Here is a 42,494-nt window from a genome sequence, read left to right as displayed (position 1 = left end):
CCTCAACGCCGTCCCCCAAATCGCCGCCAACCTCGCCAACCGCAACCTCTGCGCGGGCATGATCTCCCCCGCAACCGGCCGAGCCGTCGCACCAAACGACAACCCACCGACCACGACCACCACCACGACCACCACCACGACGACCACGACAACGACCACCACCACCACCACGACCCCGCCGACCGGTGCGTGCGCCGCTTCCTACCGCACGGTGAACTCGTGGCAGGGCGGTTACCAGGGTGAGGTCAAGGTGACGGCCGGTTCGGCGATCACCGGCTGGACCGTGCGCTGGTCGCTGGGCTCCGGGCAGCTCACCCAGGTCTGGGGCGGTGTGCTCGTCGGGACCGGCCCCGAGGCCGCGGTGCGCAACGCCGCCTGGAACGGCACCCTCGCACCCAACGCCTCGACCACCTTCGGCTTCATCGTCAGCGGCAGCACCCCGACCACCGGTGCCCTCACCTGCACCAGCCCCTGATCACGGCGCGCCGGTGTGCTCCTTCGAAGCGCGAGGGGCACACCGGCGCGTCCGTTGGTCCGGATGGCCGCCCTCGCCCCACGAGCTCCACGCGGGAGAATCGAGGTGTCGAAAGGGGGTACGGGTGCCGCGCCTGGAACGTCCGCTGGTCGAGGAGGACACGCCGGTGCTGAAGTTCGCCGGTGACCTGCGGCGGCTGCGGCGCGTCGCCGGGCTGCCGTCCTACCGCGAACTCGGCCGGCTGGCGAACTACTCGCCCGCCGCGCTGTCCGAGGCGGTGTCCGGGCGCAGGCTGCCGAGCCTCGCGGTGACCAGGGCGTTCGTCCGCGCCTGCGGGGGAGACGTCGAGGAGTGGACGGCCCGCTGGCGTGAGCTGGCGGCGGAGAGCGCGGACCACGGCGACGCGCCGTACGTGGGGCTGGCCGCCTACCAGGTCACGGACGCCGACCGGTTCTTCGGCCGCGAGGCCGAGGTGGGCAGGCTGCTCGCGCTGGTGCGCGAACGGCCCTTCGTCGGGGTGTTCGGCGCGTCCGGCGCGGGCAAGTCCTCCTTGCTGCGCGCGGGTCTGGCCGCGCAGTGGGGCGAGCACGTGATCATCACGCCGGGCTCCGACCCGATCACCGAGCTGGCGGCGGCACTGGCCGGCCAAAGGTCACCGGTCGACGTGCGTACCGAGCTCGCCGCCGACCCCGAGCACCTGAGGGTGTTGCTGCGGCAGGCCGCCGACGACCTGTTGCTCGTGGTTGACCAGTTCGAGGAGGCGTTCACGCTCTGCGCGGAGCCCGACCGCCGATGGCTGGTGCGGGCGCTCACCCACGCCGCCGGTGCCGCCCGCGTCGTCCTCGGCGTGCGCGCCGACTTCTACGGCCACTGCGCCCGCCACCCCGAGCTGCTGGACGCCCTGCACCGCTCGCAGTCGCTCGTCGGGCCGATGAGCCCGGAACAGCTGCGCCGCGCCGTCATCGAGCCCGCCGCCCGCCGGGGCGTCTCGCTGGAGAACTCGCTGGTGGCCCGCCTCATCGCGGACGTCGCCGCGCACCAGGGCGCGTTGCCGCTGGCCTCGCACGTGCTGGTCGAGACGTGGCACCGCCGCCGCGGCGCGGTGCTCACCCTGGCGGGCTACGAGGACGCGGGCGGCGTCGAACACGCCCTGGCCCGCACCGCCGAACAGGTCTACGAAGCGCTGCCCGAGCCGGAGCAGCAGGCGGCACGGCAGGTGTTCCAGCGCCTGGTCACCCCCGGCGACGGCACCGAGGACACCCGCCGCCGGGTGGCCCGCGCCGAACTGCCCGCGGGCGACGCGCTGCTCGACCGACTGGCCGCGGCCAGGCTGATCACGCTCGACCGCGACACCGTCGAGCTGACCCACGAGGCGCTGCTGCGCGCGTGGCCGAGGCTGGTGGACTGGCTCGCCGAGGACCGCGACGCGTTGCGCGCCCACCGCAGGCTCACCAGCGCCGCCGACGCCTGGCGCGCGCACGACCGCGACCCGGACGCCCTCTACCGCGGTGCCCACCTGGAGCAGGCCCGCCGCCTCGCACCCCGGCTCAACGAGGCCGAACGGGAGTTCGTCGACGCGGGCCTGGCCGCCGAACAGGACCGGGAGGCACAGCGCCGGCGGGGCGTGCGGCGGTTGCGGCGCCTCGTCGCCTGCCTCGCCGTGCTCGTCCTGCTGCTCGCCGCCGCGACCGCCTACGCCGTGAACACCCAGTTCGCCGCCACCCGTGAGCGCAACCAGGCGCTGTCGCTGCGCGCCGCCGACGCCGCCCTGGCCCGGCTGGCCCGCCCGCGTGACGCGGCGGCGCTCGCCCTGGCCGCCTACCGCGTCGCACCCACCGCCGAGGCCCGCGACGCCCTGCTGATCGCCCGTGCCGCGAGCACCGCCACCACGCTGGGCGAGGGTCACGCGCGCTTGCCCGGCCGGCTCGCCGTGACGCACGACGAGTACGACCGGGAAACCGACGAGATCACCTACCGCCTCTGGGTCGGCGACGACCCGGACCGGCGGCGAGCCGGGGGGATCATCGTGCTGCCCGGTGGTTTCCTGAACCTGATCAGCGCCGACGAGCGCACCGCGGTCACGGTGGTCCACCCCGACCAGTTCCAGGTCTGGGACCTCGCCGATCCCGACGCACCCCGCCGGGCCTCCGTCGTGACCGGTTGGCCGTTCCCCCAGGGCATCGACGCGGCGGGCACCCTCCTGGTCGGCTTCCAGGACGGTGCCGCGGTCTACTGGCGACCCGGTGACACCACGCCCACCCGCCTGCCCGGCGACGGCGTCGAGAACGCCATGCCGTTGCAGGACGGCACGGGCGTGGTCGTCGTGCGCCGTGACGGCGACCGCCGCGACGTGGAGGTGCGGTACCTGGACGGCCGGGTGGTCCCGGTGCTCAGCCGCTCCGGCCGGCTCGGGCTGGTGACCGGTCCGGGAGGCGCGCTCGCCGTCTCCGACCTCGACGCCGCGCACCTCACCGTGCTCGGTCCGGCGGGCGGGTCGACGCCGCTGCTGGAGGCGGGCGCGGTCCCCGGCCAGGCCGTGGTCGAGTTCTCCCACGACGGCCGAGCCGTCTCGGCGGTGCACCGCGACTCGGTGTGGCTGTGGGACCTGGGCGGTGGCCGCGAACCGCTGTCGCTGCGGGCGCCGGGCGTGGAGTTCAGCTTGTCCCGCTACGACCCCGCCACCGGCGAACTGCTGCTGCTCACCACGCGCGACGGCGCGCTGTGGCGGCTCGCGGCGGACCTCGACCGCGTGGTGCGCGACGTGTGCGCCGACCCGGCCGACGTCGACTGGGCGGCGCACTTCCCGGGGCTGTCACCACCGCCGCTGTGCCCGTGACGGCGCCGGTAGCCCACCCGGCGCCGTCACGGACCCGTCAACGCAGCCGGTAGGCCCGGATCACCGTCTGGTTCAACTTCCGGTACCGGCCGTCGTCGGCCTGCACGCGCAGCGAGACGAACGTCCCCGGCTCGGCGCGGTTGCCCACCAGCGCCGCGCGGCCGAACACCGGCAGGCTCGTCCAGCTCCGCCCGTCGTCGTAGGACACCTCCACCCGGAAGTGCCGCAACGGCGGGTTGTCCACGCCGCGCTGACGGTCCACCACCAGCGGCACGGTCAGCGGCTGGTACGCGGGCGTGCTGCCCGCGTGGTCCAGCACCGGGGTGAACCGCACCACCGACATCGGCAGCCGCTGCTCCCGGGGGGTCGTGTCCGAGCGGAACGTCCAGTCGACCGCGATGTGCGTGCTGAAGTCCGAGACCTCCGGCGCACGCGTCACCTCGGTCCGCGCCCGGAACAACGCCGGGCCCGGCGGCACCTGGAACACGCCGTGCCCGGTGCTGTCGTTCTCGCCCACCAGCTCGCCGTCGCGGTACAGCGCCGTCCGCGCGGACGTGGTCCTGGAGTAACCCTCGTTGCCCTCCCGGTCGCCGAACAGCGACAGCGACACCGCGATCTCGTTCCCGGCGCGCGTCAGGTTCGGGTACTCGCCGGAGTACATCACCGGGCCGATGACGGGCGCGCCGAACGACCTGTCGTAGGTCAGGCCCGCGCCGTACCGCTCCTCATCACCGCTCATCAAGAACCTCTCGTCGAAGAACAACGCCCGCCAGCCGATGTCCGGCGTCGTGTACCTCGTGGAAACCGGTGTCGAGGTGACGTCGGTGTAGAACATCGGACCGGCCCTCCCGGACGGCGTGACCACGTGGCCGGCCAGGTCCCGCGGCCCGCCGGACGACTTCAGCGCGATCGTGGTGCGCACCTTCGCCAGGTCGGACTCGCGCGGTCGGCGCACGAACCCGTCCGGCACCCGGCCCCGCACGGCCCACCCCAGCCAGTAGGCCGCCGAAGGGCTCGCGGACTGCGCCGCCACGAACACGTCCAGCTCGCCGGCGGGCAGCGACGGCCCCGCGTGGCCCACCCGCGTGCCGGGCGGGAAGCCGCCGGGGTGGTACACGGCCACGCTCGCGGTGTGCTCGCCGAGCCTGCGCTCGACCACCAGGCTGTGCAGGATCGGCGTCGCCGCCGGGTCGGGCACCACGACTTCCAGCGGCCCCGCCGCACGCGCGTCGAGGACCACGTGGGTCGCCGCCTCCACCCGCAGGTCCGGCCGGAAGACCACGGTGTGCGGGCCGAGCTCCGGGCCCAGCAACGTCTGCACCGCGTAGTCGCCCTCGGGCAGCCTCGCGGTGCCGTTCCGCACGTAGGTCTGCGCGCCCGTGGCCACGTTCACCAGGACCGTCAGCTGCCTGCCCTCCGGCGCGCCGGGGTAGGAGAAGGTGACCGGGTGGCTCTTCACCTCGCGGTGCAGCCCGACCGGTGTCCGCAGCACCACCGCGCCGCCGACCTCGGTCGCCACCACCGAACCCGAGTACGCGCCGTCCACGGACCCCTGCCGCGCATCACCGGTCACGGAGACCTCGGCGGTGCCGCCCGCCGGGACGGTGACCCGCGTCGGGGACACCGAGAACACCCGGTGTTCCGCGCCGTCCGGTCCACGCCCCTGGACGGCCAGGTCGAGCGTGACCGGCTGTGCCCCGTCGTTGCGGTAGAGCAGGGGCTTCGCGGTGGGCACGTCGTCGTCGTGCGGCCACTCGTGCCTGCCGAGGACCACCGACGTCGGCTCGCTGGTGACCGTCGCGGCCAGCGCCGCGGCGATGTCCAGGCGACCCGAGCCCTGCTCGTGCACGCCCAGCGCCGGGTTCGGTCGCGCCGACGCGGTCAGCCCCGCCTTCAGCCGCGCGCCGTTCCAGTCCGGGTGCCGTTGGGCCAGCAGCGCCGCCGCGCCGGCGACGTGCGGTGCGGCCATCGACGTGCCGGACAGGGCCATGTGGTGCTCGCCGACCGGCGTGCCGAGGACCTGGGTGCTCGGCTTGGCCGCGACGATGTCCACGCCGGGTGCGGTGAGGTCGGGCTTGACCGCGCCGTCCGCCGGCCTCGGGCCGCGGCTGGAGAAGTCGGCGAGCGACTCGTCGCGGTTCACCGCGCCCACGGTCAGCGCGGAGTCGGCCGTGCCGGGGGAGAGCACGGTGCCCGCCTGGTCACCGTCGTTGCCCGCCGAGACGACGAACAGCGTGCCGTGGCTCGCCGACAGGGCGTCGACGGCCGCCTCCACCGGGTCGACGTCGTCACTGGCGATCAGCCCGAGGCTGACGTTCACCACGTCCGCGCCCTGCTCCGCGGCCCAGCGCATCCCCTCGATGATCGTTGACTCCGGGCAGAAACCCCGGCGGTCGCACACCTTGGCGTCGAGCAGCCGCGCGTCCGGGGCGACTCCCCGGTACGGCTCGCGGTGGCCCGCGATGGTGGCCGCGACGTGCGTGCCGTGGCCGTAGTGGTCGATCCCGTCCTGCTCGTCGGTGAAGTCGCGACCGGCGACCTCCCGCCCGGCCAGGTCGGGGTGGTCGCCCTCCACGCCCGTGTCGACCACCGCGACGGTCACGCCCGCGCCGGTCAACCCCGCCGCCCACGCCACCGGTGCGCCCACCTGCGTGGTGCTGCGGTCCAGCAGCGGGCGGGCCATCCCGTCCAGCCACACCTTGCCCGTGCCCTCGGGCAGGTCGCGCCACCCGGTCGCCTTCGGCACCTCGGCCGCCACCGCGTCCACGGTGGGCAGCGCGTCGGCCACCCGCGCACCGGACGGCGGGCGGCCACCGGAGACGATCACCGGCACGGTGTCGCGGTGCGCGTCGTCGTACCCGGCCTCGACCAGCCCGGTGACGTCGAACAGCCGCCGGTCCACCCGACCCGCGGCCAGCGTCGCCGCCACGTCGGCGGGGACGACGTGCAGCCTGCCCCCGTGCCGGGTGACCTGGAACGGGACGTTCGGCCGGTGCGCGCCGGGGGTGATCGAGAGGAGCCGGTCACCGTCGAGGACGACCCGGTCGCCGGTGACGAGCGTGACCGTCTTCCGGTCGGTGGGCGACGCCCGGCCCGGCCCGCCGTGCCCGGTCCGGTCCGGTGCGGCGTGGGCGGGCACCGCCGCGACCAATGCGGCGGTGAGCGCCAGCGCCACTGCTCTTCGCGCCACGGAGCCTCCGTAGTTCGTGGGGGAGGGCGCGTCGCGCCGGCGGTGTTCGCGCCACGAGCCCCGTTGTGAGGTCGCCCAGTCAAGCGGCGGAGCGCGTGTTCAGGTTCAGCCGGCGCGAGCTGAACAACGTGTTGTGAACACCGTCCGGCGACGAAGTCGCGCGCGACCGGAGGCGGCCGGGTGGGGCATTCGGGTCCGAACGCAGCGCCGAGCGATCTCTTGACCGAAAGTGAATTTCAACCATCGTCTTAGGGGTAAAAACTTCACACCTAGGAGACGCCGGATGCGCCACCTGCCCCTGCCGAAGCACAGACGTTCTCCGAGACGCTGGACGAGACCCGGGCTCGCCATCGCGACCGCCGTGGGTCTGTTCGCCGCCCTCGCCCCGACCTCCGCGCCACCGGCCGACCCCGCCTCCGCGCCCATCGCGCCCGAACTCGTCGCCGAAGTCCGCGCCACCGCCGCGGGCGAGCCGGTGCGGGCGCTGCTGATGCTCCCGAACGCCGAGCTGTCCGGCGACCGCGACGAGGTCCTCGCCACCCTCCGCGACCACGCGGCCGACACGCAGGCCGAGGTCGCCGAGGCGATCGGTGAGACCGCGACCGTGGTCAACCGCTTCTGGCTCACCAACATGCTGCTGGTGGAGTTCCCCGCGGACGCCGACACGCTCGACTCGCTCGCCGCCGTGCCCGGCGTGGAGCAGCTGATCCCGAACTTCGAGCTCACCGCGCCCGACCCGGTCGCGAGCACCGCGGATGTCACCCCGGCCGCCGAGCTCACCTGGGGCCTGCGGAAGATCGGGGCGGCCCAGGTCTGGGGCGAACTCGGCGTCGACGGCAGCGGCGTGCGCATCGCGACCCTGGACACCGGCGTGGACATCACCCACCCGGACCTGGCCGGCAAGATGGTCACCGACGACCCGGCCGACCCCGAGCACCCCGGCGGCTGGATGGAGTTCGACGCGACGGGCAACCTCGTCGCCTCCACGCCGCACGACTCCGCCTACCACGGCACCCACGTGGCGGGCACCATCCAGGGCGGCGCGACCTCCGGCACCGCGATCGGCGTCGCACCCGGCGCGGAGATGATGCACGGCCTGGTGATCCCCGGCGGCAGCGGCTCGTTCGCGCAGGTCGCGGCGGGCATGCAGTGGGCCGTCGCACCGGTCGACGCGGCGGGCAACCCGGCCGGACGTCCGGCCGACATCGTCAGCATGTCGTTGGGCGGCAACGGCTTCCAGGCCGCGATGGTCCAGCCGACGCGGGCCATCCGCGCGCTGGGCTCGTTCCCGGCCTTCGCCATCGGCAACAACTGCGGCTCCCTCGGCACGGCCAGCCCCGGCAACGTGTTCGAAGCCGTGGGCGTCGGCGCGACCGACAGCTCCGACAGCGTCGCGTCGTTCTCCTGCGGCGCCGTGGTGCGCAAGGACCAGTGGACCAACCCGCCGGCCGAGTGGCCGACGAGCTGGGTGAAGCCGGACATCTCCGCACCGGGCGTCGACGTCTACTCGGCCTCGCCGGGCGGCGGCTACCGGACCCTGTCCGGCACGTCGATGGCCACCCCGCACACCGCGGGCACCGTCGCGCTGATGCTGTCGGCCGCCGGTGACCTGCCGGTGTCCGATGTGGTCGACGTGCTGGCGGACACGGCGTTCTGGGACGACCGGTACGCGGGTGCCCCGCCGGACACCCGGTTCGGCAAGGGCCGGATCAACGCCTACGAGGCGACCCGGTTCGTCGCGCTCGACTCGGGCGTGCGGGGCGTGGTCACCAACGCCGCGTCCGGCTCGCCGGTGTCCGGCGCCACCGTCCGGGTCGAGCCGGGCGGCCGCACCGTCACCACCGGCGCGGACGGAGCGTTCACCAGCAGGCTCGAACCCGGTGACTACACCGTCACCGTCGAGGCGTTCGGGTTCGGCAAGACCACGGTGAACGCCACGGTCACCTCCGGTTCGTTCGCCGCGGTCGACGTCGTGCTCACCCCCGCGCCCTACGGCCGGGTGACCGGTGTGGCCGAGCTCGACGGCTCCGGCGCCGGGATCCCCGGTGTCACGGTCAAGGTGCTCGGCGTGCCCGCCGACCTGTCCGCGGTCTCCGGCGCAGACGGCACCTACACGATCAACGGCGTGCCCGCGGGCAGGTACCGGGTGGCCGCCTCGTACCCGACGTTCCGGGCGCCCGGCGAGGTCGAGGTGACCGTCGTCGCGGGCGAGGCCACCACCGCCGACTTCACGTTCGGCCCACCGGCGCGCAAGGTGGCGATCGTGGACAGCTCCGAGACGCGGGCGAACCAGTACCGCGACGTCGTGTTCGCGCCACGCGGCGTCGAGACCGCGTACTACAACTGGAACGAGCTGGACAAGGCGGCGCAGCACGCGACCGTCGTGCTCGGCTACGGCATCCTGACGTCGAACTACGACCCGGTGCGGTTCCAGGCGTTCCTGGACGCGACCGACGCCAACGGCACCGGCGTGATCTTCACCGACCACGCCAACACGACCGGCAACGGCATCCGGCAGCTGTCCAAGCACACCGGGCAGCCGGTGTCGACCGGGTACAACTCGGCCGGCGGCACGTCGGCCGTGTCGTACTACGAGGTGACCGCGGCGCACCCGATCTTCGAGGGGTACGCGGTGGGCGACCGCATCCCGCTCGACGACAGCACCAGGGCGAAGTGGGTCGCGTGGTTCGACGGCTACGCCGGTGAGGGCAGGCAGACCATCGCGGGCCTGGGCCGGACCGTCGAGGGTGTGATGGGCGGCGGCATCGGCGTCGACCAGCGCGCCGAGAACCGGCACGTGCTGCTGTCGCTGCACGGCGTGTCGGCGACCAGGGGCCCGGCCGACTGGACGACCCAGGCGACCGACCTGTTCCTGCGGGCGATCGACTGGGCCTCGCCCGCGCCGGACCCGAACCAGCCCTACTACGCGCTGCACGACCTGAAGGTGTCACCGGGACTCGTGAAGGCCAGCGAGAACGTGACGGTGACGGTGCAGGTCAAGAACGTCGGCTCGTCGGCGGGCACCTATAACGCGGTGCTCAAGGTCGGCGGCACGGCGCACACGACCACGCCCGTGCAGCTGGCGGCCGGCCAGTCGAAGACCGTCACGTGGACGGTCGACCCCGACCGGCTGGGCACCTTCACGGTCGAAGTCGGGCACCTGACCGGCTCGTTCCGGGTGCGCGCGCCACGCGTCGACCTCGCCGTGTCCACAGTGGACGCGCCGGGTGCGGCCGCGGTCGGCCCGCTGGCCGGTGCGGTGGTCGAGCTGATCAGCGGTGGCCAGGTCCGCGGGCTCGGCAAGACCGACGGCGCGGGCAGGCTGTCGTTCGAGATCCCGGACACGGTCGGCCGGTACACGCTGGTGGTGCGCAAGCCGACGCCCGAGGGCGGCGGCGACGCCTACCTGCTGCACCGCCAGATCACCGTGATCGACGACGACGTGGTCACGTTCGCACCGCGGGTGCTCGCGGGTGGCGCGCGCACGTCGTCCATCGGCGAGAACTTCGCCGTGCGGGCCGACATCGCGCTCGACGCCGCCGACGCGCGGCACACCGGCTCGGTGTTCCTGCGGCCCTCGGGCACCGCGCCGCACGGGTACCGCTACGAACCGGGCACCCTGGTGGCGACGCTGGACCGGTACGAGGCGGTCACCGTGCACTCGGTGCGCCACCTGGAGCAGGACTGGTTCCTGCCCAGCACGAAGGTCGGCGGGCTCGACTGGACCACCCCGTACGACGTCCCGTTCGCGTTCGGCGGTCCGGCGAAGGTCTCGCTCGGCGACGTCGTGGTCGGTGCGGACGGCAAGGCCACCGTCGACTGGTCGGTGACCGACGCGCACGGCGTGCCGTTCGCCACGGTGATGGCCTCGGCCCTGCGTCCGTTCCTGACCCTGCCGGATCGGGCGGCGCTGGAGGACGTCGAAGGCCTGGTCCGGGCGGCGGCGCCGAACGAGCTGAAGCCGGTCCTGCGGTTGTTCGCGCCGGACGGCACCCCGGTGCGGGCCGGTTCGATCAACTGGAACGCGCGGCCGTACGCGTTCACCGTCGACCCGGGCACCGCGCACGGGTCGTACCGGTTGGCGCTGGACGTGGACACCGGCGGCTACTCCGGTGACCTCACCGGCGAGGCGCGGCTGCGGGTCGGGCCGGAGCCGGTGGCCGACGTGGCGGTGACCGACACGCGCGGCACGTTCGCACCGCGCACGCACACCCAGTACGACGTTCGCGCGGTCAACCGCGGCACCGCCGACTCCGGGCCCATGGCGTGGACGGTGCGCGTCGCGGCCGACCGGGCACTGTCGCCGAGCGACGTGGTGCTGAGGCTGAGGGTCGGGAGCACGTGGCAACGCGTGACCCTGACCCGCGACGGCGGCGCGCTGACCGGCACCGTCGTGGCCGACGCGGCGGTGGCGGCCGGGGCGGAGCACACGTGGCGGATGTCGCTGCTGGTGCGCGCGACCGGCACCTACACCGTGTCCGACACGTTCACCGGCGCCGGTATCTCGGTGACCAACGCCGACGAGCTGGTAGTGGGCGTCCGGTAGTCAGGTAGTCAGGACGTCCGGTCCCGCGGCCGAGTGGTCGCGGGACCGGACCCCGCCGGGCTGAAAACCTGTTGCCCGAAGACCTCCGGGTGAACATCATGGCGAGCATGGACCAGTAGGCAGTGGCACGTTCGCGGAGCCGATCCCATCCGGCTCCCGACCCCGGTGGAGTCCGCACCCCGTGACCGGTGCGGGCTTCCCGCACGCGACGTCATCTGCGACGTCGCGCCTCACGGCGGTGTGCCGCGTTCCCGGCACCCGCCGCCTGCCACTGGATCCGGGAGGCGACTCGCGGCGCGGTGAACCGCTGCCGTCCGGCACCTCCCCGCGAGTCTTGGAGTCCACCGGACCGTGAACCACTTCCGCAGTACCCGTGTGCCCGCCGAAGGCGGCGGAACCGACGTCGACCGCAAATCCCTGTGGGTGGTGAGGGAGCTCGGCCTGCCCGCCATCGTCAAACCCTGCGTGTCGTGCCGGTCCGCGCGCCACCACCCGACCGGCAAGTTCCGGGTGAACGCGAGCGGCAAGCTCCTCGACGTCTGGCTGCTGGTCGGCTGCGAGCTGTGCGGCCGCACCTCGAAGATCCCGGTCCACGAGCGCGTCCACGTGCAGTCGCTGAACCACCGGCGGTTGCCGGCGTTCGAGGACAACGACCCGGCCGCGGTGCGCGAGGTGGCCGTGGACGCGGCGTTGGCGGGCAGGTCCGGCTACCGGCTCGACTGGAGCGGCACCTGGGAGCTGGAGACCGACCTGCCGTTCTACGACCTGGCACACGACGACCCGGTGCCGTTCGAGGTCTTCGTCAGGTTCGAGCTGCCGGCGCCCGTCCGGGTCGGGAAGCTGCTCACCACCGGGTTCGGCCTGAGCCGGTCCGCGGTGCGGGCCGAGGTCGACTCCGGACGCCTCCGCCTGCCCGTGGCCGTCGACGCGAAGGTGCGCGCGGACTTCGGCTTCCTCGTCCGCTGACGTCGCCTGACGTCGCGCGCCGTCGACGTCGTCTCGCGGGCGGCAGTGGTGGCGGTCTCCTGGGCCAACAGGAGGCCGCCGGACTCCGGTCGTCGGCTGCACGGCGGGCGACCGGGGTCGAAATGCGGTTGCTCGACGACCATACCGGGCCGCGGGGGCGTGGGATCAAGCCGTTGGACGCCGTGAGATCGCTGTCAGCTGGGCAAACACCGGATTCGTCGGTGGTCGGGGGTGCGGACGGGACCCGGCGCGGCGGCGGGCCGGGGTGCCGGGTGTGGACGCCGCTGGATGCGGTGGGACGGGCGGTGGACGCCGTCCCGCCGTGAGACGGAGGGCGTTCACCAGCGAACCCGTCGTGGGCGATGGAAACGACGAGGTGGTGGTGGTAAGCGTTGTGCGTCCGGCGAGGTCGCCGGACCTCGCGCGGTCCAGGGCCAACTGGTCGTGCGGGAGCGGTCCCTTGGGACCGGGCAAGAAGATTCGGCTGCACGGCGTCGTCGTCTGCGGTGACCGGAACACCGACGCACGCGACGACGTCCTCACCCCGGAGGGCGAGTCATGGGTTTGTCGTGGTTACCCGACAGTCGGGCGGGTCGGGCGCGCAGGTGCCGGTGGACCGGGCGGGGCAGGTGCGCGTCATGACGGCACCGGAAGTCGCCGACCGCGAGCACGGCACCTCGGCCATCGCGTTCCTCGGCGCCGTCCGCGTCGAGCTGAGACGGGCCGGCCTGTCGGTCCAGGACCTCGCGCAGGACCTCGGCCGCTCCACCGAGACGGTGCGCGACGGCGTGCAGCACCGGGTCCGGGAATGGTCCTTCTACCAGCGGATCCTGATCGCCTGCGCGGCCGACCGGGCGACGGTCGAGCACCTGCGCGACGCGTGGCGCCGACTGGACGCCGCGAAGCGGACCACGCCGTCGAGGCCCGCGAACGTCGTGCCGATCTCGCGGTACGTCGCCGAGGTGCGCAAGCCCGAGCCCCGGGCCGTGCCGGTGGCGGACGGCGAGCTGGAGGCCGGCACCCCGGGGGAGTTCATCTCGCTGCTGCGCCGGGTCCAGGTGCGGTCCGGCCTCACCCCGGCCGAGATCGCCGTCCGCGGTGGTATCCCGCGCAGCACGGCCTACCGGTTCGTCAACGACCAGAAGAACACCGCGCTGCCCACGAAGATGGAGCAGGTCCGGGCGTTCCTCGTGGCGTGCGGGCTGCCCGAGCCGCAGGTCGAGAAGGTCATGGTCGTGTGGTGCGAGCTGCAGGGCGGAGCCGCGTCGGTCGGCGTGCCCGTGCCGGCGGGTCCGCCCGTCGAGCAGGCCGACCCCGAGACACCGGGTTCCGCGGTGGAGGGCCGCCAGGAACCGGATAGCGCGGTGCACCTGCGTGACGTCGTCCTGCCCCTGTTGACGGGGCTCGCCCGGCCTGTGCTGGCCATGGCCTCAGTCCTGGTGGGGACGGCGCTCACCGTGGTCGTCGTGACCTTCGCCGGCAGCTGGCGCGCTTCGCAGCAAGTTCTCGTCGTCATGCTCATGGCCCTGCTCTTTACCGTGATCGCCACGGCCTGGTGCGTGGGCGCCAACCAGCGCGACGACACCGGGCGGTGGCGCCGCGGCCCGTCGCCAGACGGTGGGTTGAAGGTCGAGGAGGTCGTCGGCGCGCCGGCCGTGATCGGACTGGACGACGAGAGCGAACCGGACACGGCGGGCTCCGGGCGCCGGTAGGACGCGGTGGTGTCGGCTCGACGCACTCCGATGGGGGGACCGTGCAATCCAGGTTGTCGGCGGAGTCCTTCTCCGCGCTCAGCGAACGAGAGCTCCAGGTGCTCGAAGTGATCGCGCGCGACAAGACCGATCGGGAAGTCGCGCGGCACCTGGGCATCCGGGAACGGACCGTGCGCGCGCACGTCGGCCGGATCATCGTCAAGCTCGGCGTCGCGTCGAGGGTCGGCGCGGCGGTCGCGTTCGTGCGGTGGAACGCGGGCGAACGCGGCTGCGACTGCTCCCGCGTGGCGGAAAAGCCAATGGTGGCGCTGGTCGGCGGGACGCCACACTGAACGTGTGCCGGTCGAACCGGCACGGTCTGGGCGAAGGTCGAACCACGGGTGTCGAGAACGGTCCCGTCCGGGGGTGGGGACCGGGCCGACCCGATCACCGTCGCCAGGCCCGTCCGGGTGCAGGGGGAGGGAACCACCCGGACGACGGGTGCGGGGCCGGTCGAGCCGTGTCGCGCCAAGACACGGCTCCCGGCCCCGCCACGGACAGTGCCGAACGATTCGTGCGATTAGGGCCATTCGTGCGCGAACCGGTCAGGGGATGGGGTCCTGTGACCAACTGCACAGCGAGTTATGTCTTTTCTGGCCCTGTTCGGGTGATTTGTGGTCAGTGGATCTTCACTCGGTCGAGTGAAGGATGGAGAGGTCCCACCGGGCGGGTCGATCCCCACCCGGTCCCTGTCCCCGAAGGGCTGTACCCGTGCCACGAAAAGGCATCGTTGCCGTCGCCGTCCCCGTCGTCCTCAGCGCGTTGCTGACCACCGGTGTCTCCCCGGCCGAGTCGCAGGTGCCGCTGCAGAGCCCGATCGACATCACGCCGTCGTCGATCCGCGTCGACCCGCACCTGCCCCAGCTGCAGGTCTCCTACGGCCACCACGTGTCCGGCGACCTGCACTACGTCCGCAAGGACACCGCCGAGGCCAACGGCTGCACCGTGCGCGACCACGAGGAGACCGAGGAGTTCGAGGTCGAGCCCGGCTCCGGCCACGTGACCCTCTCCGGCGTCCGCTACGACCTCGTGCAGCTGCACTTCCACACCCCGTCAGAGCACCGGTTCGCCGGTCACGCCGACCCGCTGGAGATGCACCTGGTGCACCGCAGCACCGCCGGCGCCCTGCTGGTGGTCGGCGTGCCGCTGCGCGTCGGCGCACCATCCACTGTGGACAAGATCCTGGCACACCTCGCCCCGGAGTGCGGCGAGGAGGTGCACCTCTCCGACATCGACCTGAACACCCTGCTGCCGACGAACCGCGCCACCGCCCGCTACACGGGCTCACTCACGACCGCCCCGTTCACCGAGGGTGTGCAGTGGTTCTTGATGGGTGAGAAGACGGTCACCCAGGCCACCGTCTCCCGTTTCCAGAGCCTGTTCTACGCGGGCAACGCGCGCCCGGTGCAGCCTCTGAACGGCCGCACGGTCAAGGTCGAACTGCCCCACATCTGAGAGAAGAAGACCCCAGTCAGACGGTCCGGGGTCGCCGACGAGCGCGGGGTCGAACGGCGTCGGGGCGGGTGCGGCCGCGACGCCCTTCCTCGCCTCGCAAAAGTAGGGCTTCGTGTCATCCCACCGACCTGGCGCAGCCGTACCGCACGTGACAAGGGTGGCGCGTCCACCTCTGCCTACAACTTCACTGGGACCGCGCGCCGCCCTCGACACGTGTGGTGGCCCTTCGGGAGGTCGGCGGGATGACACGGAGTCCGGACCCACAACGCAACGGGACATCCAGGCGCAGTTGGGGTCATCCTGCTGATCTGCCCGTCCGGCGAGGACGCTCTTGAATCTTTCAATCTTCGGATCTTCAACGGCACGTCCGCTGCACAACCCGCACAGTGCCTTGTACTCAAAGTGATCATACGGTAACGATGGGTACATGGAAGCCTACGTGCTGGACCCCACCGGTCGCGACATCCAGGCCGAGGCGGCGACGTTGCGCACCCGCGGACCGGCGACCAGGGTGGCGTTGCCCGGCGGGGTGGAGGCGTGGTCGGTCGGTGACCTCGACCTGCTGCGCGGCCTGCTCGCCGACCCGCGGGTGTCGAAGGACGCCCGCCGGCACTGGCCCGCCCTGGAGGGCATCACGCCGGACTGGCCGCTGTACCTCTGGGTCGCCGCGCACAACATGTTCACCGCCTACGGCACCGAGCACCGCAGGTTGCGGACGTTGATCTCGAAGGCGTTCACGGCCCGCCGGACCGAGGCGCTGCGTCCCCAGGTCGAGCGGATCGCGGCCGACCTGGTCGACCGGCTCGCCGCCGGACCGGACCTGGTCGACGTGCGCGCCGGGTTCGCCTACCCCCTGCCGATCGAGGTCATCTGCCGGCTGATGGGCGTCCCCGACGACGCGCGCCCCGAGCTGCACCGGATCGTGGACAGCCTGTTCGCCACCACGACGACGCCCGAAGAGGCGATCGCCAACCAGGTCCGGCTCTACGCGATCCTCAACGACCTGGTCGCCGCCAAGCGGGCCGCGCCGGGCGACGACCTGACCAGCGGCCTGATCGCCGCCCGCGAGGAGGACGGCAGCAGGCTCACCGAGGACGAACTGGCCGACACCCTGATCCTCATGATCTCCGCCGGCCACGAGACCACGGTCAACCTCCTCGACCAGGCCATCACCGCGCTGCTCACCCACCCCGACCAGCTCCGCCTGGTCCTGTCCGGTGAACGCACGTGGACCGACGTCATCGAGGAATCGCTGCGATGGCAGGCGCCGGTGGCGAACCTGCCGCTGCGCTACGCCGTCGAGGACATCGAGCTGGACGGCGTCACGATCCGCCGGGGCGAGGCGATCCTGGCGGGCTACGCCTCGGCGGGGCGCGACCCGGCGCACCACGGCGCCACGGCAGGGGAGTTCGACATCACCCGCGCCGACAAGACGCACCTGTCATTCGGCCACGGCGTGCACTACTGCCTGGGCGCGCCCCTGGCCCGCATCGAGGCCGAGGTGGCGTTGCCCGCGCTGTTCGGCCGCTTCCCCGACCTCGTGCTCGCCGTGCCCGCCGACGAGCTGGAGCCCGTCCAGTCGTTCATCTCCAACGGCCACCGCACCCTGCCCGTCAGGCTGCGGTAGCCCGGCCCGCCACTACGTCAGCGACAGCGACACCGTCACCCGGTCGTGACCGGTGCCGACCTCGGACCGGGACTTGACGAGGTTCTTGTCGATGCGCGACGCCAGCAGGTCCACCACGTTGTTCTTGCGGGTGTGCCCGAGGAACCGCGCGCGGACCCCGCTGTCGGCGACCGACGCGACGACCTGGACCTCCGGCGTGAACCCCCGTTCGACCAGCGCGTTCACCTGTGCCGCGAAGGTCCTCAGCGCCCGGCGGTCGTTCCCGGCCGTGGGCGCCTCGGCGCCGGGGGCCAGGTCGACGGTGACCCTGCCGGGCGGTGGCACGAACGCGGCCACCATGGTCATCGGGTTGGCCTCACCGGTTTCGTGCTCGTAGAAGGCCTCGTCCGTGCCGGGGCTCACCATCCGGAAGTACCACATGCGCGACGGTTCCAGGTTCGTGTCGTCCCGCATCCGCTTGTACCGGGCGTGGGCCTCTTGCACGGTCAACCGCTCGTAGCCCTGGTAGGAGGCCAGCATCCGGCCGATCAACTGGGGCACGAGCCCGCCGCGTCGCCGGTTCTCCTGCAACCTGACCATCGCCGGGTCCGGGTCCGTGATCGGGTACTCCGCGAGCAGGAGCTGTTGGGCCTCCCGGGCGTGCTTGGCCATCTCGTCCGGGAAGTTGTCCCGCATCCAGGCCGTGAGCTCCTGGTCCAACTGCTCGCCGGTCCCGCTGCGGGTGATGTTCTCCAGCGTGATCTGGTCGTGGCGGTCGAGGCTCTCGGCGACCACGGCCGCGTAGTGGTACGGCCAGCGCGTCATCATGTCCGCCGCCTGGTGGGAGCCGGTGAAGTGGACGTGGGTGCCGGGTGTTGCTCCGGGGCCCGCGTTGACCCGCTGGGTGGTGTACGCCTCGCCGACCATGGCCCGTGCGTGCCGGTTGATCCCGATCCGGCGGGTCAGCTCCTCCAGTTCGGGGGCGAACCGCTGCGGCCCGTACGCCAGGCCCGGGCGGTCGGGGACGTCGCCGCGCCCCGCCGCCCGCGCCGCCTCCCGCGGGTCGCGCGGCGGGTGCTTGCCGGTCAGCGCCCCGGCGAGGCGGGCCGCGTTGTCCTCGCCCTTCTTAAGGTCGAGGTCGGCGGTGGACGCCGCGCCGGTGGGTCCCCGGAAGACGAGATGGGTCAGGGGCCGGAGGATCTGCTCGGCCACCTCGACGCACTGGTCCTTCACCAGGTCCGCGTACTTCCCGGGCTCCGAGGGCGGCAGCTGGAGCTTCGGCCGGACCACCACGAGCTTCTCCCGGCCTCCGGGCGGCGGCGGGACGTCGAACGATCCCTCCGCCAACTCCACGTGGGCGCCGACCCGCGCCAGGTCCTGGTTGGCCTTGGTGACGACCGCCTTCGTGGCGAAGAACTCCTTGGGCTGGGCGACGTCCCGCCGGATCGCCACGGTGCGGTCACGGGACGGGGTCAACGCGGGGATCGGGTCCGGCTCCTCCTGGACCACGCGCCAGCCGTCCCGCACCCGCCTGCCGTACCGGCTGGAGTGGGAAGTGGTGAACTCGAACTCGTCCGTGGCCATCACGGGCAGCCCGTCGTCCTCCTCTTCCTCTTCCTCGTCGTCGGAGACGCGCTGCACCGGGACGTGCGCCGTCGCAACGGCACCGCGCGCCGCGGGTGCCAGGTCGTGCGCGTGGCCGGACACCGCTTCCGCCGCGGTGGACTCGGCCTGCCGCTCGAACTCGTCCGCCGGGTCGGACACGCGCAGGCCGTCACCCCGGTCGCGGCCCGCCACCGGTCCGGACCACTGCTGGACCACGTGCACCAGCTCGTGCGCCAACATCCGCCTGCCCGCGGTGGACGCGGGGTCGAACTGCCGCTGCGCGAACACGACGTGGCTGCCCGAGGTGAACGCCTTCGCCCGCACCGACTCCGCCGCGGCGTGCGCCTTGGCGTCGGTGTGCACCCGGACCGCGGAGAAGTCCGCGCCCAGGCGCGACTCCATGTCCGCCTTGACCCCGTCGTCCAACGGCCTGCCCGCCGAACGCAGCACATCGTCCACGGCCCGCCGCTGAACGTCGACCTCCGGCCGCACGCCCACGGCCCGCCGCTGCACGTCCACGTCCCGTCCGGCCAGCGACCTCGCCACCGCCGCGTTGCCCACGGTGCGCTGCAAGGCCAGCACCGACGCGGCGGACAGCGGCTCGGCCGGGTCCGCCGGACGCGCCCGGCCCGGTGGGACCGCCCGCCGCACCGCCCGCTCCCCGACCCGTCCGGGCACCCGGTGATCCCGCATGTCGTTCCTCCGCCCCGCAGCCGGCACGCCACACCAGCGTCACCGGACGCGGTCGACCGGGGAAGGACCTACAGGGCAACGGCGGGGCACAACCCTTGCCCCATCGGGCAGGAAGACGCGCTCAGGCCGCGGCGGCGAGCCCGTCGTAGGCGGCCAGCACGATCCCGAGGCCGCGGCTGTCGCCCAGCGAGCCCTGGTCCAGCATCTGGTTCATCACGTACGACACCGTCATCCGGGTGTCCAGGTCGGCCACCACGACCGAACCGCCCCACCCGCCCCAGGAGCACGTCCTGCCTTCCACCCGGTAGCCCAGCCCGTACCGGATCGGCACGTCCAGGTAGTGGTCCACGCCCCGGAACTGCTCCTCCAGCACCCGCCGGCACCCGGCCTCCGACAGCAGCCGCACGCCGCCGACCTCACCACCGCACGCCAGCACCGACTGCACCAGCGCCACCGACCGCGCGTTGCCGTGCCCGCCCGCGGACGGGATCACCGCCCGTCGCCACGCCACCGTGTTCGCGTCCTCCGCCACGATCGTCGGGTTGGGCCGCTCACCGGGCAACCCCGGTGCCGCGCTGTCCGACGTGCCCGGCGGCGGGATCACCGGCGCCACCCGGTGGTCGTGCTCGACGGCCAGGCCGAGGTGGAAGTCGGCGCCCAGCGGCCCGGCCACCTCCTCGGCGAAGAACGCGTCGACGCCGCGCCCGGTGACCCGGCGGATCACCTCGCCGATCAGGAATCCCTGCGTCAACGGGTGGTAGCAGCCGACCGTCCCCGGTTCCCACCGGGCGGGCTGCGCGGCGAGCCGTGCCGTCGCGTCGTCCCAGTCGAACAGCTCCGGCACGGTGATCGGCTCGGTCCACGTCGGCAGACCGGCGGTGTAGCCGAGCACGTGCCGCACCAGCACGCCGTCCTTGCCCTCGGCGGCGAACTCGGGCCAGTACCGGGCGACCGGCGCGTCGAGGTCGAGCACGCCGCGGTCGGCGAGGATCAACGCGCACAGCGCCACCATCGTCTTGGTGGTGGACCAGACGTTGACGATCGTGTCGCGTTCCCACGGCCTGGTGCGGACCGCGTCGACGTACCCGCCCCAGAGGTCGACCACCGGCTCACCGTCCACGTGCACCGCGACCGACGCGCCCACGTCATCCCCGTCCAGTGACGCCGCGAAGGCGTCCCGCACCGCGCGGAACCGGTCGTCGCACGTGCCGCTGATCTCCGCCACCGGTGGAACGTAACGCCACCGGCCCGTGCCGGGCGACCGGATTCTTGCCCAACGGAGAACCAACCGAGACGACCCCGCTGCCCTGTTCGGACCAACCTCACTCCGGCGACGGGCGGCCCGCGACAGGCGCACTTATGGTCGGCTCATGAGCCACTTCGGCGATGCCTTCTCCCGCCGCCGTTTCCTCGGTGCCTCCGCCGTCGCCTGGTTACCGGTCGCCGCGCTGGCACCGGGCGAGGTCGCCGGCGACCCGCCGCCCGCGTTCCCGCCGGGGATCGACCTGTACCGGCAGGCCTACCAGAACTGGGCGGGCGAGATCCGCACCGACGACCTGTGGACGTGCGCCCCGCGGACCCCGGCCGACGTGGTGCTCCTCGCGAACTGGGCCCACGGCCAGGGGTTCACCCTGCGGCCGAGGGGTTTCCGGCACGGGTGGGCGCCGCTCACCGTCACCGCCGCCACCACCGGCGCGGACCGCGTCGTGCTGGTCGACACCACCCGGCACCTCACGGCCATGACCGTGCTGCCGAACGCGGTCCGGGCGCAGACGGGCGCGTCGATGGACGACCTGCTGGCGTTCCTGGAGGACGCGGGCCTCGGCGTGACCAACACCCCCGCGCCGGGTGACCTGACCATCGGCGGCGTGCTCGCGATCAACGGCCACGGCACGTCCGTCCCGGCAGTCGGCGAGACCCGGCCGCCCGGCCACACCTACGGCTCGCTCAGCAACATGATCATCTCGCTGACCGCCGTGGTGTGGGAGGGCGGCGAGTACCGGTTGCGCACGTTCCGGCGCGACGAACCCGAGTGCGCCGCGCTGCTGACCCACGTGGGCCGCGCGTTCCTGACCGAGGTCACGCTGCGCGTCGGCGCGAACCGGAACCTGCGCTGCGTGAGCCGGGTGGACATCCCGGCGAGCGAGTTGTTCGCACCACCGGGCAGCGGCGCGACCCGCACGTTCGCGAGCTTCCTCGACCAGGCCGGTCGGATCGAGGCGATCTGGTTCGCCTTCACCGACCGCCCGTGGCTCAAGACGTGGAGCGTCGCGCCGACCAAGCCGCCGACCTCCCGGCAGGTCTTCACGCCGTACAACTACCCGTTCTCCGACAACGTCCCCAAGCCGGTCTCCGACCTCGCCGACCTGCTCATCACCGGCGCGTGGGCGCTCACCCCGACGTTCGGGCAGTTGCAGTACACGACCGCGGCCACCGGGCTGACCGCCACGCTCAGCACCGACCTGTGGGGCGCGTCGAAGAACCTGCTGCTGTACGTCAAGCCGACGACCCTGCGCGAGACCGCGAACGGGTACGCGGTGCTGACCAGCCGCGCCGAGGTCCAGCGCGTGGTCAGCGACTTCGCCGCGTTCTACGAAGACCTCCTGCGGTCCTACCAGAGGCGTGGGCTGTTCCCGGTGACCGGCCAGGTGGAGATCCGCGTCGGCGGCCTGGACGACCCGGCGCACGTGGACGTGCCCGGCGCGCGGACGCCGCTGCTGTCGGCCGTGCGGCCGCGCGAGGACCACCCCGAGTGGGACGTGGCGGTGTGGTTCGACGTGCTGACGTTCCCGACCGCGCCGGGTGCGGCGGCGTTCTACCGCGAGCTGGAGCAGTTCTTCTTCACCCGGTACACCGGCTCGTACGCGGCGACCCGGGCCGAGTGGTCCAAGGGCTGGGCCTACACCGACCAGGCGGCCTGGGCCGACCACACCGTGCTCACCTCCACCGTCCCCGACACCTACCGCCAGGGGCCGAACCCCAGCTGGGACGCTGCGCTCGCCGCGTTGAACGCCTTCGACCCGCACCGGGTGTTCAGCAACCCGTTCCTGGACGTGCTGCTGCCTTGACGCGCTCGACGGGACGGCTCAGGTGGTGTCGTCAGTGGCAGTGGCAGTGGCAGTAGTGGTTGTCGTCGTTGTTGTCGTTGTCGCGGGTCCGGTCGTGATCGTGCCCGCCTGGATGGCCAACAGGTAGTCGTACGCCAACCCCAACTGCGCCGTGGTCATGGTCGACGCCAGCTCCTTGACCGCGCGGCCCGGACCGACCCCGCCGACCGGCGGCGCCGTCACGACCTTGGCGGCGACCGCCGAGTCGGTGCTGCGGTTGGCGTTGCGCTTGTTGTTGCACCCCTGGTGAACGGCCCGCAGGTTGTCCAGGTCGTTGTAGATCTTGCGGATGTCGTTCGGCGTCTTCGGCGTCTCGTAGCCGGCGAAGTCGTCCGCGACCACTTCCGCCCAGGGCTTCTTGTGGTCTGCGGAGAAGTGGGCTTTCCGGGCGTACTCCAGGCAGATCTCGCACTGGTAGACCGTCGCCCGCTTCTTCTCCGAGTACCGCTGCGGAGTCGTCTTCAGGACCTCCTTCAAGCTGGCACGGAGGACCTGTTCCTTCCGGATCGCCTCGGCCGACCTCTTCCGGGCGGCCCGGTCCGGCAGCACGGCGAGCGACGGGCTCTTGGGCCTCTGCCACGGCGTGATCGTGCGGGGCACCTTCCCCGCGGGGGCGGTCAGGGGCGGCATCACCGTGGTCGAAGCGGGGCTCGGGGTGGTGGTCGTGATCGGTGCGGGGCTGTGGGTGGTGGTCGTGGTGGTCGTGGGGATCGGTGCCGGGGTGGAAGCCGCCGGTGTGGTTCTCGCCCGTTTCGTCGGCGGACCGGGTGCCGGTGTCGGTGTCGGTTGCCCGGGTGCCTGCTGACCCGATGGGACCGGCGGGAACGGTGTGTCACGTTCACCGGACGGGTTCCACTGCCGCTTCATCCGCTGGACGAGGTGGGTGACCGCGTGGTTGCCCGCGGCCTGTTGCAGGCCGACCAAGCCGACCGGACCGACCCCGGCCGCGGGAGGTCGGGCCGGCTTCTCCTCGTGCCGGTCGTCCACGACTTCCTGGTGTTCTCGCATCGCCCCATCGTGGCCCGGGAGCGTCGGCGCGGACCGGAAGTCGACCCGAGTGGGTGACGCCGTCAGGGGCGGTCGAGGAAGTGGTCCAGCGTCAGGGGCAGGTCGCGGACCCGGACGCCGGTCGCGTGGTGTGCCGCGTTCACGATCGCGGCGGCGGTGCCGACGATGCCGATCTCGCCGATGCCCTTGGTGCCCATGGGATTGGTGTGCGGGTCGTGCTCCTCGACCCAGTGCGCCTCCACGCGCGGCACGTCGCTGTTGGTGGCGATGTGGTACTCGGCGAAGTCGTGGTTGACCACGTGCCCGAACCGCTCGTCCACCACGCTGTGCTCGTGCAGCGCCATGGACAGGCCCATGGTCATGCCGCCGACGAGCTGCGACCGGGCCAGCCGCGGGTTCACCACCCGGCCGACCGCGAACACGCCGAGCAGCCTCGACACCCGCACCTCGCCGGTGTCGACGCGCACCCGCACCTCGGCGAACTGCGCGCCGAACGCGTGCATCGCGTACTCGTCGCTCCCCTCGGGCATCTCCGCGCCCGCCTCGTCGCCCTCGGCCGGGTCGGCGCCGAACTCCTCGCGGAACGCCTCGGCCGCGGCCACCACGGTCGAGCCCCACGACGTGATGCCGGACGAACCGCCCGCCACCGACGCCCTGGGCAACGACGTGTCGCCGATCAGCAGCTCCACGTCGCCGAAGTCCACGCCCAGCGCGTCCGCCGCGACCTGCGCCAGTGACGTCCACGTGCCGGTGCCGAGGTCGGCGGCGCCGATCCGCACCCGGTAGCGACCGGGGCCCGTGCAGCGGATCGTGGCCGACGAGCCCGGGGTCCGGGTCACCGGGTACGTCGACGCCGCCACGCCCGTGCCGACGAGCCACCCGTCCTCCTCGCGGGCGCGCGGCGCGGGATCGCGGTGCTCCCAGCCGAACCGGCGGGCGCCCTCGCGCAGGCACGCGACCAGGTTGCGGCTGGAGAACGGCTTGCCCGACTCCGGCTCCACGGCCGGCTCGTTGCGGACGCGGAACTCGACCGGGTCGACGCCGCAGGCGCTCGCCAGCTCGTCCACCGCCACCTCCGGCCCGAACATGCCGGGGCACTCGCCGGGTGCGCGCATCCACGCCGGGACCGGGACGTCCAACGCGGCCAGCCGGTGGGTCGTGCGGCGGTTCGGCGCGGCGTACATCATCCGGCTCGGCACGGCGGTCTGCTCGGCGAACTCCTTGATCCGGGACGTCTGGCCGACCGCGTCGACCGCGATCGCGGCCAGCCGCCCGTCCGCGTCGCAGCCCAGCCGGACCCGCTGGACGGTGGGCGTCCGGTAGCCGACGAGGGCGAACATCTGCTGCCGGGTGAGCGCGAGCTTGACCGGTGTGCCGGGCACCGCCTGGGCGGCCATCGCGGCGATGACCACGTGGACGTGCGCCGTGCCCTTGGACCCGAAGCCGCCGCCGACGTGCGGCGCGATCACGTGCACGTGCCGCGGTTCGAGCCCGAGGACCTTCGCCGTCGCCTCACGGGTGGTGTGCACGCCTTGCGTGGAGTCGAACAGGGCCAGGTCGCCGTCCAGCCACAGGGCCGTGGTGGTGTGCGGCTCCATCGGGTTGTTGTTGTACCAGGCGGTGGTGTAGGTCTGGTCGAGCGTGAACGGCGAGTGCGCCAGGCCCGTGGCGACGTCACCCCGCTCGGTGTCGGTCGCGGCGCCGGTGTTCACCTGCTCCGGTGCGTACAGGTCGTCGCGGTCGGCGCTCAGGTGCACGTCGTGCGACTCGTGGTCGATCTCGACGTGCACCAGTGCCGCGGCCTGCCGGGCGATCTCCCGGGTGCGCGCGACCACCGCCGCGACGACCTGGCCGCGGAACGCGATGTCGTGCGACTGGAAGGCCGCCAGCTCGGCGTCCTCTGTGGACGCCAGGCGCGGCGCGTTGTCGGGTGTCAGCACGGCCAGCACGCCGTCCACGAGCCGCGCGGCGCTCACGTCCACTCCGGTCAGCACACCGCGGGCGACAGCGGCCTGCACCAGGTGCACGTACGCGGGGTCCACCACGCGCTGGTCGCCCGCGTACCGCGCGGTGCCGGTCACCTTGGCCGGGCCGTCCACCCGGCGTGGCGACTGGCCGAGCACGCGCGGTCGCCGCAGGTCGGTCATCGTTGCTCCCGGCTCAGCTCGCGCAGCGCGGACACCACCGCGTTGCGGGTCAGCGGCACCTTGAAACCGTTGCCCTCCAACGGCGCCGCGCCCGCGAGCTCCGCGTCGATCGCCCGCCGGAAAGCCTCCTCGTCGGCCGGTTCGCGGCGCAGCACGTCCTCCGCCCGCCGGGCGCGCCACGGCTTGTGCGCCACACCGCCGAGCGCGATCCGCACGTCCTCGACCACGCCGTCCTCGACCCGCAGCACGGCCGCGACCGACACCAGCGCGAACGCGAACGACGCCCGGTCGCGCACCTTCCGGTACAGCGACCGCGTGCCCGGCGGCAGTGGCGGCAGATCCACCGACGTGATCAGGTCGGACGGCGCCAGCACGGTGTCGCGGTGCGGTTCGTCGCCGGGCAGCCGGTGCAGCTCGACCAGCGGGACCACCCGCCGCCCGCCGGTGCCCAGCACGGCGACCTGCGCGTCCAGCGCCGCCATCGCCACCGCCATGTCCGAGGGGTGCGTGGCCACGCAGTGCGCGGAGGCGCCCAGGATCGCGTGGTGCCGGGTGTAGCCGCCGATCGCCGAACACCCCGTGCCCGGCTCACGCTTGTTGCACGGCGTCGTCAGGTCCTGGAAGTACACGCACCGGGTCCGCTGCAGCAGGTTCCCGCCGGTCGTGGCCAGGTTCCGGATCTGGCCGGACGCGCCGGACAGCAGCGCACGCGCCAGCACCGGGTAGTCCCGCCGGACCACCGGGTGCGCGGCCAGGTCGGCGTTGCGCACGGTCGCGCCGATCCGCAGCCCGCCGTCCGGCAGTTCCTCCACCTCGTCCAGGGGCAGCCCGGTGATGTCCACCAGCACCTCGGGCGAGGTGAGGCCGAGCTTCAGGTGGTCGACCAGGTTCGTGCCGCCGGCCAGGAACGCCACCCCGGCCCACCCGGTCGCGGCGGCGACGGCGCTCTCGGGATCGGGCGCGCGGCGGTAGTCGAACGGCATCACCGCGCACCGTCCCGCACCGCGTCCACGATGGTGACGTACGCGCCGCACCGGCACAGGTTCCCGCTCATCCGCTCGCGGATCTCGTCGTCGGTCAGCTCCACCGGGCCGGTCAGGTCCGCCGTGACCGCGCTCGGGTGACCGGCCGCCACCTCGTCCAGCACACCGACCGCCGAGCACACCTGGCCGGGCGTGCAGAACCCGCACTGCAGCGCGTCCCGTTCCAGGAACGCCTCCTGCACCGGGTGCAGCCGGTCGCCGCGGGCGAGCCCTGCGGCCGTGACGACCTCCGCCCCGTCGTGCGCCACCGCCAGCGCGAGGCAGGTGATGACACGGCGTCCGTCCAGCAGCACCGTGCACGCGCCGCACTGGCCGTGGTCGCAGCCCTTCTTGGGCGCGGTCGCCCCGACCCCGTCGCGCAACGCGTCCAACAACGTCGTCCTGGTGTCCACGCGCAGCCGCCTGCGCCGCCCGTCCACGCGCAGCTCGATGTCACCGTCCACGGCCCCGGCTCCTCCGACTCGGCACGCCCCGGGGCTTCCCGTCCAGGTCGGCGCCAACCCAAGACGCGGCTAACGGGTGACGGCGCTGTTCCGCTGAATCCCTGATCCCGCGCGTGCGCTCCTTCTGAGAGGAAAGACCGCCGGCCAGACGGTCCGAGGGCCGCGATCGGACGTCCCTCACGCCGAAGGACCCGGTGCTGGTCGTGCAGTACTGACGGTCGAGCCATCCGATGTATGTCGCCAGTCACTGCGACGAGTAGGCCAATCTCGGCACAACGGGTACCCACAGGTCGGATCTCTTGTTACCGTCACGCAAGCATGAGACGGATGCGCGGCAGTGTGGCGGCGGTCGTCGTCGCGGGGTTGGCCTTCGGCGTCGCCGCCCCCGACGTGGAAGAGGCGGTGGCCGGGGTGGACCAGCGGGCGCTCACGCTCTGGTACGACGAGCCCGCCACCGACTGGGAGACCGAGTCGTTGCCCATCGGCAACGGCGCGCTCGGCGGTGGCGTGTTCGGCGCCGTGGCGCGGGAACGGGTGCAGCTCAACGAGAAGACCCTGTGGACCGGTGGCCCCGGCTCGGCGCAGGGCTACGACTTCGGCAACTGGACCAGCCCGCGGCCGGACGCGCTCCGGCACGTCCGGGAGCTGGTCGAGCGCGAGCACCGGGTCGCACCGGACACCGTCGCGGCGGCGTTGGGGCAGCCCCGCCGCGGCTTCGGCGCCTACCAGCCGTTCGGCGAACTGGGCCTGGCTCTCACCGACCCGCCCGCCGAGGTCACCGACTACCGGCGCGACCTCGACCTGACCCGCGCGGTCGCCTCGGTGTCGTACCGGGCGGACGGCGTGCGGTACACCCGGGAGTACTTCGCCAGTGCCGTCGACGGCGTGATCGTGGCCAGGTTCTCCGCCGACCGGCCCGGCCGGATCGGCTTCACCGCCTCGATCACCGCGCCGGACAACCGCTCGCGGCGCACCACGGCGACCGGCGGCCGTGCCACGTTCACCGGAGCGCTGCACGACAACGGGATGCGCTTCGAATCGCAGCTCCGACTGCTCAACCGCGGCGGCACCCGCACCGACAACGCAGACGGCACGCTGACCGTGGCCGACGCCGACAGCGCGGTGCTGGTGCTCGCCGCGGGCACCGACTACGCCGCCGACTACCCGACCTACCGCGGGCCGGACCCGCACGACCGCGTCCAGCGGACCGTCGACGCCGCCTCCGCCCAGGGCTGGCACCGGCTGCTCGACGCCCACCTGCGCGACCACCGCGCGTTGTTCGACCGGGTTCGCCTGGACCTCGGGCAGCGGCCGGCGGACGTGCCCACCGACGAGCTGCTGCGCGGTTACGCCACCGCGTCCGCCCCGGCCCGGCGGGCGCTGGAAGCCCTGTACTTCCAGTACGGCCGCTACCTGCTGATCTCCTCGTCCCGGCCCGGCTCGCTGCCCGCGAACCTGCAAGGCGTGTGGAACAACTCGGTCACGCCGCCGTGGAGCGCCGACTACCACGTGAACATCAACCTGCAGATGAACTACTGGCCCGCCGCGACGACGAACCTCGCCGAGACCACCGGGCCGCTGTTCGACTTCGTGGACGGGCTGCGCGAACCGGGCGCGGTCACCGCCCGGGAGATGCACGGCAGCCGCGGCTGGGTGGTCAACAACGAGACCAACCCGTTCGGCTTCACCGGTGTGCACGACTGGGCGACCGCGTTCTGGTTCCCCGAAGCCGGCGCGTGGCTGGCGCAGCACTACTTCGAGCACTACCTGTTCACCGGCGACCGCCGGTTCCTGCGCGAACGGGCGTACCCGGTGCTGAAGGAACTGGCCCAGTTCTGGCTCGACGGGCTGGTGGTCGACCCGCGCGACGGCAAGCTCGTCGTCACGCCCGGCTACTCGCCCGAGCACGGCGACTTCTCCGCGGGCGCGGCGATGTCGCAGCAGATCGTCCGGCAGCTGTTCGCCAACGTCGTCTCCACCGCCGACGACGTGGGCGACACCGCGTTCGGGGCCGAGGTGCGCAAGGCGCTCGACCGGCTCGACCCCGGCACGCGGATCGGCTCGTGGGGCCAGTTGCAGGAGTGGAAGGAGGACTGGGACGACCCCACCAACACCCACCGGCACGTGTCGCACCTGTTCGCGTTGTTCCCCGGCAACGGCATCAGCCCGCGCACGACCCCGGACCTCGCCGCCGCCGCGAAGACCTCGCTGACCGCGCGCGGCGACGGCGGCACCGGGTGGAGCAAGGCCTGGAAGATCAACTTCTGGGCACGGCTCCTCGACGGCGACCACGCCCACAAGATGCTGGCCGAGCAGCTGATCGGCAGCACCACCGCGAACCTGTGGGACACCCACCCGCCGTTCCAGATCGACGGCAACTTCGGCGCGACCTCGGGCGTGGCGGAAATGCTGCTGCAGAGCCACGACGGCGCGGTGCACGTGCTGCCCGCCCTGCCCCGCGAGTGGCGTGCCGGCTCGTACACGGGCCTGCGCGCCCGCGGTGACGTCACGGTCGACGTCCGGTGGTCCGAGGGCAGGGCCCGGGAGATCACCCTGACCACCGGCCACGACGGCCCCGTCACAGTCCGCAGCACCCTCTTCACCGACGACTTCCGCCTGGTCGACACCCGAACCGGCCGCCAAGTCCCGACCCGCACCGACCGCGACTCCACCACCTTCACCGCCCGCGCCGGCCACCGTTACGTGGTCGCGGTCGCCTGACCCCGCCGCGAACGCCAGGGTGTGATCGGCTCTGACCCCACGCCGGGCCTCTGGTGGAGCTGACAGGCGCCTTGACGGACCGGAGTGACGTGGATACGGTCGGTCACGTGGAATGAAACGTTTCATGCCCGCCTGCGGGGAGCGAGGTCAGCGTGAGCCCACTGCTCCAGCTCCGGGATGTCAGCAAGTCGTTCCAAGCCGTGCGGGCCCTGCGCGGCGTCTCGCTCTCCCTGCACGCGGGCGAGGTGCACGCGCTGGTCGGCGAGAACGGCGCGGGCAAGTCGACCGTGGTGCGGATCATCGGCGGCGAGCACCGGCCGGACGCGGGGGAGGTGCTGCTCGACGGCGAGCCGGTGCGGTTCTCCTCGCCGCGCGACGCCCGGCAGCACGGTGTCGCGGTCATCCACCAGGAACCCGTGCAGTTCCCGGACCTCAGCGTGGCCGAGAACATCTTCATGGGGAGGCAGCCGCTGGGTCGGTTCGGGCGCATCGACCGGGCGGTGATGAGGGCCGAGGTGGCGCGGCTGTTCGAGCGGCTCGGCGTCCGCCTGGACCCGGACCGTCCCGCGCGTGGCCTGTCGATCGCCGACCAGCAGTTGGTCGAGATCGCCAAGGCGCTGTCGCTGCGGGCCCGCGTGCTCGTCATGGACGAGCCGACCGCCGCGCTGTCCAGCGTCGAGGTGGAGCGGTTGTTCGCGGTGGTGCGTGCCCTGTGCGAAGAGGGCGCCGCGGTCCTGTTCGGCTCGCACCGCCTCGACGAGGTGTTCTCGCTGTGCCAACGGCTCACCGTGATGCGCGACGGCACGTGGGTGTCCACCGATCCGGTCGCCGACCTGAGCGTCGACCAGGTCGTGCGGCGGATGGTCGGGCGCGACGTCTCGACGTTGTTCCCCAAGCAGGACGTCGAGCCCGGTGACGTCGTGCTGGAAGTCGACGGGCTGACCCGTGACGGCGTGTTCTCCGACATCGCGTTCTCGGTGCGGGCGGGCGAGATCGTCGGCTTGGCGGGGCTCGTCGGCGCCGGTCGCAGCGAAGTCGTGCGCGCGGTGTTCGGGATCGACCGCTACGACGCGGGCGAGGTCCGGGTGGCGGGCAAGCGGCTCGTGGCGGGCTCGCCGTCCGCCGCGGTGGCCGCCGGGATCGCGCTGGTGCCGGAGGACCGTCGCCAGCAGGGCCTGGTGATGGAGATGTCGATCGAGCGCAACGCGACGCTCACCCGCCTGAAGCCGCTGTCCCGGCTCGGCCTGCTCGGCGGCGGGCGCGAACGCCGGTCCGCGCGCGAGTGGACGAAGCGGTTGCAGGTCAAGTACGGGCGGCTGGCGGACGCGGTCGGCACGTTGTCCGGCGGCAACCAGCAGAAGGTCGTGCTGGCCAAGTGGCTGGCGACCGGTCCGAGGGTGCTGATCGTCGACGAGCCGACCCGCGGCATCGACATCGGCACGAAGGCCGAGGTGCACCGGCTGCTCTCGCGGCTGGCCGCGGACGGCGTCGCGGTGGTCATGGTGTCGTCCGAGCTGCCCGAGGTGCTGGGGATGGCCGACCGCGTGCTCGTCATGCACGAAGGGCGGATCACCGCCGAGCTGTCCCGTGACGAGGCGACGGAGGAAACGGTCATGTTCGCGGCGACCGGCCAGAAGGAGGCGGCTGCGTGAGCACCCGACCGGCGGTGTCCACCGCGCCACCGGCGTTGAGCAGGGCCCGGTCCGTCCACCAGCTGTGGTTGGCGCGGGAGTTCGGCATCGTCGTGGCGCTCGGGCTGCTCGTGCTCGTGACCACGCTGGACAACCCCGCCTTCCTGTCCCCGCAGAGCCTGCGGGACCTGCTGCTCGGTGCGGCGATCCTGGTGGTCCTCGCGGTCGGGCAGACCGTGGTGATCATCTCCCGCAACATCGACCTGTCGGTCGGCGCGGTGCTCGGCCTGGTCGCGTTCGCCACCGGCAAGCTGCTCAGCTCCGCGCCGGGCACGCCCACCGTGGTCGCGGTTCTTGCCGGCATCGGGCTGGGCGCGGTGTGCGGCGTGGTCAACGGGGTGCTGGTGGCCGCGGCCCGGGTGCCCGCCCTGGTGATCACCCTCGGCACGCTCTACGCGTTCCGCGGCATCGACCACTCGTGGGCCCAGGGCCGGCAGATCAACGCCTCCGACCTGCCCCGCTCGTTCCTCGGCCTGGGCACGGCGACCGTGCTGGGCGTCCCCGTGCTCGCTGTCATCGCCGTCGTGGTGATGCTGGTCGTCGGCTTCTACCTGCGGTCCTACCGCAGCGGGCGCGAGCTGTACGCGATCGGCTCGGAACCCGCCGCCGCGCGGCTGGCCGGCATCCCGGTCGGGCGCCGGGTCTTCACCTCCTTCGTGCTCTGCGGCGCCCTCGCCGGTCTCGCCGGTGTGCTGTACGCGGCGCGCTTCGGCACCGTCGACGCCACTGTCGGCACGGGCATCGAACTCCAGGTCGTCGCCGCGGCCGTGGTCGGCGGCGTGGCCATCTTCGGCGGCAGCGGCAGCGTCCACGGCGCCGCCCTCGGCGCGCTCCTGCTGACCACCATCGGCAGTTCCCTGGCGGTGCTGCGGATCAACCCGTTCTGGCAGCAGGCCGTCGTGGGCGGTCTCATCCTCGCCGCGATCGGACTGGACCGGCTGCTGGCCGTCCGGGCGGCGAACCGCTTGCGAGGGAGGTCGTCCCATGGCGGGTGACCCGGCGGCGGTGAACGTTCCGGCTCCACCGACCGAGACGACCCACGGGGTGCTGCGTTCCGCGTTGGTCCGCTGGGACACCGCGCTCCTCGTGGTGCTCGCCGCGGTCGTGGTGGTCGCCGGCGTGTTGGTCGAGGGGTTCGCCAGTGGGCGGAACTTCCAGTTCCTGCTGCTGGACGTGGTCGCGATCGCGTTGATCGCGCTGCCGTTGACGCTGATCGTCATCACCGGCGAGATCGACCTGTCGGTGGCCAGCACGCTCGGGCTGTGCAGCGCGGTGATGGGGCAGCTGTGGGTGGCGGGTCTGCCGCTGGAGCTGGTGGTGGTGCTCGTCGTCGGTCTCGGCGCGGTGCTGGGCGCGGTGAACGCGGTGTTCGTGACCAAGTTCGCGCTGCCCTCGCTCGCGGTCACCATCGGCACCCTGGCCGCGTACCGGGGCCTGGCGTTCGTGGTGCTCGGTGACCAGGCGGTGGCCGACTTCCCGTTCCGGTGGACCGACGCCGCGAGCAGCACCGTCGCCGACGGCGCCGTGCCGTGGGCCGCGGTGGTCACGATCGTGCTCGCGGTCGTGTTCGGCGTGGTGCTGCACGCGACGCCGTTCGGCCGGTCCCTCTACGCGATGGGCAACAACGCCGAGGCGGCGACGTTCGCCGGCATCCGGGTGGCCCGCGCGAAGTTCTGGCTGTTCGTCGCCTCCGGCGCGGTGTCCGGCCTGGCCGGGGTGTACTGGACGCTGCGGTTCGCCAGCGCGCGGGCCGACAACGCCGCGGGACTGGAGTTGGCCGTCGTCGCCGCGGTCCTGCTCGGCGGTGTCTCCATCTTCGGCGGTCGCGGCACGCTCCTCGGCGTCCTGCTCGGCGTACTGCTGCTCGGCGCCGTCCGCAACGCCCTCCAACTCGCCGACGTCGCCGCCGACACGCTCAACATCGTGACCGGCGGACTGCTCATCGCCTCGGTCGTGGTGCCCAACGTGGTCGCGATGAGCCGAACACGCCTGCGACGCCGACCACGGCACCCGGCTTGACCCACCGAACCCGCCCGATCGCGAGATCCGCCGTGAGAGGAACGCCGATGTCCCAGCTCAAGCGCACCCTGCGCCTCGGCTTGATCACCGCTACCGTGCTGGCGGTCTCCGCCTGCGGCGGCACCACCCGCGGGTCCGAGGAGAACACCAACCCCGCGGGCAACCAGGCCACCGGCCAGGCCGACCCCGACGCGCCGCTGACCGAGGGGCTGGACGTGGCCTTCCTGCCCAAGCAGGTGAACAACCCGTACTTCACCGTGGCGGACGGGGGCGGCAAGAGCGCGGTCGAGGAGTTCAAGGGCAACTACAAGGAGGTCGGCCCCTCCGAGGCCGGCGCCTCGTCCCAGGTCAGCTACATCAACACGCTGTCGCAGCAGCAGACCGACGTCATCGTGACCTCCGCCAACGACCCGAACGCGATCTGCGGCGCGCTCAACAGCGCCCGGCAGGCGGGTGCCAAGGTCGTCACCTTCGACTCCGACACCAAGCCCGAGTGCCGCGACGTGTTCGTCAACCAGGTGACCGGCGAGGGCATCGCGGAGAACCAGGTCGAGCTGATCGCCGAGCAGATCGGAGGCGAGGGCGAGATCGCGATCCTGTCGGCGACGCCGAACGCGACCAACCAGAACGCGTGGATCGAACTGATGCGCGAGCAGCTGAAGAAGCCCGAGTACAGCAAGATCGAGATCGTCGCGGTCGCCTACGGCAACGACGAGGACCAGAAGTCGTTCCAGGAAACCCAGGGCCTGCTGCGCTCCTATCCCGACCTGAAGGGCATCGTCTCACCCACCACGGTCGGCGTCGCCGCCGCGGCGCGTTACCTGTCGGGCTCGGAGTACAAGGGCAAGGTCGCGCTGACCGGCCTCGGCACCCCGAACCAGATGCGCGAGTTCGTCAAGGACGGCACGGTCGAGGCGTTCGCCCTGTGGAACCCGGCCGACCTCGGCTACCTCGCCGCCTACGCCGGCGCCGCGCTGGCCTCCGGTCAGATCACCGGCGCGCAGGGCGAGAAGCTCGAGGCGGGCAAGCTCGGCGAGTACACCATCGGTGAGGACGGCGTCATCGTGCTCGGCCCGCCCGCCGTGTTCGACCAGGCCAACATCGACCAGTTCGACTTCTGAGCCCGTGGACGGCCACTCGGTTGCCGGTGGATGAGGTTCACGTGCGGCGGAGGGGTGTCCGGAGGCCGGTGACCACCATGTGGATCAGCAGGTCGTAGGTCTCGTCCAGCTTTTCGGGTCGTTGGAACGCGTTCTCCGCTTGCAGCACGGCGAAGCCGTGCATGGCCGCGCGCAGGCAGCGGGTCGCGTGGATGGCCTCGGTGTCGTCCATGCCGTACGCGCGCAGGGCGGCCAGCATGATGTCGACCAGCCGCTGCCCGGCCCGCGCCACCATCGGTTCGGGTGCCTGGACGAGCGCGGAGTAGCGGTGCGGGTGCTCCACCACGTACTCGCGCCAGGTCGTCATGAGCGCGCGGATCGCCTCGTCGGCGGATCGGCCGAGCACCGCCGCGCCGATCCGCTCGGCCAGGTCGTCCATGATCTGCACCGACATGAGCGCGCGCAGCTCGGCCAGGTTGCGGACGTGCTTGTAGAGCGACGGCGTGGCCACGCCCGCGCGGGAGGCCACCGCCGCCAAGGTCAGCGCGGCAGCGCCCTCTTCGTCGACCAGGCGCAGCGCGACGTCGACCACCGCGCCCGCGGACAGCGCCGCCCTAGCCACGGGTGCCCGCCCCGAGGAAGGCCAGGACCGCCGCGGCGACCTCGTCCGGGAACTGCGCGTGCGGGTAGTGGCCCGCCCCCTCGACCACCTCGACCCGGCCCAACCCCGGCGGCATGGCCGCCACGATGCCCTCGCCCTCGGCCCGGGCATCGGTCCAGTCGGGGTCCAGCGAGCCCTCGACGACCAGCGCGGGGCAGCGGATGTCGCCGAGCCGGGCGCCCGCGTCGGTGGGCGGGGACATGCCCATGCTGCCCACCACCGCCATCCGGCCGGGCCTGCGGAGGTCCGCGTCGAGCGCGGCGACGTGCTCGACGAAGCCCGCCGGCTTGGCGCCGGGGTAGGCGTGGTCGAGGTAGCGCTTCCACAGCCCGACGCTGCGGAACAGCCCCGCGCCCATGAGCAGCGCCATCCCCTTGCGGTAGCGGGGATTGGCGAGCAGGCCGCCGAAGTCGACCTTCTGCGCCCGGGTGAACGGGCTGATCTGCACGATGGCGCTGACCGCCTCGGGCTCCTGCGCGGCCGCGATGGTGACGGAGCCGCCGGTGAACGAGTGGCCCACGAGCACGGCCGGACCGCCCAGGTGCCGGACCACGGCGAGCAGGTCGGCCGCCGAGTCGGTGCGGCTGTAGGAGGCCCAGCCGGTGCTGGACTCGCCGTGGCCCCGCTGGTCCACGCTCGCGACCCGGTACCCGGCGTCGGCCAGTCGGACGGCCAGCTCGCGGTAGGCGGCCCGGTTGTCGCCCATGCCGTGCGCCAGCACGATCAGCGGCCCCTCGCCGATCACGTCGTAGGCGAGCCGGCCGCCGTCGAGCTCCAGGAACTGCGTCATGTCCACCCCTAGTAGCTAATGTCTGTAGCTCAGAGGCTAATAGCATTAGCCGCAGCCGTCAACCCGACCCGGCATGGGTGCGACCGCCGCGCCGACTCCGGCGGAGATCGCCGTCTTCCACCAGCTTCGTCAGGTGAACCGCTGGGGCGACCAGGGTGCGAAGCCGACGCAGTTCCCGCACGACCGCGACGTCTTCGGCACGGGGGTGCCACTGCGTCGGCCGGGCCCGGGTTGTCGTGGTGAGTGGCGATCTCCGGCTGCCCGGCTCACGGCCGGTCGATCTGCGGGGCGAGGTGCGTCACGATGGCGTCGATGGTGGGGAAGTCCCAGGCGAGCGTGGGTTCCACGAGGACTCCCCAGCGATCTTCGATGTCGACGCACAACGCCATGGCGTGCACGGAGTCGAGGCCGAGTGAACGCAGCGTCACCCCGGTGCCGACCTGCGACGTCCGCAGCTCGAGGTAGCCGGCCACGGTGGCGACGAGCCAGGCTCTCAACGACTCGTCAGACACGGGTTCCCGCCGAGGTGGCGACCAGGGCGGCGACCGCGGGTGACAGCACGCTGTGCAGTGCTTGCAGCCCGTCGTCGAGGAACAGCTCGCGCATGTGCCCTCGGCGCACCTTGCCGCTCGTGGTGTGGCGAATGGTGTTCGACCGGACGACCACGATGCTCACGGGCACGCCGAACTGATCGGTCACGGCGTCGAGCACGGCAGCCGTGAATCCGCCCGGATCGGCTTGCGAGGCGCGGCGCATCTCCTGCACCAGCACGACGTGCTCGCCGGACTCGGCATCCCGCACGCCGAAGGCGGCGCCGCGGCCCGCGTCCGGGTGCGCCTCCCGCGCGGAGAGTTCGATGTCCTGCGGGTACAGGTTCCGGCCGCGGACGATGATGAGTTCCTTGAGCCGTCCGGTGACGTAGAGCTGCCTTTCGAAGAGGAAGCCCAGGTCGCCGGTCCGCAGCCACCGGCCGTCCGGGCCGGTGACGAACGTGGCGCGCGTCGCGGCCGGGTCGCCGTGGTAGCCCGCGGCCAGACTGGGCCCGGCCACCCTGATCTCGCCGATCGTGCCGTCGTCCACCTCGACGCCCGTGGCCGGGTCGACCACGCGCACCCGCATGTCGCCCGGCTCGCCGCACCCGACCAGCGGCACCCCACCGGTGTCCGACGTGGGCACGACCTCGCCCGCCGCCAACGACGCCGCGGTGAACGTGCGGACAGTCAGTCCGAGACCACGTGAGGTGCAGGTGACCACCAGAGTGGACTCGGCGAGCCCGTATCCCGGGTTCAGCGCGGTGCGCCGGAACCCGACCGACGCGAACCTGTCGGCGAACGCGTCCAGCGTGGCGATCCGGATCGGCTCGGCTCCGCTGACCGCCATCGTCAGGCAGGACAGGTCGAGCCCGTCGAGGTCCTCGTCGCCGATCCGGCGGGTCGCCCACGCGTAGCCGAAGTCGGGGGCCACGGTCCAGTCCACCCGGTGGTCGCTGATCGCGCGCAGCCAGCGGATCGGACGGGCGACCACCGCCTCCGGGGAGAGCAGGACCAGGTCGGCTTCCGCGTGCAGGGCCTGCAACTGGAGCCCGACGAGTCCCATGTCGTGGTGGTGCGGCAGCCAGCCGCCGATGCGCCGGACGGGGACGTCGCCGCTGATCTTCCCGAACAGCTCCAGGTTGTGCGTCAGGCTGCCGTGGGTGACCTCGACGCCGCGCGGCCGACTGGTCGACCCGGAGGTGTACTGGAGGTAGGCGACGGCGTCGGCGTCGACCCCCGGTGGCTCACCGGAGCCGGCGGCGGCGGTCTCGTCGAAGGTCCGCGCCGACAGGTCGCCCAGCACGGCCACGTGCGCCTCGTCGGTGAGCACCATCCGCGCACCCGAGTCCTCGGCCAGGCGGTCCACCCGGTCCACTCGCGAGGAGCTCGACAGGGGCAGGGGCGCGGGCACCGCCACCGCACGCGCGTACAGGCAGCCGAGGAACGCGACGAGGAAGTCCAACCCCGCGGGGTAGAGCAGCAGCACCGGCCTGCCGGCCATCCCGGCTCCGGTCAGCCAGGACGCCACGGCCCTGGCCCTCCGGTCGAGTTCGAGGTGGGTCAGTTCAGCCGCAGGACGCCCGTCGGACAGGTAGGTGACCTTCCGGTCGGAGCGCGGACGGGCGCGGAAGCGGCTGACGAAGTCCGTCATTCGGGGAGCCCTTCGCGGACGTACCAGGAGATGAGCAGGTCGAGGATCCGAGGTGTGACGGGCGGCGGCTGGGCGTCCTCGTGGGACTCGAACTCGTACTCGTGGCGCAGGTAGGGGGAGGTGAACTTGCACCGCATGTTGACGATCGCCTCGAACCTGCTGAAGGGCTCGGCTTCGACGTCCGCGGCGGTCACGGGGACCAGTTCGACGGGCAGGTGGGCGGAGATCGCGGCGAACAGGTCGGCCACCGGCACCGCGGCCGAGGGCACGAGGTGGCGCACCGGCCGGTCGAGCGGGCCGCTCGCCAGCGCCAGCATCCGGTCCACGGTGCCGTCCACGGGTGTCAGGTGCAGGGCCGCTCTCGGGTGGCACACGAAGCGGACGCGCTCGCCGGGGGTGCGCCTCGCGAACAGCGCGATGACCCTGAGGAAGTCGTAGATTCCGAGGTCGGACAACGCCCGACCGGTTCCGGAGTGGCCGACCATAACGCCCAACCGGGCGACCAGCACGTCACCCTTCCGTGCTAGTCCGGTCCGTGAGAGTTCGAATTCAGCCAATCTTTTGGAGTGCTCGTAGTCGTTCCTGAACTCGGACGGGTGGCCGAATGCGGGCCATTGCTCCAACGTTCTACTGTGAGTGGTCCCGTTTTGGTAGGCCGTGCTGACGTGGACGTACCGGGAACCGGGTTTCGCGTGCCTGGTGAACGCGGCGACGGTGTTGGCCGAGCCGACCACGTTGACGGCGTGCAACTCGGTTTCGCGGCGCGGGAAGAACGTGATGAGGGCGGCGCTGTGCCAGTAGGTGCAAGGTTCGGCGAACACGTCGGACACCGACGGTCCCAGCTCGGGATCTACCAGCGAGAACGCCCTGTACTGCACTTCCTTCGCCAGGGCGGGGTTCAGGTGCAGCGTGGCCAGGGCGTCGGAGAGCTTCCTCCTGACGACTTCCTCACTGGCGCGCGCCAAAGCGAACACCGAGTCGCCGCGCGCCACGAGCGCGCCGATGAGATGGGAAGCCACAAACCCATTGGCCCCATCTACCACATGATTAGCCATGCGGCAACCTTCGCGCGGTCGCATGGTGGACAGTAGCGTTCACGCCTGCCAGGGTAATGCACCTCGGAGAAAGGGTCACAGCTCATGCTCAATGAACTGCTGAAGCGAAAACTCGCACACCTCTTCGCCTTGCTGGACGTGGATGACGACGGCACCATCGACAAAATGGATTACACGGCTTCGGCCGACCGGCTCGTCACCGCGTTCGGGTACGCGCCGGGCTCGCCCGAGAGCGAGCTCGTCCGGGACCGCTACAACGCGTTGTGGCAGGCGGTCACGCGCCCGATGGACGCGGACGGGGACGACCGCGTCGACGTCGACGAGTACTCCTCGGGCATGGACCGGTTCGTGACCACATCCGAGGAGGGCTACCGCACGCACATCGCACCGGTCGCCGACGCCTTCTACGACCTGATGGACGTCGACGGCGACGGCCGGATCACCAGGACCGAGTACGTGCGCATGGCGGCCAGCGCCTTCCGCCTGTCCGAGGAGGCGGGCAACGCCGCGTTCGACAAGCTCGACCTGGACGGCAACGGCTCACTCGACCGCGCCGAACTGCACGCCGCCAACGAGCAGTTCTTCCGCAGCGCCGAGGAGGACGCCAAGGGGAACTGGATCTTCGGACCGATCGCGGTCTGAGCCGGACCTGCCGGGTGCGGACCGCGCGCGACCACACCCGGCACGGTGCGGGCCGACCCCGGGATCCGGGCGGATGATCGCGGGGTGGTGCGATACGGCACCATCCGGACCGTCGTATCCTGCCGGGGACGCACCGATCCGGGACAGGAGGGCTTCACCGTGCCCGATCCCGAACCGCTGCGCTTCGACACCGCCCGCCCCGACGCCCCGACCATGGCCGACGTGCGCCGCTGGGCCGCCCGCGTGCTGCCCGGGCTGGACGAGGATCACCTGTCCGACGTCCTGCTCGTCACCACGGAACTGGTCAGCAACGTCGTCGACCACGCTCCCGGTCCGGCGCACGTCCGGGTGTTCCACCGTCCCGACCCGTGCCGGGTCCACGTCGAGGTGGACGACACCTCCGACCTCCCGCCGGTGCTGGGGCGGTCGAGCATCGCCGACACCAGGGGACGGGGCGTGGCGATGGTCGCCGTGTACTCCGAGGACTGGGGTGTGCGCCGGCGTGCCGAGGGCGGCAAGACGGTCTGGGCGGTGCTCGCCTGCGACAGCTCCACCTGCGGCCCCACCGGCCGCTGACACCTCGTTGTTCGAAGCGGTGCGTCCTTGGGACCGTGCGACCGCCTGGACCGGTCAGGCGGGTCGAGGGCGGTGGCGGGTCACGAGCAGGGCGATGTCGTCGGTGGCGGGTTCGTGGCCGACCAGGCTCGCCATGATCCCGGCGCAGACGGTTTCCGCGGCTGTCGACGTCACCTGTCGGCGTAGTTGCTCAAGGCGGCTGTCGAGGTCCACGCCGCGCCGTTCGACCAGCCCATCGGTGTAGAAGACCATCAGCGCGTCGGGTGGCAGGTCCAGCGTCGTGCCCTGGCGGCCGGTGACGGCGAGGTTGTGTCCGATGGGTGGTCCGAGCGGGGGGTGGACGAGGCGGGTGGGTTCGCCGGGGACCGCCAGCACCGGTGGCAGGTGGCCGGCCAGTGCCAGGTCGACGCGGGCGGTGGCGGTGTCGATCACGGCGTAGGCGACCGTGGCCATGGTGTGGGCCTCGAAGTGGCTGGCCTTGCGGTCGAGCTTGCCGAGGACCACCGCCGGGTCGGGGAACTCCAGGGCGTAGGCGCGCAGGGCGCTGCGCAGCCGCCCCATGACGACGGCGGCCGGTAGCCCGCTGCCGACCACGTCGCCGATGACCACGCCGAGGCGGTCGTCGGGCAGTTCGAACCCGTCGTACCAGTCGCCGCCCACCCCGTTCTCCGCGCCGGGCACGTAGCGGGCCGCGAACTCCCAGTCGGAGGTGGTCGGCAGCCGTCCGGGCAGGAGGCTGTCCTGCAGCAACGCCGCCGCGGCCAGTTCGGACCGCGAGCGGTGCAGCTGCACCGCCGTGGCCAGCCGTTCCGCGGTGAGCTGGAGCAGGTCGACGTCGTCGTCGGTGAACCGGCGCGCGACCGTGCTGCCGATGTGCAGCACGCCGACCAGCCTGCCTTCGGCCACCATCGGCACGCCGAGCATCACTCTCAGGCCGCGTTCCCACAGCAGGGGGTTGACCACCGTGGAGGGGTCGACGTGGTCGATCTGCACCGGCTCGCGGCGATCGGCGACCGTGCCGGCGAAACCGGAGCCCACGGGTACCCGCACCCCCTGGAGGACTTCTTCCTCCAGGCCGGCGGTCGCCCTGGCCACCAGGTGCCCGCCGCCGGAGTCGACCTGGAGCACGGTGGCGGTGTCGACCGCGAACAGCTCCCGCACCTGGTGCAGCAGCACCTCGAACAGCTTGTCCACGTCCAGCTCGCGCAGCGCGCTGTCGGTGATCGCCTCCAACACCTGTAGCCGCCGAGCCAACCGCTGTACGTCCGTCATCCACCCGCTCCGTCCCGAGACACCGATCCACACCCGGAGAACAGCACGAGCACATGACGGGGCCATGTGAGCCGGCGCGGAACAACGTGGGCGCACCCATCACCGTAATACGACAACCCACCGCCGTCTCATTACCGACCGCCGATCGGACCTCCGCGGACGAGACGTCCACCATGCCGGTCGACCGGTCGGCAAGCTGCGCGACCTGGCGGAGCGCACGCTTCTCACGGGGTCGAGGTGGGGACGCGTGGTCCAATCGGCTGTCCCGCCTTCCCGATGTGCCTTCACCGCCCACGGGCACGCCGCGCTGATCTCGCACACCTGCGTGACAAGATCGTCACTCGGCGCGGTCCGCGCGTTGATGACCGCGTTCGCGCAGTTCAGCCCGCACGTCGCGACACGCGCGGATGAGGGGGACGAGGGTGCGGACGAACTTCGTGGTCGTGACGGGCAGGCGGGTGATGACGCCGACCGCCACCGCGGCGGGGCTGCGCTCTACCTGGATTGGGATTCCTGAAGGGCTGTGTGGTGTGAGAAGTGGGCGATGCACCGCCGACGATCCGGCGGTGGTCGACGCCCGAGGACGTGCCCGGTCCGACTTCGTGTGCGGTAGTGGGTGGCCGGTCGTCGGGGCGGGTGCCACTCCGCCCCGACGACCGGCGCTGTCAGCGCACCGTCAACTGGTGGAACTCGACGCGCTCGTTGGTGACGGATCCTGGACCGGGTGATCGTCAGCCGGTGCTGCGCTCGGGCCTTCACGTCGAGACGGCGGCTACCGGGCCGTGTGGCTCGGTAGCCGCCGTGCGAAGCCCTGGTACTAGCAGGTGCCGTTCGACACCGGCATGCCCTTGTTGGCGCCCGCCGTGCGGCTCACGACGCTCGGCACGCAGCTGGCCTGGTCGAGCGTGTAGC

At 72.4% G+C, this 42,494-nt stretch carries 30 protein-coding genes; 16 read left to right on the top strand and 14 right to left on the bottom strand.

Translation table 11 applies throughout. The features are described from left to right. The coding region (locus tag B0I31_RS39360; RefSeq protein WP_181320777.1) for a cellulose binding domain-containing protein at positions 1 to 475 on the top strand (475 nt) is incomplete at its 5' end. A gap of 124 nt (positions 476 to 599) precedes the next feature. Continuing rightward, a complete protein-coding gene (locus B0I31_RS40240) occupies positions 600 to 3,311 on the top strand; it encodes an nSTAND1 domain-containing NTPase (RefSeq protein ID WP_146174128.1) in 2,712 nt (903 codons plus the stop codon). A 37-nt stretch (positions 3,312 to 3,348) separates the two neighbouring features. Here the strand turns inward: B0I31_RS40240 and B0I31_RS39350 are convergent, their stop codons facing one another. Beyond that, the gene (locus tag B0I31_RS39350; protein ID WP_146174127.1) at positions 3,349 to 6,501 is read right to left on the bottom strand and encodes a S8 family peptidase; all 3,153 of its coding nucleotides are present in this window, start codon (positions 6,499 to 6,501) and stop codon (positions 3,349 to 3,351) included. A gap of 361 nt (positions 6,502 to 6,862) precedes the next feature. On the opposite strand from B0I31_RS39350, the gene B0I31_RS39345 reads away from it, so the two are divergent. From B0I31_RS39345 to B0I31_RS39325, 6 genes are all read left to right on the top strand, one after another. After that, a complete protein-coding gene (locus tag B0I31_RS39345) occupies positions 6,863 to 11,047 on the top strand; it encodes a S8 family serine peptidase (RefSeq protein WP_106620477.1) in 4,185 nt (1,394 codons plus the stop codon). Positions 11,048 to 11,470: 423 nt separating this feature from the next. Continuing rightward, positions 11,471 to 12,013 carry a DUF1062 domain-containing protein gene (locus tag B0I31_RS39340; RefSeq protein WP_245950798.1) on the top strand — a complete coding sequence of 181 codons (543 nt, stop codon included), beginning with the start codon at positions 11,471 to 11,473 and terminating at the stop codon, positions 12,011 to 12,013. Positions 12,014 to 12,651: 638 nt separating this feature from the next. Further along, complete coding sequence (locus B0I31_RS41100) at positions 12,652 to 13,725, top strand: hypothetical protein (RefSeq protein WP_181320776.1); 1,074 nt, start codon at positions 12,652 to 12,654, stop codon at positions 13,723 to 13,725. Between the two features lie 41 nt (positions 13,726 to 13,766). Then, positions 13,767 to 14,057: a helix-turn-helix domain-containing protein gene (locus B0I31_RS41095; RefSeq protein WP_181320775.1), complete on the top strand. Its 291-nt coding sequence runs from the start codon at positions 13,767 to 13,769 to the stop codon at positions 14,055 to 14,057. A 418-nt stretch (positions 14,058 to 14,475) separates the two neighbouring features. Beyond that, positions 14,476 to 15,219 carry a carbonic anhydrase family protein gene (locus B0I31_RS39330; protein ID WP_181320774.1) on the top strand — a complete coding sequence of 248 codons (744 nt, stop codon included), beginning with the start codon at positions 14,476 to 14,478 and terminating at the stop codon, positions 15,217 to 15,219. 427 nt (positions 15,220 to 15,646) lie between these two features. After that, positions 15,647 to 16,846, top strand: coding sequence for a cytochrome P450 family protein (locus B0I31_RS39325; protein WP_106620473.1), 1,200 nt, complete (start codon positions 15,647 to 15,649; stop codon positions 16,844 to 16,846). 12 nt (positions 16,847 to 16,858) lie between these two features. On the opposite strand, the gene B0I31_RS42425 is transcribed toward B0I31_RS39325, so the two are convergent. After that, complete coding sequence (locus B0I31_RS42425; RefSeq protein ID WP_106620472.1) at positions 16,859 to 19,123, bottom strand: eCIS core domain-containing protein; 2,265 nt, start codon at positions 19,121 to 19,123, stop codon at positions 16,859 to 16,861. A 121-nt stretch (positions 19,124 to 19,244) separates the two neighbouring features. Then, positions 19,245 to 20,348, bottom strand: a complete 1,104-nt coding sequence (locus tag B0I31_RS39315) for a serine hydrolase domain-containing protein (protein WP_106620471.1) — start codon at positions 20,346 to 20,348, stop codon at positions 19,245 to 19,247. Positions 20,349 to 20,493: 145 nt separating this feature from the next. Between B0I31_RS39315 and B0I31_RS39310 the strand changes: the two genes are divergently transcribed. Continuing rightward, positions 20,494 to 22,191: a cholesterol oxidase substrate-binding domain-containing protein gene (locus B0I31_RS39310; RefSeq protein WP_106620470.1), complete on the top strand. Its 1,698-nt coding sequence runs from the start codon at positions 20,494 to 20,496 to the stop codon at positions 22,189 to 22,191. 18 nt (positions 22,192 to 22,209) lie between these two features. Here the strand turns inward: B0I31_RS39310 and B0I31_RS40235 are convergent, their stop codons facing one another. The 4 genes from B0I31_RS40235 to B0I31_RS39285 all read right to left on the bottom strand — a co-directional run bounded on the left by B0I31_RS40235 (position 22,210) and on the right by B0I31_RS39285 (position 26,871). Continuing rightward, on the bottom strand, positions 22,210 to 23,238 hold the full coding sequence (locus tag B0I31_RS40235; RefSeq protein ID WP_146174126.1) for an HNH endonuclease: 1,029 nt from the start codon (positions 23,236 to 23,238) through the stop codon (positions 22,210 to 22,212). A 62-nt stretch (positions 23,239 to 23,300) separates the two neighbouring features. Beyond that, a complete protein-coding gene (locus B0I31_RS39295; RefSeq protein ID WP_106620467.1) occupies positions 23,301 to 25,385 on the bottom strand; it encodes a xanthine dehydrogenase family protein molybdopterin-binding subunit in 2,085 nt (694 codons plus the stop codon). Next, a complete protein-coding gene (locus B0I31_RS39290) occupies positions 25,382 to 26,371 on the bottom strand; it encodes an FAD binding domain-containing protein (RefSeq protein WP_106620466.1) in 990 nt (329 codons plus the stop codon). The genes B0I31_RS39295 and B0I31_RS39290 overlap by 4 nt, the downstream gene beginning before the upstream one ends. Beyond that, positions 26,368 to 26,871 (bottom strand): 2Fe-2S iron-sulfur cluster-binding protein, encoded by a 504-nt coding sequence (locus B0I31_RS39285; protein ID WP_106620465.1) that lies wholly within the window; start codon positions 26,869 to 26,871, stop codon positions 26,368 to 26,370. Before B0I31_RS39285 ends, B0I31_RS39290 begins: the two co-directional genes overlap by 4 nt. 327 nt (positions 26,872 to 27,198) lie before the next feature. Between B0I31_RS39285 and B0I31_RS39280 the strand changes: the two genes are divergently transcribed. The 5 genes from B0I31_RS39280 to rhaS all read left to right on the top strand — a co-directional run bounded on the left by B0I31_RS39280 (position 27,199) and on the right by rhaS (position 34,423). Further along, a complete protein-coding gene (locus B0I31_RS39280) occupies positions 27,199 to 29,592 on the top strand; it encodes a glycoside hydrolase family 95 protein (RefSeq protein WP_245950797.1) in 2,394 nt (797 codons plus the stop codon). Between the two features lie 152 nt (positions 29,593 to 29,744). Continuing rightward, positions 29,745 to 31,244, top strand: a complete 1,500-nt coding sequence (locus B0I31_RS39275) for a sugar ABC transporter ATP-binding protein (protein WP_106620463.1) — start codon at positions 29,745 to 29,747, stop codon at positions 31,242 to 31,244. Continuing rightward, positions 31,241 to 32,278 (top strand): ABC transporter permease, encoded by a 1,038-nt coding sequence (locus tag B0I31_RS39270; protein ID WP_219911013.1) that lies wholly within the window; start codon positions 31,241 to 31,243, stop codon positions 32,276 to 32,278. Before B0I31_RS39275 ends, B0I31_RS39270 begins: the two co-directional genes overlap by 4 nt. Beyond that, the gene (locus B0I31_RS39265; RefSeq protein ID WP_106620462.1) at positions 32,268 to 33,302 is read left to right on the top strand and encodes an ABC transporter permease; all 1,035 of its coding nucleotides are present in this window, start codon (positions 32,268 to 32,270) and stop codon (positions 33,300 to 33,302) included. The genes B0I31_RS39270 and B0I31_RS39265 overlap by 11 nt, the downstream gene beginning before the upstream one ends. A gap of 47 nt (positions 33,303 to 33,349) precedes the next feature. Beyond that, a complete protein-coding gene (gene rhaS, locus B0I31_RS39260) occupies positions 33,350 to 34,423 on the top strand; it encodes a rhamnose ABC transporter substrate-binding protein (RefSeq protein WP_106620461.1) in 1,074 nt (357 codons plus the stop codon). A gap of 37 nt (positions 34,424 to 34,460) precedes the next feature. On the opposite strand, the gene B0I31_RS39255 is transcribed toward rhaS, so the two are convergent. The 5 genes from B0I31_RS39255 to B0I31_RS39235 all read right to left on the bottom strand — a co-directional run bounded on the left by B0I31_RS39255 (position 34,461) and on the right by B0I31_RS39235 (position 39,092). Continuing rightward, on the bottom strand, positions 34,461 to 35,024 hold the full coding sequence (locus B0I31_RS39255) for a TetR/AcrR family transcriptional regulator (protein ID WP_106620460.1): 564 nt from the start codon (positions 35,022 to 35,024) through the stop codon (positions 34,461 to 34,463). After that, positions 35,017 to 35,853, bottom strand: a complete 837-nt coding sequence (locus B0I31_RS39250) for an alpha/beta fold hydrolase (RefSeq protein ID WP_106620459.1) — start codon at positions 35,851 to 35,853, stop codon at positions 35,017 to 35,019. Before B0I31_RS39250 ends, B0I31_RS39255 begins: the two co-directional genes overlap by 8 nt. A 266-nt stretch (positions 35,854 to 36,119) precedes the next feature. Next, the gene (locus B0I31_RS39245; protein ID WP_106620458.1) at positions 36,120 to 36,365 is read right to left on the bottom strand and encodes an acyl carrier protein; all 246 of its coding nucleotides are present in this window, start codon (positions 36,363 to 36,365) and stop codon (positions 36,120 to 36,122) included. After that, a complete protein-coding gene (locus tag B0I31_RS39240) occupies positions 36,358 to 38,037 on the bottom strand; it encodes a fatty acyl-AMP ligase (protein ID WP_106620457.1) in 1,680 nt (559 codons plus the stop codon). Before B0I31_RS39240 ends, B0I31_RS39245 begins: the two co-directional genes overlap by 8 nt. Continuing rightward, complete coding sequence (locus B0I31_RS39235) at positions 38,034 to 39,092, bottom strand: SDR family oxidoreductase (protein ID WP_281262347.1); 1,059 nt, start codon at positions 39,090 to 39,092, stop codon at positions 38,034 to 38,036. Before B0I31_RS39235 ends, B0I31_RS39240 begins: the two co-directional genes overlap by 4 nt. A gap of 84 nt (positions 39,093 to 39,176) precedes the next feature. On the opposite strand from B0I31_RS39235, the gene B0I31_RS39230 reads away from it, so the two are divergent. Further along, entirely contained in the window at positions 39,177 to 39,734 is a 558-nt protein-coding gene (locus B0I31_RS39230) for an EF-hand domain-containing protein (RefSeq protein ID WP_106620455.1), read from the top strand. 159 nt (positions 39,735 to 39,893) lie between these two features. Continuing rightward, positions 39,894 to 40,310, top strand: a complete 417-nt coding sequence (locus B0I31_RS39225) for an ATP-binding protein (RefSeq protein WP_146174125.1) — start codon at positions 39,894 to 39,896, stop codon at positions 40,308 to 40,310. A gap of 54 nt (positions 40,311 to 40,364) precedes the next feature. Here the strand turns inward: B0I31_RS39225 and B0I31_RS39220 are convergent, their stop codons facing one another. Together B0I31_RS39220 and B0I31_RS41090 are read right to left on the bottom strand one after the other, a co-directional pair. Further along, the gene (locus tag B0I31_RS39220; protein ID WP_106620453.1) at positions 40,365 to 41,582 is read right to left on the bottom strand and encodes a PP2C family protein-serine/threonine phosphatase; all 1,218 of its coding nucleotides are present in this window, start codon (positions 41,580 to 41,582) and stop codon (positions 40,365 to 40,367) included. 337 nt (positions 41,583 to 41,919) lie between these two features. Further along, complete coding sequence (locus tag B0I31_RS41090) at positions 41,920 to 42,060, bottom strand: hypothetical protein (RefSeq protein WP_181320771.1); 141 nt, start codon at positions 42,058 to 42,060, stop codon at positions 41,920 to 41,922. Between the last annotated feature and the right edge of the window lie 434 nt (positions 42,061 to 42,494).

Source organism: Saccharothrix carnea (assembly GCF_003014735.1).
GTDB lineage: Bacteria > Actinomycetota > Actinomycetes > Mycobacteriales > Pseudonocardiaceae > Actinosynnema > Actinosynnema carneum.
This window is presented reverse-complemented; position numbering and strand designations above follow the sequence as displayed.

Coding starts and splice junctions, on each gene's coding strand:
- B0I31_RS41100 (WP_181320776.1), top strand. CDS start 12,652: ATGACGGCACCGGAAGTCGCCGACCGCGAGCACGGCACCTCGGCCATC.
- B0I31_RS39325 (WP_106620473.1), top strand. CDS start 15,647: ATGGAAGCCTACGTGCTGGACCCCACCGGTCGCGACATCCAGGCCGAG.
- B0I31_RS42425 (WP_106620472.1), bottom strand. CDS start 19,123: ATGCGGGATCACCGGGTGCCCGGACGGGTCGGGGAGCGGGCGGTGCGG.
- B0I31_RS39310 (WP_106620470.1), top strand. CDS start 20,494: ATGAGCCACTTCGGCGATGCCTTCTCCCGCCGCCGTTTCCTCGGTGCC.
- B0I31_RS40235 (WP_146174126.1), bottom strand. CDS start 23,238: ATGCGAGAACACCAGGAAGTCGTGGACGACCGGCACGAGGAGAAGCCG.
- B0I31_RS39295 (WP_106620467.1), bottom strand. CDS start 25,385: ATGACCGACCTGCGGCGACCGCGCGTGCTCGGCCAGTCGCCACGCCGG.
- B0I31_RS39280 (WP_245950797.1), top strand. CDS start 27,199: ATGCGCGGCAGTGTGGCGGCGGTCGTCGTCGCGGGGTTGGCCTTCGGC.
- B0I31_RS39265 (WP_106620462.1), top strand. CDS start 32,268: ATGGCGGGTGACCCGGCGGCGGTGAACGTTCCGGCTCCACCGACCGAG.
- rhaS (WP_106620461.1), top strand. CDS start 33,350: ATGTCCCAGCTCAAGCGCACCCTGCGCCTCGGCTTGATCACCGCTACC.
- B0I31_RS39250 (WP_106620459.1), bottom strand. CDS start 35,853: ATGACGCAGTTCCTGGAGCTCGACGGCGGCCGGCTCGCCTACGACGTG.
- B0I31_RS39240 (WP_106620457.1), bottom strand. CDS start 38,037: ATGACGGACTTCGTCAGCCGCTTCCGCGCCCGTCCGCGCTCCGACCGG.
- B0I31_RS39235 (WP_281262347.1), bottom strand. CDS start 39,092: ATGGCTAATCATGTGGTAGATGGGGCCAATGGGTTTGTGGCTTCCCAT.
- B0I31_RS39230 (WP_106620455.1), top strand. CDS start 39,177: ATGCTCAATGAACTGCTGAAGCGAAAACTCGCACACCTCTTCGCCTTG.
- B0I31_RS39220 (WP_106620453.1), bottom strand. CDS start 41,582: ATGACGGACGTACAGCGGTTGGCTCGGCGGCTACAGGTGTTGGAGGCG.